We start from the raw sequence: 57,671 nt of genomic DNA on the forward strand, positions 1-57,671 counted from the left end.
AGCCTTTAAAACTCGCCCTTTGGGAATGCATGGGCAACATGATAACTGCACAAAATAAGCTTAATGTAGAACAACTATATCTACACTTATTTCGTTTGTTCTAATGTCGCCCATGTCATTCTAAGTGAGCAATTCTTTATGCGGATTGGTATTACAGGCTTGACGCATAAGCACGTGCTTTTTCTAAATCTTCCGGTGTGTCTACACCTTCAACAGGTAAACGAGAGTTTGCCACATCAACATGAATACGCTCGCCTTGCCACAGCACTCGAAGTTGCTCTAGTGATTCAATCTGCTCTAATTGACTCGCAGGCCATGAAACGTAATCTTGAATAAATCCAGCACGATAGGCGTATATACCAATATGACGAAGATAAAAGTCGCCGATTTCATTTACATTATCATTGGTAAGAAAACGTGCTCTATCATATGGGATCGTAGAACGGCTGAAATACAAAGCATAACCGTCCTTATCACATATCACTTTTACCGCATTGGGGTTAAACGCTTCTTCAACATCGTTAATTTTAACTGCAAGCGTTGCCATACGAGCTTTGTCTTGCCGCGCGAGATTTTCAGCAACTTGTGCTATGTTTTCAGCAGGTATGAATGGTTCATCCCCTTGCACATTAACGATTACTTGGTCATTAGCAAAGCCATAGTGTTCAACAACCTCAGCCAATCGCTCTGTGCCTGATTGATGGTCGGCACGTGTACGACACACTTCACCGCCAAACGCCTCTACTTGCTCAGCAACCAAATCATTATCAGTAGCAACGATCACGCGACTAGCGCCACTTTTTCGTGCTTTTTCAACGACCCATTGAATCATGGGCTTACCGTTAATATCAGCAAGCACTTTACCCGGTAACCGTGTTGACTGATAGCGTGCTGGTATAACAACAATAAATGACATAGGTAATCCTAATTATCTGACTCAGTTATGCGTCGTGCCTCACTTTCCAGCAATACTGGAATGCCATTTTCAACGGCATACGCTAAGCGATCAAACTTACATACTAATTCTTGTTGTTCTTTATCGTAATCCAGCTTTCCTTTACATACAGGACAAGCAAGAATTTCAATTAATCGGGTATCAAATGCCATGGGAATTTCTCTTAATGGTTAATTAGCTTCAGTATATCGTGAATTATTCGATCTTTGGAGTTATCTGTAAATGTGGCGTCTACACTCAAGTACCACCAATGCGATTTAGCAAAGCTTAGGCACTTAACCGCATCTTTCTCTGTCATCAGCAGCGGCAATGAATCGTCAAATTCAATAAACATTGCTTCAGTATAAGCTTGATGATCGACAAAGCCACGTTGGCTCATAAGTTCAAACTTATTACTTGTGAGCGTTGAAAAAAAACGTTTAGGATCACCAATACCTGCAATGGCATTGACTTTTTTATGTTGCTGTAGAAAATCCGTCACTGACATTGACTCGCCGGTTGCCACATTAGTCATTCGCTGTGCCAGCAAGGTCATCTGATGAAACGGCACATTCAAAGCATCCTTCGCCTCACCATTGACCACGACACTGTTAACGCTTGCCAATCGGGCACTGGTTTCCCTTAATGGCCCACTCGGTAGCAATAGTTTATTGCCAAACATGCGGCGTCCGTCGACAACGATAAACTCATAATCTCTTGCTAACCGATAATGCTGTAAGCCATCGTCGGCAATGACAATGTCACAGCCAAGATCGACCAACTTCTTTGCAGCAGCAACGCGATCAGGCCCAACTACCACCTCTGCGCCAGTACGACGATAAATTAGCAGAGGTTCATCCCCCACTTGTTCAGCGGTTGCAGATTCACACAGATGAAATGGATAATAAGGTGCTTGCCCGCCGTATCCTCGGCTAACAACGCCCACCTTTATGTCACGCTGCTTTAATTGTTCGATAAGAAATAAGGTTAAAGGTGTTTTACCATTACCACCAATGCCAATATTCCCCACAATAACAACAGGCCTTCCTACTTTGAACGACCCTTTAATGCCTGATTTATAGCAAAAGCGACGCATTGACATGATGAGCCAGAACAAACCTGATAAGGGTAATAGTAACGGTACGAGCAGCCATTTCGCCTTATGTCCGTCAAACCAAACGCGTTCGATAAGCCTCATCTACTTAATATTCCACAGAATCCGTTACCCACCAAATTGATATTGGTGTAGCTGCGCGTAGGCACCACTTTTCGCCAGTAACGATTCGTGGTTACCTTCTTCAATAACCTTGCCTTGATCCATCACAATGATCTTATCGGCATTTTCAATGGTTGATAATCGATGGGCAATCACTATAGACGTTCGATCTTGTTGCAATACGGCCAACGCGTCCTGAATATGACGTTCAGATTCGGTGTCAAGCGCACTGGTTGCTTCATCTAAGATAAGGAATGGCGCATCACATAGTAATGCACGAGCAATCGCAACACGTTGTCGTTGTCCGCCCGACAGTAGCGCCCCATTATCACCAATGTTGGTGTCTAGGCCTTCAGGTAACTTTTCCGCAAATTCTATAACATGTGCTTTTGTGGCTGCATCAATGATTTGTTCGCGTGTTGCATCTGGCATACCGTAGGCAATATTGTTCGCGATAGAATCATTGAATAACACGACTTGCTGTGAAACGTAGGCAAATTGTTTACGTACATCTTTGAGTTTGTACTTGGTAATATCTTGTTGATCAATTAACACTTGTCCGGTTGTTGCCTGATAAAACCTTAGCAATAATGCGCTCGCTGTGGACTTGCCACTACCAGAGCGGCCAACAAGTGCAACTGTTTCACCACTTTTCGCTTCAAAGCTCACATTTTCTAGCGCATTCTTTTCTTCGCCTTCATAGCGGAAAGTCACGTCTTTGAATGCTAAATCGCCCTTTGCGTGTACTAAAGATTCCGTGCCAGTATCTACTTCAACATCTTGATCTAATACATCGAAAATACTGGTACAAGCCGCCATGCCTTTTTGAAACTCCGCATTAACGTTGGTGAGTAGTTTTAGGGGGCGTAGTAATAAAGTCATATAAGTGACAATACTCGTAAAAATACCCGCTGTTATCAGCGGAGAAATACTATCAAAGGTTGCTGCATATAAGACAAATGCCAGTGCAAACGAGGCGATGATTTGGATAATTGGTACACTAGCCGACTTGGTAGCTACAAGCTTCATTCGCTGATGACGATTCTGCGTGTTAATTTGACCGAAACGTTCGAATTCACGTGTCTGACCATCAAAGGTGAGTACCACTTTATGGCCATTAAAGGTTTGCTCTGCCGCAGTTGTAACTTTTCCCATGGCGTCTTGAATGTTTTTACTCACTGTTCTAAAACGCTTAGAAACGATAACTACAATAAGTGCGATGATAGGGGTAATTACAAGGAAAATTGCCGATAACTGCCAACTTAACCAAAACATCATTCCCAACAAGCCAATAACAAATGCGCCTTGTTGTACCAAAGTCATTAGTGCCTTACTGGTGGCCTGTAAAACTTGTTCGGTATCAAAGGTAATTTTAGAAATAAGCGAGCCTGTCGACTCTTTATCGTGAAACGCTACGGGCATGGTCATAATATGCTCGAACAGCTGCTGACGCATATCAGTAACTACATTATTTCCTACCCAAGCTAGACAATAATTACTCAAAAAATGAAATATGCCGCGAATAGTAAAACAAACAATAACAAACAATGGTGCCCATTTCATGAAGGTAGGATTATCACCACTTAAACCATCATCGATTAACGCAGGCAATTTAGATAGAAAATAAACATCAATCGCTGCATATCCAAGCATACAGACAATAGCAAAAATACCAGCGCTCTTGTAAACCTTGGCAAATCCCATCAATCGCTTGAAGTTTTGCCAAGTATCTTCGTTATTAACTTCTGTATTCAGATCACTAGTTTGTGTAGATGACGTGCTCGTCATTGAACTCTCATTTTATTAATCATCGTTAATTCCACGCTATTTTAGCGCGAAACGCTTTAACAAACCAAGACTTAGCAAGGTAACATTTGTATTTGCTAACGCTAGTTGGCAAACCAAAACGGCCAAAGATCTTGTCGGTATCGATATACATGGTAGCTTTCCTCTAAAAACTCAACCACCAGCATGCCATTTTCCGCCGTTGAATAACTTGCAATGTCTTGTTGATGATAGCGTTTAACTACAGCTGTTTTTGGATGTTGCCAGCGATTCATATAGCCTGCGCTAAAAATTACCTCCTGTGGAGAGGTTGCTTCGAGAAATGCATTATCCGACGACGAATTTGACCCATGATGAGGCGCGATTAAAACGTCAACATCGAGAACGTTGTCGCGGCGATGCAACTCAACCAGTTCACGTTCAACACGCTTCGATATATCCCCAGTTAACAGCACACTACGCGAGCCATCCGTTATTTTAATGACGCAAGAGTCATCGTTTTCCTGTCCCTTAGGCGCATTAGGCCACAACACATCAAGCGATAAACCTTGCCACATAATTTGGCGCCCTCGAATACATGAGGAAATGGTGACGGTAGAAGAGACAGCGGACATGTTGGCAACCAGCTGCTTAGCTAAATTTAATGTAATGAGCCTTGCCAAACCACCTGCATGATCGTTATCAAAATGGCTGACAATGACATAATCCAGTGTAGAAATACCATGAAAGGTTAAAAAAGGCTCAATAACGCTATCGACCATATTAAAGCCGCTGGGAAAGCTTGCACCAGTATCGTATAGAATGGCTCGATTATCCTTGATGATAACCATTGCCAGACCTTGCCCCACATCTAAAACGTACGTGCGCCAAGGTTTTTTATCTTGCAACGAGTGGCTAACTCCCGGCAATGCCATTAGCAATACAGCGCAACCAGCAAAAAGTGCAATTGGCAGTGTGAGAGGTTTTGACGGTAGAGCAAGCTGCTTGAAGTAAAAGCGTAAATGATAACTACCTATTACCAATACACCACACGCACAGCATAGTAACCATTGAACAGAAGAAACACGCGTACTGCTTTCAAAAACCGATGATACCAATGTTAGCCATTGCCACAGCAAATCTAAACTCCAAACAGTCAGGCTTAACAATAAAGACGCAAGATCATTGGAAATCAGTAAACTAATCACACTAACAAAAGTCAGCGGTAAACAAATGAAACTCACTAAAGGTATTGCGATCAGGTTAGCAAGCAAAACATTTAATGAAAAAGACTGGGTCAGTAGCAATACCACAGGCAACATCAAAAGCGTCAATAGCGTTTGCAGAATGACTAATTTCTTGCACCAACAAATGACACGTTTCTTCCACGACACTGAGGCATCATTCACGCCATTAGAGAAACGCCAGCTGACGAAAGAAATTACAACGACTGCATAAAATGACAACCAAAAGCTCGCCGAGTAAAGACTCTGGGGCATCATCACAATAATTGCGGCTAGTGTCAGTAAAATAATCCGCGTCAAACTCAACTGAACATTGGCGAATTTAGCGCTAAGCAATAGCACAATCATCAATAAAGCCCGTAGCGTAGGTAATGAAAAATCAGCCATATAGGCATAAAGCAATGTGGTTGCCATTACCGCAATGAACAAAGGTATTACGACATTCGCACCGACATTTTCCCATTTAACAACTTTATTACTGGCTACACTAATGCCTCGAAACAAAGTGAAAAATAAAAGTGAAGCACCGAATGCCACCAAGCTGAGGTGCATGCCTGAAATAGCAAGTAAATGCGCAGTTCCGGTATTTTGTAACAATTGCCATTGTTGCGGCAAAATTCCTTGGCGCTCACCAAATCCTAGTGCTAACACTAGTGCACTTTGCTGACTAGCAGGCAACGCCACAATCAATTTTTGTTTCCACCATTCTCGAAATGAGTAAGTCGCGTGTGTCGTGGTATTATTAGCGTCTTTGCGAACATAACCTGTCGCATGTATTTGTTTGACTCGCAACCACGTTTGATAAGCAAAGCCGCCTTGGTTGGCGAATCCATATGCTGGTTTTATTCGCGTGGCGAGTTGCCACCGCTGCCCGACTTTGACAATGTTGCGACTATCTGACCAGTTAAGTTTCACTCTGAGTTTCGGATTGGCTGGAGCACCATTGATTTCATCGGCTATTATGACAAAACGCTGATTGTGATTAGTTTCCTTGTCAATTGCTGATTCATTGTTAGCTACATGTTGAAATGAAAAAGGGTAAGTTGTAACCTCAACAACCTCTCCCACTAACACGACATTTTGCGCACTATTGTTTGTCGATAAATTGCTAGTAAAGGCAATTTGATAGCTCGCTGCCTGAGCTAACACAACCGCAATCCCCATGAAAAAAAATGCGAGAATGCGTGTTTTTCTCCAACAGACACAGCCTAGCGCAAGGCAGGTACATAAATTGACATAAAAAATCGCTGGTACTATTGGCAGAAATAGTGAGAATATAGCACCAACAGTAAATGATAGAAGCCACCTATCCATAGTGATTGCTTTCCATAAGTTAAGTTGAATTATGCCCAAAAAAACCATTAAGAAATTTTTACCTGATCACCAAACTATTAAGTCCAACAAATACTTAAAAATATTTGGTGACCTCATTCATAATGGTAATTTATGGCATTTGAACCGTCGCTCCGTGGCTAAAGCCTTTGCGGTCGGGTTGTTCTTTGCCTTTATCCCGGTGCCATTTCAAATGGTATTATCTGCTGGCGTAGCAATTATAGTACATGCAAATTTACCCTTATCAATTGCATTGGTTTGGATAACCAATCCAATTACTATGCCCGCTATTTTTTACTTCTGTTACCTAGTCGGCACTTGGGTCTTAGCAACACCTGAGAAGAAATTTGCTTTTGAAGCAAGTTGGCAATGGGTAGTTGAGAGTTTGTCCACTATAGGTCCGGCATTTTTGGTGGGCTGTGGTGTTATGGCGGTTATTGGCGCTATTATTGGCTACTTTGGTATTCAGTTACTCTGGCGCCATTCCGTCAATAAAGAATGGAAAAAGCGCCAAGAACGAAACGGCAACAATGACTAATGAGTGTAGTACCAATCCGTATAAAGAATTGGTATTAACTTTGTCCGAGCACCTGTGCAGGCTCTACTCTTGTCGCCTGCCAAGCTGGATATAATGTTGCAAGTAAGCTCAACAATAATGCAGTAGAAATCGTAATAACGACATCTAGGTTATGCACTTCCGTTGGCAGAAAATCAACAAAGTACACATCACCTGACAAAAACTGAATATTAAAAAACTGTTCAATTGAGCTGACAATTTCAGTTAGATTGCTGGCCAGCAAATACCCCAATGTTCCGCCAAAAAAGCAACCCATTACACCATTAAACAATCCCTGAAGGACAAAGACAAAGAGGATAGAAACTGGGCTTGCTCCCATGGTTTTCAAAATAGCGATATCGCCTTTTTTCTCATTCACAACCATGATCAAAGTAGAAACAATATTAAAACTTGCCACCGCAATCACCAGTACCAACACAATATACATCACCATACGCACTAGCTGGATATCGTTATAAAGATGACCATGCGTGTGCGTCCAATCATAAATAGCTGTGTAGTGATCACTTTGCATTGCGACTTCCCTTATTATCAACGGTGCCGCAAATACATTACTCACTTTAAATCGAATACCATCAACTTGATCTTCACGGTATTTTTGTATCTGTTGAGCAGACGCTAACGAAATGTACGCTTGATGCTTGTCTAAGTCGGCAAAATCAAAAATACCGACCACTGTAAGCTTACGTTTGATTGGTGCAGCAAATTGTCGGGCAAGTGAATTATCAGGTGGTGGCAATAACAATTGAATGCTGTCACCAACAACAACATTCAATGCTGTTGCGACGCCTTCGCCTAATACAGTGGTATTTTCTTGCCTTAATGCATCCCAGCTACCATGCGTGATTAAGTTAGGAATGTTCGATACACTTTTTTCGATCCCGGGCTCAACCCCTCGCACTTCAACACCTTTCAAGGCATTTTTTTCCTGCAACATGCCATGTAACTTAATAACAGGTGCGACAGAAATTACCTGAGGGTGTTGGCTCATTTGACTGGCATAATGCGTCCATTGACGATAAGGTTCATTGACCCCCATGAGTTCACCGTGCGGTACCGACGAAAGTAAATGTTGAGACAATGCGCGTTCAAAGCCGTTCATTGCAGACAGCACGGTTATTAGCACTAGTACCCCTAACGCAATCCCCACCGTAGATGAGGCCGATATAAACGCTGAAAAACCACCCGTTTGACGATTTTTCAAATATCGAAATCCGACAAATAAGCCCAATGGTTTAAACATAGTCACCTGCTGTCACTTGGTCTGTCGTCGCAAATTTATCTGCCAATGGTTTAAGCTGACCGTGATCAAGTCTCAGCTGCCGGTCCATTTTCGCAGCAAGCGCAAGGTCGTGTGTCACCACAACAAAGCTAGTTTGACATTGTTGATTGAGTTCGCGCAGTAACTGATAAATTTGCTCTGCAGTATCTGCATCTAGGTTACCTGTTGGCTCATCAGCTAGAATTAACGAAGGCTCTGTAACAAGTGCGCGCGCAATCGCAACCCGTTGTCGTTCACCACCAGACAACTCAGAAGGACGATGATGACTGCGATGAGCTAGGCCAACACGTTGCAACAATTCTTCCGCTTTTTTCGTTGCCAGCTTGGGCGAATCACCTTTGATTAATAATGGCATAGCAACATTTTCCATCGCGGAAAATTCCATCATTAAATGGTGAAACTGGTAAATAAAACCAATATGTTGGTTGCGAAACTTAGCACGTTTTTTTTCAGACAACTGATGAATATCAACATCGTTGATCAACACCTGGCCAGATGATGGAGTATCAAGCCCTCCTGCTATATGCAAAAACGTACTTTTGCCACACCCTGAACTTCCAACAACCGCAAGTAATTCACCTCTAGGTACCACTAAATCGAGCCCTTTAAGTACAGGCGTTTCAATACGACCTTGTTGATAGGTTTTCACTATTTGTTTGCACTGCAAACCATTACTCATGTCTTAATACCTCAGCAGGTTGAGTTAATGACGCCCGATAGGCTGGATAGAGTGTTGCCAGAAAGCTCATCGCTAATGCTAAAATTGCAATAATAGCGACATTACTTGTTTTTAAATCGATAGGTAGTGCTTGGGTATTTGCGCCAAGTAAACTAACGTCAACAGCATCAAGAATGGAATTGAGGTTTAGTGTTAAAGCAACACCTAATATGACACCAAAGAATACCCCCCATAACCCATTAGTAACACCTTGGCTCATGAAAATTTTCAATATTCCTGCCCTATCCATACCAAATGTTTGCAAAATACCGATTTCGCCTTGTTTCTCGATAACAACCATCACCATTGCAGAGACGATATTAAATGCCGCCACGGCCACAATTAGGCTTAGCATTAACCACATCATGTTTTTCTCCATTTTTACGGCAGAAAACAATGTTCCTTGCGATGTTTGCCAATCGGTATAGGAAAAATCTGGAAATGATGCCTGTAACTTGGGCATGACATTATTGGCTTCAAAAGCATCGTCCAAATAAATGCGTAGCGTTTTTACGCTATTAGCGGGCAATCTTAATAATTTAGCCGCATCCTTTGCGTGAATATAAATAACAGAATCATCAACTTGCGAGCCAACATCAAATATTGCTACTACTTCAAATATCCGTTGTACTGGAATACGCCCCATTGGGGTAAAAGTCATTTTATTTGGCAAGACTAACCGCAAATTCTCGCCCACCATTACATCAAGCTTTCGAGCTAAGGACTGACCAATGACTATTCGGTAAGGTGCTTGTGAAAGCGCGTCAAAATCCCCTTCAGTAATACTCTGTCGAACAATATTATGTTGCTCAAGCTCTGGCACGATTCCCTGAATCATAATGCCTTTTAAGCTGGAATGTGATTGTATCAGCGCTTCACTGTCAACTATTGGTGTAACGTGTTTTACGTGTGCCATAGAACTGAGTTTTTGTTGTACCCTTTGCCAATCTTGAATATGGTTGCTCGGTGAGCTTAGGGTAATATGTGGAACTAGCCCGAGTATGCGCTTTTTAAGCTCGCCCTCAAAGCCATTCATTACCGACACGACGGTAATTAGCGACGCTACCCCCAATAAGATACCAGCGATAGAAAAGAACGTGATAAATGAAACAAAGCCATTGCGGCTTTTACTGCGACTATATCGTAAGCCGATAAACAAACTAACAGGTTGAAACATATCTAAATCTTACGATGAAACTTTCTCATTGAATGAATGGCAATAATGACACAGCATATCAAAAATATTTTCAAAGTACCCAAGAATAATTAACAAGTCAGTAGCAAAATCGATTATCTCTACCTTATTTTACTCACTGACATATGTATGTTATCCACATTAATCGCTGCAAAGTAGCAAATGCGGTGAAAAACGTTGATTGCCGTATCGGAATGAATTTTTAGTTTAACTGGCTGCAATTTAACTAGAGCGTGTTGATCTTTGAGGTACAAATTTTGTTCAACTTGAGCGTGCTTTGGTCGCGGCGCTCGGTTTGTAGCATAGTTGTTCTACGTAAAAATCGAGCAACAATGAGCAAAGCGCGCTCAATTGAACCCTTCGGGCAGCGCCCGTTTGGCATTTATACTGTGTTATCGCCTTACTGGAGGAGAATAACTACACGACGAAGGCTCTGCCTAGTCTAAATGCCAAACTGTCAGCTGCAAAAATGAACAGCAAAGGTCAACACGCTCTAGCTTAAACGCCAACGTAAAACCTTTGATACAGAAAAGCATTAATAAAGTGTAAATAGTTATGACAATGACTAGTAAATTATTAACGCAGTTATTACTATTTCTGTGGATTAATTTAAATTAACGATGAGTATCACCATGAAATCAATAATAACAAGTGCAGTGTGTTCTTCACTACTGTTGGTTGCAGGCTGCAACAATAATGTTGTAGAAGAAAAGCCTACCGCGAGTGTTGAAACATTAAAAACAACAAAAACAGCACTGGCAACAGGTATCGAAACAGCTAACATGGACAACAGTGTCCGCCCACAAGATAACTTTTACCGTTACGTTAATGGTGGCTGGTTAAAGGCAAACGAAATTCCAGGCGATAAAACGGCTATCGGTTCTTTTTACGATTTACGAGATGATGCCGACGATTCCGTTAAAGCGATTATTGAAGAGTTAGCAGCAACTGAAAACCTAACAATGGGTAGCGACGAGCAAAAAGTTGCTGATTTGTTCCGTTCATATATGGATACGGAAACACGTAACGCACTTGGTATTAAACCAATTCAACCATTCCTTACTAACATTGACGCACTTGCTGATAAAAAAGCACTCGCGGCGTTTTTTGGTAAAAATCAGTCAGTCGGTATTGGTAACCCACTTGCATTTTATATCAGTGTAGATGCCAAAGATTCAAATCGTTATGCAACGCATATTTGGCAAAGTGGCTTAGGATTACCTGATCGTGATTACTATTTTAACGAAGACGAGCGCCACAAGGCATTACGCGATGGTTATGTAGCTCATATTGAGAAAATGTTTACTTTGGCAGGGTTTGAAAATGGCAAACAAGCCGCTGAGAGTATTCTTGCCCTTGAAACAAAACTGGCAAACTATCATTGGACACGTGTTGAGTCTCGCGATAGTGAAAAACGTTATAACAAGTTTGACGTAGCTAACCTATCTGAGCTAACAGATGCATTTGATTGGAATGCTTACCTTGCAGCCCAAGGTGTTGCTTCGCAGAAAGACATTATTATTAACCAACCAAGCTTTATTAAAGGTTTTGGTCAAATCTTTGCTGAAACATCATTAGATGACTGGAAAACTTACTTAACATTCCACACGTTAAGTAACTTTGCCGGCGCACTTACCGCTGAACTTGATAACGAAAACTTTGAATTCTATTCAAAACAGTTACGTGGTCGTCAAGAGCAACGTCCTTTATGGAAACGCGGTGTATCAGTTGTGAACGGAAACTTAGGTGAAGTCATCGGTAAAGTTTACGTAAGCCGTCACTTCAAACCTGAAGCTAAACAACGCATGAGTGAATTGGTTGAAAATTTGCGTAATGCCTATGGCAAGTCTATCGACGAGCTAGATTGGATGTCTGAAGAAACCAAAAAAGCAGCACATGTAAAACTAGCTGCGTTTACGCCAAAAATTGGTTACCCAGACAAGTGGCAGGACTACTCTAAATTATCAATTAAAGGTGATGATTTAGTCGGTAACATTGTACGTTCAGGCAAAGTTTCGCACGCTAAAGAAGTAGAAAAATTAGGTGGTCCAATCCAGAAATGGGAATGGGGCATGACACCTCAAACGGTTAATGCATACTACAACCCAACCGTGAACGAGATTGTATTCCCAGCGGCAATTTTACAACCGCCATTCTTCAACATGGAAGCTGATGACGCTGTAAACTACGGTGGTATTGGTGCGGTAATTGGTCATGAAATGGGTCATGGTTTTGATGACCAAGGTAGCCGTTACGATGCAGAAGGCAACTTACGTAACTGGTGGACTGACGCTGATTTGGAAGAGTTCAAGAAACGCACTAAGATCTTAGTTGAGCAGTACGACAACTATCAGGTATTTGATGACTTGAATGTAAACGGTTCATTGACACTAGGTGAGAACATTGGTGATTTATCAGGTGTAACTATTGCCTACAAGGCATATAAAGCATCACTTAATGGTAAAGAAGCTCCAGTAATTGATGGCCTAACTGGCGACCAACGATTCTTCATGGGTTATGCACAAATTTGGCGTTCGAAGATCGTCGAAAAATCAATGCGTAACCGCGTAGCGACTGACTCACACTCTCCAGGCGAGTTCCGCGCATTAGGTTCACTATCAAACATGAACGAATTCTATCAAGCATTCGACATTAAAGAAGGTGACGCGATGTACATCGCACCAGAGAAACGCGTTAAGATCTGGTAATTACTATTTCAAGACTTGAAAGGCCGCTTTTGCGGCCTTTTTTTTCATCAATATTTACTTAAACCACACTTTGCCGCCAATAAACTTGTAAGCTGGCATACCTCTTATCAAGGTTTCTCGAGCAAACACTTGCTGACATTTGGGACAAACGCAAGGCGCTAAGGTGTAGTCTTCGGTGATACGCGCTTTAAAACATTTGATTAGCGTGCCTTTACCACCTTTTCGGTACTTATACAGCTGGCATTGGCATTTCTGGCAAAAAATATCAACGGAGCGTTCAGGCAACTTATTACGTGGTTTGGCCAAAAATTTAAACTCTAACTTAATTGATCAATGGCATAGGTTAACGCGCTTACCGCAAAATGCTAGTAGCAATAACCCAAAACACCAAGAAATCCCACCACCGCTGGTGCGCTCTTCGTTTGTTTGTTCTTCCACATGAATTGTCAGTGTTTGCGTTGTACTTGTAACACCTTCTGGCAGTATTAAGCTCAATTGTGTACTTGCGCGTAAATTGGTTTGTGCAATAGCCTTAACGACTACTCGCTCTTTATCACTCGGTAGAATAACCATGCTATCAGGAAGTGATAACCAACCAACATTGGTGCTCAGTTTCACCAGAATACTGCCGTTCAGATCTCCCTCTCGTCGTAGCGCGATATCAAACGTTTGATTAGTCCCAACCACTAACTCTGCCTCACTAAACTCAACATTCGCAGACAACTGCTTATCGCTTGGCTGAATAGCGATATCCACTGAATCATTAGTCGGCACGAGAATGTCACCATGTCGCAGCGCCACCGAGAATGTTTCGACAGACTCCACCACAGCGTCAGCAAGAATATTAATCGATACTTGCTGCTCAGATTGGCCAGCGGCAAACTTTAGGTGACGAGATTTCGCCAAATAGTCGATATTAGGCTGTGCCGTGTTTCCATGAGTGTAGAGCTCAATACTTGCCGTTCTATCAAGACTCACTTCGTGCCCTAATTCATCGACCAAACTAACCGTAATCACTACTTCATCGTCAGTTTCATCTGCAAAAATGAGTGAGTCATTGGTTATTTTCGCAAAGGCGAGCTTTTCTCTGTCATCAACTCGATTGCCTAAACGTTCATTGTCAAACTGAAATTCTTGTAACATTCTTACCACGTCCGCTTCATTGTGTTTACCACAATTTTCGCCTTGTGATTGAATATGAGGTGACGAGTAAAATGCATGACGTGCTCGCCAACTGTTAGAAGTACTCATTACCGTGCCTAAACCTGCGCAGTTGTAACCACGTCCATAAGTTCTAGCTGGTGTAGAAGAACTGTTGGCAATGTCATGATCTGCACCGTCATTGTGCCCCCACTCATGCGCCCCTAAACTTAAGCTCGTGCAACTACTTCCTATTTGCATTACCGCATATGGACTATCGTAAAACGCCCAGCCACAATAGTCTGGATCGGACATGGGACGCAGAATTGTCATATAGTCCAAGCCATACTGTACTGATAGTGTTCGAATCGCCTCGACGTCATTATCAAATACTGTATTTAGGAATTCATTTAATTTGAGGCTGGGCTGGTTTGGTACGGGATATTGACCAAAGTAAGCTAATTGACGTCGAATCAATACACCACTGTTTTCTAGTACGCTATTGGCATATGCAATTTGAGACGTCACATGCGCATAGAGTGATTCTATGTCTACTTCATGTAGTAAATCGCTCGTATAGAATATGCCAATATTAACAAGATGAAATTGCCCATTGATGTCAATCGGCTCTTGACGAGCAACTAACATATGTTCACGAATGAAACGATTTAACGTTTGCTCATCGCGTTTTTGCGGCGCAAGTGTTGAGGCATTGCCAAGACAGGCTATAAAGAACATCACACCAACAAGCACTCGGCATGTCCAAAGTGTCAAGATACGCGTTTTATCAGCCCTGTAGTTCATGTGTTGAATTAGATGTCAGTGAAATCAGCAACACAACCGCTGCCCGCTTCAATTATGCGCTGTGTTTCTCCTGCAATATCAAACTCAATTAGTGCTAAATTGATATCGTCCAAAATAGAGCGCCAGTTTTCCGACTTAACGCTCACTGCATAATACAAGTGGTTATATTTAATGGCAGGACTCACTTCCTCAACGCCATCGAGCAATGCCATTTTATTATTCATCGTGACATCAGAATAATTGACGGCATATCGAAAGACCAAAGGATCACCAATGATAAGATTAACTCGTTTAGCAACGAGCATTTTCATTAACTGCAATTCATCAACCGCGCTCACCACATCGATTAATTTGGCATCCATCATTGCATCAAACTCGGGCGTGTTTTGATACCCTCGCACGACACCGATGTTTTGCCCGCGTAAATTACTCAAGTTGCCATCGAATTTAATATTGTCATTTTTACGCTTCATAAATGAAATATTGCCACCGGGAAATTTGTTTGACTGAGCAAGTAACTCTCGCCGCTTTTTCCCCTCAATCACATCCGACGGTGAAGAATCTTCAATGAAATACTCAGGGAAGAGAATGTCCATTTGCCCTGTTTCAACCATTTTTACTGCTCTTGCCCAAGGGTAAAAATGGATATTGACCTGATAGCCCTTGTGAACAAGCAAAGCGACTGTGAATTGAAAAACCCATCCCTTATTACACAATTCTTCGCCAATATAAGGCGGCCATTCCAATGTCGCCAATGTCAGCACTTTATTAGACGCCGAGTTGAATCGATATCCTTCAGGCGTTCTTTCTCCAACTAAGGTATGAACTTTGCCGTCATACTGATATTTCACTTCCACAGGCGGGTATTTTGCGTGCACGTACACAGTAAAAACAAATACACACAGCACAAAAAGCGCTATTAAAGAAAGCTTTGCGACCAATTGTAACTTATTCACCAATAGCATAGACAATGCCTCTCACTTAGCGTGTCGACTAACAGAATATGGATAGGCAATTGAATATCACGTTACATTAGTACGTACCGTAAATTGGCAAAGTGAAAACACGTTATACCAATCCGTATAAGAAATTGCTCACATAGCGAGAATTAAAAGGATTAGAGGCACAGCTACCGCGTCCTGCGTAGCCCTAATGTCCCACATCCAAGTAGGAACCTTGTCTAAATCAACAAAGCAGCATATAAGCCTTTTAAACTCGCCCTTTGGGAATGCATGGGCAATTCTTTATGCGAACTGGTTTTACTCGTGATATCAACACCTATACAGCGCTATTATCAATAGTTTTTAGTATAGATGAATGTCGTTGAATTTCCCGAAGAAGTATCAGGAATGACCACATAAACAATTAGGAGTTAGATGTCATTAGAAGTATGACTGATATCTGAAATAGTGTGGTGGGCAGTAGTCTGCCACTTATCTAACTCTTGTTCTATTTGTTCAAATTTTCGATGTAATTCTTTTGGCATAGTATTATTGGTAAGCGCCAACACGCGCTCATAATACGCTTTATCAACGGCTCCTTGCTCAATTGCTTGAGTCCAATATCGAATCATTTGTTTGGCATCATGCTTGAACAGTGCTAATTGTCCCAACAAAAAACTGATGTTGCTATGCTCATTCCCTTGGCGTTGCATCATTTTGAGTTCATTTTCAATGTCAGCTAAGGTTTGAGGAAGACTGCCATCCTCGTCAATTCCCTCTGCCATCGCCAACAGCAGTTGGCCAGCAACACTTTGGGTAAAGTCGAAGTGTTGTTCTTTTAATATTTCGATAAGTGCCTTACGCCCCACTGTGTCATTAGAGACAACATGAGTTTTAGCCATTACATTGAGCAACATTGAATGTTCGGGGTAACGTTGTAATGCTCGTTTAAGATATTCACGCGCCTGCGTTACTTTCCCGCTTACCATTAAAAAGTCGGCATGGTGCGCTATGGCCAATATGTAATCTGGCTTATTGGCTAAACTTAGCGAATAGAAGCGCTCCGCTTCGGCAAACATCCCTAACCTTTGTAATGTGATTGCATAATGTAACTGAGCTACCGGACTGTCAGGTGCGATTGACAACGCTTTTTTATGCCAAAACAAAGCTTGCGCAAATTTAGCTTGTTCGCTAAAAATAAACGCCAAATTAGATGCGGTATCAACGTCGTGCTCATCTCTTTCGAACGCGCGTATGTGTGCATTAATGCTCTTAGATAACCAACCTGATACATAATAAGCTGTGCCTAGCGCTTTATATGCTTGAGATGATTCGTTATTGAATGCCAATGCCAAATAAGCATTATCCACAGCAAGTTGTTTATCTCGTTCAGTACCTTCAAATTGATATAGTCGCTGGCTATATGCACGGCTTAAAGCAGCATAAGCCGCTGCGAAATCAGGTGAAATAGCGATGGCTTCCGAAAATGCATCAATAGCAATATCGTTATCTGTGCGACGATAACGCCCGTAGTATTCCAAACCCGTTTTGTATTTTTTTATCGCTAATACGTCAATGTCAGAGAGGTCTTGAGCATAAGAATAAGATTGATCATTCGGTTCTTCATGTTGCTCAGGAGTAGTTAATAAAACACCCAGCATGAAACTCATTAGCAACGCAAAGGCGAAGAACGACATTTTTCTCCACCACATGCTTTGTTGAATATCGGCAATGCTCGGAAAATAGTCATTGGCAGCTAAATCAATCATGACCGATGGTGGCTTAGCAACCACTTGCTCAGCTTTAACAGAAGGTACTAATCTATATCCCTGACCACGGACTACCTCAATATATTTAGGCGCGCTCGCGTCATCACCAAGCGCTTTACGGAGTAATTTCACTCGCTGTTTAAGCGTTTCATCACCAATCACTCGCCCTTGCCATACATCTGCCATAATTTCAGCAGGTGACATCAAGGCTGGTGCAGAACGAGCAAGACACGATAGCAAATCAAAGCTTAATTTAGGTAGAGGGATGACAGCATCATTTCGACGTAATTCACACCGTTTAATGTCTAAAATTAGATCATCAATAATATAGCGAGTCACATTATTTTGATCTTTATTCAACATGTACGGCATCCTATAAAACCAATAAATTTATAAATATAACAATAAATTATGTCGCTTTCACTAATTCTTCACCAAAGCTTTCCGAGCCCTTCACGGTAAAATTTAGCGAGTTTGATATTGTGATTAAACAGCTATCACTCCAATGAATATAATGAAAATAAGGAAAGCTAAATGACTACACCTACCCTATCGGTTGATAGTACCAATGTCGCCAGCACTGCGCCACACTTTGATGAGTTATGGGGGCACCCTAAACCCCTTTGGATGCTTTTCATGGCAGAATTTTGGGAGCGATTTGCCTTCTACGGCATACGCTGGGCATTAACTTTGTACATAGTCGCACAATTTTTTAATGGCGATGCTTCTGGACAAACGTTTGCGTCAAACACTTACGGCGCGTACTTAGCACTTGTATATGCGAGTGCGATTTTTGGTGGTTATATTGCAGACAAAGTGATTGGTGCACAGCACTCGATACTCGCAGGCGCCATTATTATGGGCATAGGGCTGTTTATCATCATGATACCCGACCAAACATTTTTTATGCTCGGCCTAGCTACGGTAATTGTTGGCAATGGATTATTTAAGCCAAACATTTCGAATCTGGTAGGCAAAATTTACGCCCCCAATGATACTCGACGAGATAATGGCTTTAGTATTTTCTATATGGGAATAAACGCTGGCGCGATGATATCACCCGTTCTAACTCAGTGGTTGGCTAGTACACTTACAGATACGCCCATGATGGATAACTATAAAGTTGTATTTGGCGCAGCAGGTATCGGCATGATCATCAGCTATGTTTGGTTTTATTTAGGTAAAAAACAACTTAACGGCGTTGGAGCAATAAAGCAATCACCTAAACGCACCAAAAATCTCACCTATGTTGTACTTGGTGCAGTAATTTCCATCTTTCCCGTATACTTGTTAATGGCATACGCTGGTGCAAAAGTCTTGGCGTGGATACTATTTGTATTATTTGTTGCGCTCGGTGTTATGCTACTTACTCATGCGAAATCCATTAGTAAAATTGCCTTTGAGCGTGTCATAGCCTGCTTGATCATGTTTGGCTTTAATGTGATATTTTTTATGTTTTTTGAACAGGCTGGTAGTTCACTCACATTTCTCGCACAGAACATAGTCGACCGACAAATCACCGATGCGTTTGAATTTAGAATTGCTTGGTTCCAATCTGTGAATTCGATTTCCATTTTAATTTTTGCGCCTATTGTTACGGCTATCTGGGTATTTCTCGCCAAGCGCAATTTTGAACCTAGCATTCCACAAAAGTTTGCACTGGGATTATTAGGTACAGGCTTAGGCTTTTTGGTACTCATGTACGCCTTAGAGCATTTGCTTGACGCCAATAACATGATTCCAATTTGGCCACTTGCCGCATGTTATGTACTTCACACCATAGGCGAGCTTTGTTTATCACCAATTGGTCTGTCTATGGTCAGTAAACTTATTCCTGCTTCGCTAGCTGGCTTTGCGTTTGGTGGTTGGTTTCTCAGTACTGCGATTGGCAACAATTTTTCGGGAATAGTGGCTGGCAGTATGAGCGCTGGAGGTGGTATGACAGCGGATTCTGCACTGGTAGGATTTAGCTTTAGTTTCTGGCTACTCACTGCTAGCGCTATAGTACTATTTGTACTTGCACCTGCAATTAACAAGCTCATGCATGGCGTTAAATAAAGATTTGAGTATTCGGTAATCAGCACAACTTTCGTTGATTACCGCTCAAGGGTTATTTTCTAACACTATACTTTGGATGGCTTACAGAAAATGTTTGCTATATTGGTCTATTAACAAACGGTTACATGCCCATACAGAAAGTTAGGTCATAAATATGCTAAATAATAATAATTGAATATAGAAAAACCCATTTACAAACCAATCGGTCGGTATGTACAATAAGCAAGCTTTGTTAATTTATAATTTTCTTTACTACGCAACCATGAACGAGACACTAAGAATGAAGAAACTACTATTGATGATAACGCTGGTTATCAGTTCCATGTTCGCAACAGCCAGCGAACCTGGATTATCTCCCTATAAAGTGATTGAATCTACCGGTAACAAGCTTTTTAGCAGAATCGCCAGAGAGCAAACAGCATTAAAAACCAACCCTACTTTAATGCAGGTTATCGTTGAAGAAGAACTAATGCCTTCAGTTGATTACCAATATGCCGCTTACAAAATTTTGGGTAAGCACTTAAAACAAACAACTAAAGAACAACGCGACAACTTTACCAACGCGATGCGTCAGTACTTAGTAAAAACCTATGCTAACGCTTTAACTAAGTATAAAAATCAGCAAGTTAGGTATGAACGTGAACAAGACATCAAAAATGGTAAGAAAATCGTTTCTGTCGATACTGTCATTATAGAAACTGGCAGCCCTGAGATTAAAATTAGTTTTCAGCTACGCCTAAACGATAAAACACAACAATGGAAAGCATTCGACATGATTGTTGAAGGTATTTCACTTCTCAATAGCAAACAAGCTGAATTTGCGGGAAAATTGGCCAAAGATGGCATTGATAAAGTCGCTATGGACTTATTAGCGATGAGTGATTCATCAACCCAATAAACACGTCTATACATATCTAGTAATGAGCGATAAGTTACTTTATCGCTCACTGCTGTTATGTGGGCAGAAAGATCTTTAACACTTTCTTTATAGATAGCGCTTAAAGAATGTTACAGCTTTGTTTCGTGATTGCTTAGCAGTTTCTACATTAGCCGACAGAGTTACATTTCCGCCTTTGCCTTGGTGCGAGAATGGATCATCAACAATAATAGTTGGCGCAAATCTATCCCATGCGTGATATGCATCAGGCCACACTTTAACCTCGATTTGAGAGCGCTGTTCACTTGGCAATGATGCTATTAAAGTAGGGCAACTCTCAGGCTTGTCGTAGTCATCTAACTCCCCCGTTTGAATAAGCATAGCGCCGTCACTAAGATCGTTAAAATTGACACCGGGCACATTATTGTACGCCCAGCAGACGGGGTAATGAGCGACAAAAGCCGAAAAACGATACGCGCTATCATATCCCTCATAAGTCGCATTATTCTTTAATAGCATTGCAATAACCCCACCCCAAGAGAAACCAATAACACCGATACGTTTTGAATCAATCTCATCTCGGTTGGCCAAAAGGCTTAACGCAGCTAATGCATCTGGTACCGTAAGCGTTGGCAATGCTGGCCTTCCTTTACTTCCGCCTGTTAGGCCACGCCCTCCCCAAAGGTCTATTTCAAATGTTGCTATGCCTTGTTGATTTAACTTATCAGCATAAAACTGACCACGATTATCAATACCAGCAGAGCCATGAAGAATAAGCACTGCGGGAATTTTAGCGTCATTTTCAGGCACCTTTAGCACGCCAGAGAGAATTAAATTGTTTTTTTCATCTCCCACTTTAACAGGTAGGTATGACGCTTTAATTGTCGGTGGAAAATCGTGCGTATCTTTTGCAGTTGCTACAGGCGCGCCCATTACTAGCACAACGATGAACAACAAGAAGTGCAATTTGGGCGTGGTAAATATTTGAATAACCATAGTTAAATCCCTTTTAATTATTTTATTTTCTCCAATCTACAACATTTGTCGTAGATATTTTGATAATAATTCGATAATGTGACATGAATAACGTCGAGTATTTTCTATACTGTAGAATACACAATTAACTAGTAAACAGCGAAATGTTAAAGAGTCTGATCAAAAACTTAATGATTACTACCCTTGGTATACTACTCTTACTAAATGTCAGTTTCGCCACCAATGCTGCACAATTCAACTTTTGTTACGAGCAACAGGAGTTTCTTCCGCACTTTCGTTCCTCTTCAATAGAACTCCCTAAGGAGAAACCGGGAGCAGCTATTGAAATCATACAACACATTGATAACCAGCTCCCGCAATTGAACATTAGTTTTAAGCGAGATAACTGGTCACGCTGTTTGAAAGGATTGAAAACAGGCAAAGTATCGGGTGTTTTGGGAAGTTACTCCACTGCCAGAGAGAAGTATGGACACTTTCCAATGAAGGATAATAAGTTGGATACTGACCGCGCATTCTCTAAAATTTCAGTATGTCTATTTCATTTTGCCAACGAAAACATTTCCTGGGATGGTAAATCAATAAAGTTTGACAGCCCACTAATTGTATCGATACCACGCGGATATCATACCATTGAGAAACTCAAGGCACTCAATTTAGATATTTATCAAACGGATACAACGGAAAGAGCACATAACCTTTTACTCAATAGAAAAGTAACGGCGTCAGTTGCACAATGCGACTTCGCTAACTTTCCTGATGATATAGTCCCAATGTTACCGCCATTACGACAAGATTATGGCTTTATTATCATTAGCAGTAAATTTTATCGAGCAAATCCTGAGCTATCCGAAGCTATATGGAATGAGCTAGCAAAAACCGATCAACAGTTATTTTACGATAAATATCAATGGACAAAATAACTGAAATGTAAAAAAGCGCCCTTCTCTTTTTCCACTCAAATGGCAAATACCATAAAAAAACGCTACCAATGGCAATGCCATAGGTAGCATTAAATTCGTAGTAATAAGCGAATTGGTTATTCGCTATACGTCGACTGTTCGAATCCAGCCAAAACGGTCTTCTTTTGTCCCGTACTGAATCCCTGTCAGCTCATCGTACAAATGTTTTGCAACTTCACCGGTTTCGTTGTTGTTAATCACATAGTCTTTGTCTTGCATGCATAGCGTACCAACAGGGGAAATAACCGCAGCAGTTCCACAACCAAATACTTCTGTAATTTTGCCACTCTCAATGTCAGCCAAAATCTGATGTACATCAAGGCGTTCTTCTGAAACGTCATAACCGATTGCTGGTGCCAATTTCAAAATAGAATCACGGGTAATGCCTGGCAAGATGCTACCACTCAACGCTGGCGTAACAATGCGCTTTCCTTCATAAACAAAGCAAATATTCATCGCGCCAACTTCTTCTATATAGCGCCCTTCAACCGCATCTAACCATAAAACTTGTGAGTAACCTTTTTTGGCTACTTCTTCTGAAGCATATAGGCTTGCAGCGTAGTTACCGCCAGTTTTAGCTTCACCAACTCCGCCTTTAACTGCTCGACGATATTCATCAGCAATATAAACCGAAATTGGTGTTAAACCGCCTTTAAAGTACGAACCAGCAGGCCCTGTGATAATAAAGTGGGTATAACGGCTACTTGCACCTAAACCAAGTTTTGGACTCGTCGCAATCATTGTTGGACGTATATACAATGATGCGCCAGCTTGGTCAGGCACCCATTTATGATCTAGTTTTAAGAGTTCTTCTAAAGCCTGTAAATGTAATTCAACGTCAACTTCTGGCATAACCATACGCTTAGCTGAACGGTTGAATCGTTTACAGTTTTCTTCTGGACGGAAAAGGTTAATTTTCCCATCTGGTGTTCGATAGGCTTTTAGCCCCTCAAAGATTTCCTGACTATAGTGCAAGACCGCAGCAGAAGGATCTAAAGACAGCGCATGATATGGGCTGACTAGTGCATTTTGCCAACCTTTTCCCTGTTCATAGTCTTGGGTAAACATATGATCGGAAAACGTCGCACCAAAGTTAAACTCTTCCGGACATGAGCCTCTATTCTCCTGCTCAAGCGGTTTAATTGTTATAGCCATTGTGTTTCCTTTGAGAGTGTAATATTAAAATTTAATCAATCAATGCCAATCTAGGATTAGCTAACCCAGATTGGCGAAGCATATTAACAGTTTTCAGTGCCCTGAACACTAGTTTGACAAAATATCTCGCGCAATTATTACCCGTTGAATTTCGCTAGTACCTTCGTAAATTGTAGTGATGCGAACATCCCTTGCTAACCGTTCCAACGGGTACTCTTTTATGTAGCCAGCACCGCCTAACAATTGCAGTGCAGTGTAACAAGCATCATTTGCTTTTTCTGAAGCAAAGACTTTCGCCATTGACGCTGCTGTCGCGAATGGCAACTTATTATCTTTGTTGGTTGCAGCTTGCATAATCAACAATCGTGCGGCCTCCATTTCAGTATACCTGTCAGCTAGCATCCACTGTAATCCTTGAAAGTTTGCCAACGGCTGACCAAATTGCTTACGTTCTTTAATATAATCTTTTGCGTAATCTAAGGCTTCTAGTCCTAAGCCAAGTGCTAATGACGCAATGCCGATACGTCCACCTGCTAATTCTGCCACTGCAATCTTAAAACCTTGGTTCTCTTCACCTAACATCGCTGACGCTGGTACCTTGCAGTTATCGAACGTGACTTCATTAGTCGATGATGCTTTTTGTCCCATCTTTTCTTCAGCTTTGCCGATGGTGATGCCTGGCAGGTTACTATCAACTAAAAAACAGCTGATGCCTTTACCTCTAGGCGCTTGTGGGTCAGTTACCGCCCATACTACGAATACTCCTGCGTATTCAGCTGACGTAATAAAAATCTTGCTGCCATTGAGCACAAAGTGCTCACCTTCACGCACAGCCCGAGTTTTCATTGCAGAAGGATCTGACCCCGCACTTGACTCCGTTAAACAGAATCCGCCAGCAAGAAATTCACCTGTACATATTTTCGGCAAATAATGAGACTTTTGTTGTTCATTACCGACGGCCTGTATGACTTCCGCTACCATGTTGGTAACCGAGGTAGTTACCGCCGTTGAAGCACAGCCTCGCGCAATTTCAGTAATCGCTAAACTAAACGCCACGCTACCTGCTTCAATACCACCGTACTGACTGTCAATATTGATCCCCATGAAACCGAGTTCAGCCAAGGCTTTAACATTTTCCAGAAATTTAGGTTTTCCTTGTTCACTTTCGACCAACTGTGCATTGGGCTTAAGTTCAGACTCTGCGAATTGCTTAGCAGTGTCTTGGATCATTGTTTCTTCTTCAGTAAATGAAATCTGCATGGGTTACTCAGTATAAAAAGTTAATTAGCATTATTGTGCAACAGTCACGCGCATTTCAACAGGACATATCCCGTCAAAAATGTCACAATATCGCTCACAAAAAGCGAAATTTGAACACTATGGCGACTATTGGGCACTACTATGTTGAAAAAGCGGCAACTGCCGCAAAGAAAAAAGGCATCAATGTAGATGCTTTAATACGAATAGCTGGTGCTGAGATGGGGCGTTCTTTAAGTCAGCAGCAAAGAATAAGCGACAATGCCATGACGCTCTATCTTAACCTACTGGCTAGAGAAACTAGCGATGCATTTTTGGGTTTTGCTGATAAGCCTGTACCGCTAGATTATTTTCGCGTGCTCTTACAAAGCTTATACTTTTGTGAGAGCTTAGCCGACGTTATTGAATCACTTAAACTTACATTAGCACTGGCAGATTGTCAGTTAGACATTGAAAAGCACGACCAATTACTCACATTATCGCTACACCATTCTCATCAAGATCCCGATCATTTCATTCTTGAATACTTGTTAGTACTCATTCATCGCCTTTTATCTTGGTTATCTGGTCAACAAATAAATGCCATATCAGGTACCGTGACTTATACCCCAAAAGGTTATCGACAGGAATTTTCGTTGTTGTTTCGATGTCCAATGACATTTAACAGCCAACAGAACAGCCTTGTATTCTCGTCGGACATGCTAAAACTGAATGTGATTCGACAGCGTGAGGAGTTTCATAAAGTCATAAAGCAATTCCCACTGATCGTGATGCGTTATCCGGGAGAAGAGCAACTACTTGACCGTCAAATTCACCAATTGCTGAGTGAACATTTCAATCAACACAAGCAGCTGTTAACAGCAACAGACGTGGCGTTTATGCTAGATATGAGTACGGCAACCCTAAGACGAAAGCTGGCCAGCTTGCTTACCAGCTTTGCACAGATTAAGGCAGAACTTCGCCAATCCCTATCGATAAAGCTACTTGCACAAACAACAGCATCAGTAGAAGAAATAGCATTTCATCTGAGCTATAGTGATGCGCGTTCATTTTCCCGCGCATTCAAGCAATGGACAAATATGACGCCGTCAGCTTACCGGCAATATTCCACCAAATAGTATGTGTTCAGTCATCTCTTATGACGGTTTAACTAGCATGACTGAACAAACTCTCATTAAAAGGTTGCCACTACTTTTACCGTTGCATCTACCTGACTTGCGTCAACAAAGCCAATAATATTGGGATTATTGGCAACCAATTCGATAACTTCGCCATCGGTTATCGCTTCTTTTGGCGGTTGACCTTTGCCCGTAAAAAGCAACTTAGACCAATGCGCTTTGACCTGACTAGAAGACTTGTTCAATACCTTCCGGTCAAACTCAACACGAATGGGGTTTTTGCTTTGCTGGCTCACTGGCACGGCTTGTTCACCGCTTGGAAACTTCTTTGACTTGCCCAAGAATATCTTGGAAATATTGCCGCTATCTAGCGCATCGGCGTTTGATGGGTGCACAATGACCGCAACGTCTGCAACACTTGAAAACGACACTGCTCCCAGCAAAAAAATACTTAACATACTGTTTTTCATCATTTCCCCCTAAAATACCAAATCGATACCAACCGACCAGATGGTGTAGTCACCAACCGTAGGTCTTGTATCTTCGCCACTAAAATAGTCCATTTTTAATGCCGCATTACTATGAAAATCATAGCGTAGTGAAATACCATATCCGTCGAACTCTCGAGAACCCAGTGCATCATGAATCGCTTGTCCTGTTGCCACCAATACTGGATGCTGTACCGGTGATAACGAGTCGTAATCAATATCTTGGGTTAACTCCTCTCTATGCACCGTTATCACAGTCGAGCCAAATCGATAACCTAAAGCCGCATACCAAACATTGTTCAATGCATCGGTAGAGTCCTGCACTTGGTAGCTGGCATACTCAAAATCAAAGATCCAATTGTTGTAGTCAACATTGAAACCCGAGTACCAATACAAGCCATCGTCACCTGTCCATGTCACGGCTTCTTGAAACGTTGCCACATCCGCGTCTGTCGCTCCTAATGCTTGTGCTGCTGCTATTCCGGGAGCAGCAAAATTATTGAGTACCGCTGTATCTATCGATCCACCATCCATTTCCGCAACAAATGCACCTGCAAATATTTTCCACCAGTCATATGTAAGTGTGGCACGAATTGACATAATGTCATTAAGTGCAAACGATTCTTCTTGACCTGTTGCTACAAAAAAAGCACCACCATCCCAATTGCCATACAGAATTTTGGTGTCTAATACATAATCATCAAAATCAAATGTGCTATCTATAGCGATGCCTTCAATAGTGCTAAATTCAAAACCGACGTATACAGCCGTAGGCAAGCGAGAAAAATTATGCGCATAACCGACTTTTTCGTATTCTGATTGAAAAAAAATCGGATTAGCAAATCGTCCTAAACTTAGACGATGTCTATCGTTAAGTTCATAGCTTACATACGCCCATCGTGCTTCAACTTCAAAATCATTACTTCCTTCAGCCATTAATTGCACTGTAGCACTTAGTCCTTCACTGAGATCTGCTCTAGCTTGTAAAGCAAACAGTGATTCGTCTTTAAAGGAGATGTCTCCATTCCCCTTAAATTTAGGGAAAGGCGTCTCGCCACCATCTGAGTCAGCAGCTGTTGCTCTAATCGACGCAAATCCATTGAATGTTATATCGGCAGCAGCAGTCATCGACATCACCGATAAAATGATGCTCGATAGTTTTAGTCCGTACTTCATCGTATTAACCCTATAGTTCATGTTTCAATTTACCAAGGCGATACCGCTTTGCTAATGTCACTGACTATCATGTCAATTACTGAGCTTTCACCCGCGTGTTCCGGCTTATTTTTCCGGTTTTATGACAACATTAGTTAACATCGAATAGCACTTAAAAAAGTACTGCTGGATACATCGCTTCGCACGACGCTTTCCCAAGGAGGCCTGCTATTACTCACTAATTAATTCAAATATAGAACAATTTTTTCAAAGCGCTTGTTTTTAGATTGAATTTGATTGGGGAAACTTAACAGTAAACGGTCAAGGCACTAGATTATTGTTGTTAGCAGCAAAAGGCACACCGATCTAAAAAGAACTTCAACTTGTTTTTGTTAGTTAGGTTATTTCCTTGATTTTATAGAAACTATCTACTTTACTCCTATAAGAATTACTAAAAATCCACATAAAACATATTAGAACGATAATTTTAAAGCGGTCAGACAATCTTATCTATTGGTGAGCATACACCGAAGCGCATGCGTTGCTTGTGTGGTATGTGGCCAGCTAATTTATCTTTCAATGCTAAGTGGATCACATTACGAAATTTGTCATGAAAACTAAGAGAGAACTTAGATGAAGTATTCAAAATTTGTTAAGTTAACAATGGCTTCACTTTGCATCTTATGTAGTACATCTCAAGCAGATGTTAATTTGTCAGGTTTTGCCAGCGTCAATGTTGGTCGAGTGCTCGATGGTGACGGAGTCCCTCATTATGGCGTGCCTTCAACATTTTTAGCTGACTACCCCATCGTTTCTGCATATGAAGAAGAATGGGATTTTGCCCCAGAAAGCTTATTTGGTATTCAAATAACGGCTGATTTAGGCTCGGGAATGACGGCAACCACGCAAATTGTTGGTCGTGGTGTTGAAGATTACGATCCGGAATTTGAGTGGGCGTATATCTCTTACGCAGTAAACGACAATTGGACAATTCAAGCGGGTAAGAAGCGATTGCCGCTATTCTACTATTCTGATTTCTACGATGTCGGTTATGCTTATGTCTGGATGCGTGCCCCCGCCGACAATTACACTTGGCAAATATTTAACTACAATGGTATCAATGCCTTATACTCAACCAACTTTGGTGACTGGTCGGTATTAGCCAATATATATACAGGTAAAGAAGACGACAAAGACAATAAGCTCTTAGGCAATTTTTTCTTTGGTGAGAAAACGCGTGAGATATGGAAAAATATCTTTGGCGGTGTTGTGAACTTAAGCAAAGACTGGCTCGAGATCAGGCTGACCCATATGCAATATACCAACGAGCGTTATATTGGTGATGAGCGTATAACTTGGGGTGGAAAAGATAGCCGTGAAGGAAAGTTCTACGGCGCCTCTTTTAACATGGATTTTGGCGACTGGTTTGTTTTAACTGAGCTTAATCGTTTAGACCTTGAGTTTGATGGTAACCTTGATACCAACATGATAACTTTCGGCTATCGCATTGATACAATCACGCCATTTATTGCTTATTCAAGTATGGATCAAGAAGGTGATGGCATTACGGATGGCGAAAAACATAATACCACGTCAGTAGGATTACGTTGGGACTTCCATGATTCAGCCGCTTTTAAAATACAGTTTGATAAGGTGAAAGACGAGTCGTTTGATTTCGCTGTTGCCGGTGACAGTGAAGCAATTACCTTAGGTATCGACTTGATCTTCTAACTACTTTCTCTTAAACAGGGAGCTATGCAATAAGGTATAGCTCTCTACTACCTGCATTCAATTTCACATATAATACCAATCCGCATAAACCTTGGTTTATTGTCCTTTGTAAAATGCTAACGCCTGTTCCCTTGCTTGTTTATGCTCTACGATTGCAGGCCAATAGGTTTGGAGTTTTTGTTTAGCAAGGTAATCGTGTGGAAAATGTATTTCTTTGTCCGGTACATCGTTGAGTTCAGGTAAAAACGTGCGTATAAAACTACCATCAGGGTCAAAGCGCTTACTTTGAGTGATTGGATTGAAAATTCGAAAATAAGGTTGTGCGTCACAACCGGTGCTGGCGGCCCATTGCCAGCCACCATTATTCGCCGCTAAATCGCCATCAATAAGATGGTTCATAAAGAATTTTTCTCCCCAGCGCCAGTCAACCAACAAATGTTTAGTTAAAAAGCTCGCCACGATCATACGTAATCGATTATGCATCCACCCGGTTTGTACAAGTTGTCTCATAGCCGCATCAACAATAGGATAACCCGTTCTAGCATTACACCATGCATCAAATAGTTCTTGATGGTTTGGCCATTTTAATGATTGATAGTTAAGTTTAAAACACTGATGGCGACACAAGCGTTGATGATGAGATATTAAATAACGATAAAACTCTCGCCAAATCAGTTCATTTAGCCAAGAAAAGTAGGGGGCATCTGTTGCACTGAGAATATCCGGATAGCGCTGGATTAGCTGTGCCAATAAGTACTTAGGACTGATGGCACCTATCGCTAGGTAAGGTGATAATTTGGAGGTACTGTTTTTTGCAGGGAAGTCTCTTTCGTCGGCATAATTAAAGAGGTTTTCATTGAAAAACTGTGGCAGTTTGTGCTCTTCTATCTCACTCGCTAACGGCCAATCTGTCGCTTGCTCGTGTTGCGGAGACTCCTCGACCGTTGTGCAAAACAATGACGATGGCAAACTATCTTTGTCCAGATATTCAAATCCGTGCACTTTTACGTATTCTAACCATGCTTTTCGATATGGCGTAAAAACTTTAAATCGCTGTCCTGACTTATTCATTAGCGCTGTTTTGGGCACGATAGTATCAGATTCAAACAATGTTAGATTTATACCACGCTCAATACACTCTTGATCACGCTGGTTTTCGTTAAATTCAAGCTCCTTGTTAGCAACGGCTTCGCTAACCTGGTTGTTGCGACAGTACTCCACTATGTATTCTACCTGTTGCTCAAAGGTATCTACACTAACAACCATGAGCTGGATACTACATCTATCCAGTTGCGCTTTAAGCTGAGCGATATGCCGTTTGATAAACAGGATTTTATGATGCGACCAATCATGCTGGCGCCACTGCTTTTCCGACACAAAAACAAGTGCCCTGCCAATGTTTTCAGCAGACTTGTTGGAAAGAAAATAACGCAACGCTGGGTTGTCATGCACCCTTAGATCGTTTCGAAACCAAAGTAACACACAGGCCTCCTGTCATACCAATCCGTATAACTAATTAATGCTAATGGATTCAGCCGTCGCCGAAATATCGTCATTTATCGTATTGTATCAATAACCGTAACGAAGTTTCAGCGCTTTTGGGTAAGGGTTTAAATAAACCTGTTTCGCTAAATACGGCTGAGGATGTTCCATAAGATAGTGGTTTATTAACGTTAACGGCACCATTAGTGGCACAAGCCCGACACGATAAGCTTCAATTTGCTCAGTTAATTCTTGACGTTGTGCTGGGCTCAGGTATTTAGAAAAGTAACCTTGAATATGTGACAAGGTGTTGGCGTGTTTTTTACGTGTCGCTTGCTTTTTAAGTGCCTTCATTAGCCCATCAACATACTGATTAGCCATGTTCTCAACAGTAATATCGGCACGGGCAAGTAGCTGACCTAATTGTTTATAAGCCACCAAATCATGACTCATAACGGTATATTTATAACAGCTGTGAAACTCTGTGAGTTTATGCTTCGAAATCTGCGTTGTATTAAGCTGTTGCCAGTGGTGATAGGCAAAAACACGCGCGACAAAGTTCTCTTTTATCAAAGGGTCGTTTAATCGGCCATTTTCTTCACAGGGTAATAGCGGATTAATGCGCATAATAGCGTCTGCGAATACGCCAATACCATTAGCAGCTAAAGGATTACCTTCAGCTGAATACACTTTTACGCGCTCCATGCCGCAGCTTGGGCTCTTCGCACAAAAAATGAAGCCGCTAAGGTGGTTTATTTGGTTTGCTACTTTCTCACCATAGGCACGAAGAGGTTGCGTCACGTCCCCCGTACCATCGGGTTGAGCCACATGAATTTCACCGTGTTGTTCAATTTGTCGAATCGTTGGTCTTGGCACAGGTAAGCCAATCGCCACCTCGGGACAAAATTTCTGGTACTTTACATATTTACCGAGTTCGTGGATGCAAAAATTAGATGACTTGCTACTTCCATCAAAACGGACTTTTTCACCAGCTAAACAGGCGCTTATGCCGATAGCAATGTCAGCGGTTTCATACCTTTTGGTGTTCATACAATCACTCAAAATGAAACTCCTTTATGTAAGAGTGCAAAGCCAAGTAAGAGTGCAAAGCTATTTTAGACCAAAAACTTAAATGATAGCGTTACGTCGCCAGCTTGCTAAAATTTATAGCTTGCTTCTAATAGTATCTGACGTCCAGGCTGAGGATAATCATCAGCAATCGCCCCGTTACTCGGTTCTCGCGCGTCAGTATCTAATGCATTGTTGATGATTAATGCAACGTCAACATTATTGATTACGTTATTGCGTACAAGCTTACTCGTTACCCACGTATAATTTGGTAAAGGCGCGCGTGCATCGGTGAGTGGCCTTTCACGCTTCCCGACCCATTTGGCTCCTAAGCTCCAATTCCACTGCTCATCAATTTGCCAATTTGAACCGAAATATGCAAGATGTTTGGGTATATCAGGAATCACCAATCCATTCGCGTCTTCGGCATCAATATAAGCATAATTTGCGTCAATCGTAACATTGCGCAACGGCTTCCATTTCACCACTAACTCCATTCCTTTGCCTTTTTGCTCACCTATGTTTTGTGCCACGCTTCCTTGTATGGATTCGTTAAAAACAAACTCAACGAGATCTTTAGCATGATAATGATAAACGCTGGCAGAAATAATAAGGTTTTCATTGACAAAATACTCTAACCCTAAGCCGGTTTCCAATGTATTTACTGTTTCAGGCTCTAACGACGCATTACCTACGCCAACAGGGTTGTTTTGTGAATATAATTGTGCAATTGAAGGTGAGTTTATCGCGGTACCCGCAAACATTTTAAGGGAAAGAGCGTCTGTAGCTTGCCAAATGAGCCCTAATCTTGGATTAGTGCTTGCACCAAAATCAGAATAGTTATCGTACCGTGCGCCAAGCACCAACTGAACATTCTCGGTTACCTGCCATTCGTCTTGCACTGATAAATAGTAAAATTCACGATCTATGTTTGGCAAATAGATGTAAGGCGTTCCGGTCACATCAGTGAGCGTTCCATCGACAACTGTCTCTGTACCGTTTAATACACTAGGACCAAAGTTCTTGCGTTCGCTCGCATTAAACCGCAGCTTCTCGTACCCCACTTCCCAACGTAAATAATGGGCTGAGCCTAAATTGACTAAATGCGTAAGCCGATAGGCGGTATTATTTCCTCCCGATGATGGCGTGCCAATGTAACCATCAGTAAAAAGCGTGACAGTAGTAGGCGCAACAAAGTCTAAATTACCATCTTCCCCAATCGGCACTACGGTACCCGCTGGCAACACATTCAGCCTTGAATTGTTCCATTGCTTCTTATAGTAAAAAGCAGCTGTTAGTTCGCCTGCCACCCATTCACTGAAATCGTAACTTACACCAAATTGTTCATCACGAGAATTGGCAATGGCATTTGGGTCTAACGCTTGTCCTATACCACCAGCGACACCTAGTTCATAATTTTGATGACGCATATAACTAAGTTGCCATTGATTCCAATCGATTTTGCTATGCGCAAAAAGCACTTCATAACTTTCATCAATTACGCCAGGTGCATTTGACGCCTGAGTACCAAAAACACCATCAAAAGTTGATTGTAAATCTGACGCTATCACTCTACCTTTATCATCATTTGAAGTGGTATATTCAAATGACAACGCCACATTAACATCCCCCAGTGAGAAACCACTTTTCGCATAAACATCGTAGGTATTAAAACTGCCCATTCGTCCACCGATTGACGTTTTAATTTCTTGTGGAGTATATGACACCAGATTAATGACACCACCGAACGCATCAGCCCCATAAATAGCTGAACCTGGTCCCTTAACGATTTCAATTCGCTTAAAGCTTGTTAAAGGCAAGTAAAATCCATTCAGCAACCCACCGTCTTGAAAGTTTTCAACGACTTCGCCATCAATCAATAGCTTGATTTGGGAAGAACTCTCCCCCGATAACCCCCTAGCAATGAACTTTTTGTGCTTGTACTGAGTTTGGGGTTCACCCACATGAACCCCGGGAACCATCATCAGCACATCACTAAGCGATCGAGCGCCCATTACTTGCCATTGGCTATCAGTGATTACAGTTACCGTTGCAGGCGCACGTGACACTGATTGTTCAAACCCTGAAGCGGCAGTTACTACAGTAACTTTGCTGAGTTCTTCCAGTGTCATGCTAAATAAAGGATCATTGTTCGACGCACTAACGTCTGATATCGAAAACGCACTCACAAAAACTACTAAGCTATTTATATACTTCTTCATTACAACCACGCTAAACTTTTCGAGCACTTGTGTCACTTAAACATAATTCGCAGATAATTACTGCGAATTTACTATTTATCATACGAAATTCAGGCGCCCCCTCAAACTGGTACACCACCCATAATTAACATTATTTGCGGCTGCTTGATAGTCATTTTTACTATCCCGTTAAGGCAATGCATAAGTTTGCAATAGTTGACTAAAACTATCACTTGCTTGAAATTTCTCTATCGCACCATCCATACGGTCAACAAAATCCTGCTTGTAAACATAGCTATGTGCTTCGCTATCGGTATAGCCGATGTGTGCGGTTTGCTTCATTACAATTAGAGACTCTTCCAATACAATTTGCTCAAATTTTGCATTAGGATGCATTAACTTGACTTGCTTTAGCTCCCATAATGTTGAGTAGCGGTCGTTGACATAGCAATCGATTCGTCTGTGCAATAGCTTTAACACGTTTGACTGAGTATCTTTATTTTCTTGAAGTTTAATCGTGCCTTTGTTCACCGCATTTATTAACTCTTCGCTCAGAATACGATAGCCAGAATTGATCCCTACATTTATCGGCAATGCCAAGCTGTTCAACTGCCGACCAATGTAACCATTGATATCCACGTCTTTGTGACACATTGCTACAACGGTTTCTGAAAGTAACGCGACCGAATAAGGCCAAATATAAGGGCGCGACTCGACATGTTTATAAGGCGGAATTAAGGCAAACCCTCGGCCATCCTCAAGATCTGCTAATCCTCGTTGCCAAGGTGTGGGACGTAACTCAATTTTGTAATAAGGTGATAATTGCTCAGCGGCAAATCGCAGAATATCAATATAAATGCCTTTGAGCTCGCCATCCTCAACAAATGAATATGGCGGATAAGCATCATCAGCTAAAATGACAACGGTTGGCACTTCTTGGGCAATGCCCTGCAACTGTACGCACAACCAAAGCACAATGATTAAGATGCATTTTGCCAAACTCACTATACCTCCAATGTTGATACCAATATTTAGTATTAACGATGTTGTTGAATGTTCATAGTGCAATATTTGCCACTAACAGTACATGAATACTTCAATACAACTTCGTATCCAAAATTTTAACACTTAAACAAAAACCGTAACCAATTGATATAAAAGAACATCAGGTAAAAATCATCTTACATAAGCTTAAATTTATTGCTGTCACAACTCACCAACGATATAACCCAATCAGTCTAAACAATTAATAATAGCAACAAGAGGATTTACGATGCGACCACACTTAAAATTACATCATACGATCATAGCGTTAACTGCATTTTTTTTGTTTTCGTGTGGCGGTAAATCAGATTTAGAAACAGAAACTCCGACTCAAAAACCCCCAAGCAATATTCCTGGAGCCAGACCGGAATTTGGCCCCAGAGATTACGTACTTTTTGAAAGCGGGCAAGTTAGACCATTGGCAATATCAACTAATGGCCAACAACTTTACGCAACTAACACTCCTGACAACCGACTGGAAGTTTTCGCGATATCCGATGAAGGTATTATGCATCAACATTCAGTCAGTGTTGGTCTTGAGCCAATTGCTCTGGCAGTTGCTCCCGATGGAACGGTATGGGTTGTGAACCATTTATCAGATAGCATAAGTATTGTCGACGTAACATCAACAATACCCCACGTCATCAACACTTTGCTGGTGGGCGACGAACCTCAGGATATAGTTTTTGCAGGAAGTAAAAAACAACGCGCTTTTATTTCTACAGCACATCGTGGACAAAACAGCCCCATTGATCCGCAATTAACTACGCCAAGCATTGGCAGAGCGGATATTTGGGTATTCGATCCATCTAACATTACGAACACCAGTGCCCATTCAGCATCACAAGTAGACACAATAATTACTCTATTTGGTGATAAACCGCGAGGTTTGGCCGTATCAGCAGATAAAAGCCGAGTCTATGCCAGTATTTTTAAGTCAGGTAACCAAACGACCAGTATAGCCCCGTCAAATATAAGAAAAGGATTACCCGTTGCAGATAGTGACAATGTAGAACAGCCTGACAGTGGTGTGATACTGCAACTCAATGGAAGTCAGTGGTTAGACGATCAAGGAGCAGATTTTAGCACCAGTGTACCATTCTCATTGCCTGATTATGACGTATTTGAGATTAATGCTGACGAAAACACGCCCAAAGAAACCAGACGCTGGAGTGGTGTTGGTACGACAATTTTCAATCTGGCTGTTAATCCTGCTAATCAAAAAATTTATGCTTCAAATCTTGAAGCTAATAACCATACCCGATTCGCGGGTCAGGGGCTAAACAGTACTACTGTCAATGGTAACCTAGCTGATAATCGTATAACCATAATTGACAACGACTCTGTTTTACCTCGTCGCTTGAACAAGCATTTGTCTTTTCAATCTCCACAAGGTACTGAAAGCGATCGACAACTAAGTTTATCAATGCCACAACAGATGCAATTTAGTGCCGATGGCCTGCAACTATTTGTGACCGCATTTGGCTCACAAAAAGTTGCCGTACTACAAAGTAAAACCCTTGAAAATGATAGCTTTAATCCCGACTCAAATAATCATATTGAACTAAGTGCGGGTGGCCCAACTGGCTTAGTCATTGATGCACCTCGTAACAAGTTGTACGTTATGACCCGGTTCGATAATGGCATTTCCACAATTGATATTGCAACGAAAATGGAAGTTGACCATTTTACCATGTTTAACCCTGAGCCCAGCTCCATCGTTAAAGGCAGGGCATTTCAATATGATGCTCGTTTAACTTCAGGCAAAGGAAACGACTCTTGCGGAACGTGCCACTTATTTGCCGATACTGATGGCTTGGCATGGGATTTAGGTGATCCCGCCGGCAAAGTTAAGGATAATCCCAATGCGTTTATTGCCATATCTAACCCAGCTCCCCCTAATAATTTTCATTCTATGAAAGGCCCAATGTTAACGCAGTCCATGCGAGGGCTCACTGGTCACGGCCCAATGCATTGGCGTGGTGATCGTACGGGCGAGAACAGAGTGAACAATGAAACGTTGGAAGAGGCCGCTTTTAAGGAATTTAATGAAGCATTTGTTGGACTTCTGGGGCGAGACGAGGAACTTACTCCAGAACAAATGCAGATGTTCACCGACTATGCAATGCAGGTCACCTATCCCCCTAACCCAATTCGTGCTTTGAACAATCAACTTAACCCTACCGAAGCCGCGGGGTTTAAAATTTTTAAAGAAGGCGTTGTTAGGATACAAACGGGTGAATTGGAAATATGTGCACAATGCCACACATTAGACGAAGCGAATGGACATTTTGGCACTTTAGGGCTGATGTCCGATAATGGTCAGGCAGGTGAAAGAAATTTCAAAATTCCACATTTTCGCGACCAATATCAAAAAGTTGGCAGTTTTGGTTGGGGGTTTGACTCCCCTCCTGCAACGGGGCCGCAAGTAAGAGGATTTGGTTGGAATCATAATGGTGCCACTAGTGGCAACTTTGTCATCGCTGATTTAGGCATGAGTGCGGAGCCATTGGCACAAATACGCGCATTCCTGTTTGCCTTTCCGACTGAACAGGCACCGATTGTCGGCCAGCAAATTACCTTAACTGAAAAGAGCGACGACACTGTACTCAAGAGAATAAATTTACTTATTGAACGTGCCTTGGTCACTTTGCCAGTTCCCGAATGTGAATTAGTTGTGAAAGGCATTATTAATAAACGTGCGCGTGGATTTTTGATGAATAACAAAGAAGAATTCATAAGCGACGTGGCAACAGAAGATCACTTTGTGCTAGAAGAACTCGTCGAATTAGCGGTGCAAGATGAAAACGCATTGACATTTACCTGTACACCATGGGGCTCCGGACGCCGAATTGGTATTGACCGAGACAGTGATAATATTCTCGATGGTGATGAAGATGGCTAAAAAATTTCGAAGCATTAGATCATGTTGCAGCGATAAATGTATTGAGGTCATTACTCAATATCAGCAAGATAAAGATCGCCCACGAGTTTCTTTTTTTCACTAATCAGCACCCGAGAATGATCGGGTGCAACATCGAAGTGCCCGAACTCTTTGTTATCAATAACCATGCGTGTAGATTTCGACGAGAAGTCATAATAAAACAGGCCTCGTCTATCCTCACGGTTTCTAATGAAATAAATTCCATCATCAAACAATTGCCAATGTCCGCGGTTCATTTGGCTAAATTCAGGTATTACAAGTACATGTTGCTCATTCTCGAAGTCATAGCGCCATAAACCATTTTCATTAAATTTGTTAAAGTACAGATAACGAGCATCAGCACTTTCTTTCATGAAGCAGCCACCCTGTTCCGTGAAAGGCGCTTTTACCAAGCTGTCGATGTTTAAACTGAATATTTGATGCGTTCCTTGCACCAGTTGGCAAATGTATATGATGTTAGGTCGGCTACTCCAATTTAATGACATTACACTGTTTGATTTATCGAGCAACAATCGCCTTTGCTGTTTGACTCTGTCATAAACATATAGTTGTTGCTGAGGAGAAATAAAAAGTAGCCGTTGATCATCCTCAGACCACCGCGATGTAAATATCATCGCATCGGGCATTACTAACTTAGCCGCATTATTGGTTGATTCCCATAACCGATAGTCATCGCTTTCTCTATTAGACAAGAACGTAATACTATTTTTGTTATTTGAGTAAAACCCATTGAATTCACTTTTTGAAGATTCTTCAATGACTCTACCAATTGCATGTTCTTTGATAGGTGGCTCAATTTCAGCGGGAAGTTGAAATTCACTAATTTGATTCTCATACTCTTCAACAGCTATAAGCAATTGATTTTGTGAATTAACTTGGATATTTCTAATTCTTTTTGTCAAATTATGGGCGATATTTGCAATATCGCCATTTAGATTAAGCAGTTTTAAATTCGCACCAAACTGCAACACTATTGACGATTTATCCTTTAGCCAGGCGATTCGTATAACCGATTTTTTATCTTCTGACTCCCATAGGAGCTTTTCTTGCGCACTTTTTAAGTCATACATTTTTAATTGATATGTATCACTTAGTGCACGAATAAAGGCTAAGTGTGAACCATTTGGTTCCATTACAGGGTAGTAGTCTGCAGCTTCGCCTGGCTTAGACGACAACAGTGGCGATTCTGTACCGCTGGCAATATTGAACAACATCAATTCGCTTTGTCTGAAGCTGTAACCATTCTTGCTATAAATAATTGAGCCACTATCATTTGACCAACTTAAGTAGTTGCTCGAAATGAAGGGACATGCCGACAACTGCTTTACGCCAGTTAGCATTGTATTTTCACGAAGTTCAGCCACCTCAATAAAACAGTTCTTGTCATCGCGGCGAACATAGGCAATCTTCTTTTGATCTGGTGAAATAGCCAAACGGACATAATGAAAATAATCATCCGTTAAAAGATAGTAGTCGCCTGTTTTCATTTGGCGCGCCATTATGTTGTTATATAACTCGCCATTGGGCTGATACGTAAAAATAACAGATTGCTGTTGAGGCCAAAAAACAGGGTCACGCTCTACGCCAGGAAAGCTGGTTAATTGACGTATCTTTAACAAGTTTTTCTCTGCGGAAATTGGCGACTTGTCAACCATCTGCGAGGTGAAGACTACAATCACCGCCATAGCAATTAGTACCATGAACAACGCAAATATATACCATGCCCTATCCTTCGGCAGATTAGTTCGACTGCTAACGTCTTTAATCTGAACGTCAGCAAGCAATTCATAACCAATTTTTTTCACGGTGCGAATGTACTTGGGTGCCAATGCATTGTCGCCCAAAGCTTTACGAATTTGCCCAACTATGCGGTGCAGTGCATTGTCCGATACAACTTTCCCTTGCCAAAGCTGCGCAAGAAGCTCTTTAGACGACACGACACGACCTTTGTGAGCTACCAACATTTTTAACACCGCCATGGCAAGCGGCTCAATCGTTAATGTTTCACCTTCACGGATAACCTGATTGTGTTCAGGTTTAATTAAGATGTTATCCAATAGAATATAAGGCTCGTACATAATCTTCGCTTTAGGGCTTCCTTAGAACATCATACTACGTACTAGTAGCTAGTAATTAAAGACGTTATTGCGTTTTAGTGAGGTAATCGCAGCGCTTTTATGTCCGCGCGATAATCATCCCAAACCTCATAAATAATTTCTTGTTCATCAGCCGAAATGCTAAATTGATGACCAATGTCCGAGCCACCTTGCAAGACAGGAGTCATAGTTTGTTTTTCAAAATCCCAATAGGAAATTCCTGCGCCCATTTCTCGATGATGATGAAAATAAACCCCGTGCGTAAACACCTGCAATTCACTCTCTGAAGGAATGACCGCTGTTTCTAGTTTCACATCACCCGTCGCAAAATCTAATCGCCATAGGCCGTCGTCATCAGCCTTAGTAAAATAAAGTACATCCCCTTCGACACTCACCTTCATTCGCCAACTTAACTCTGCTAAAACCAATTGTTTTCGCTCTTGCAAAATGTCATATCGATAAATACCTTGCTTGTTTGCTGAACTAAAATAAATACTCTTATTATTCAGTGACCAAGTTGCAGTAACGACATCTTGCCCAGTTTGAGTCAACCACCTTAATTGTCCATTTGTGAGAGTGTAAATACCAATTATTCCATCCTTTAAAAGTAGAATCTCTTGAATCTGGCCTGACTCTAACCACCCTAACACCTCTGGTTTACTGGTAAACGCTGCTTCCATGAGAATTTCTATCTGTTCATTTTCAGTTTGAGCAATCGCCAATTGCCATTGCCCATTGCGATTGGTAACAAAAGCGAGTTTTTTGCCGTTTTGAGACCATTTAGCGTTGTTGTCGCTTTTACTCGAACGAAATATGTAATTGCCAGCGACATCTGGATTGTCTACAGTTCTTGGGTTGTCGGAGTTAACCAGACTATGATATCGCTCTCTATCAACAAACAACATCTGATGGATAGAGGGCGAACAAGCGATATAATCCAATGGTATGTTTTCACTCATCGGCACATTCTTGTAGCTATTACTGTTATCAACCATAAAAAGTTGCTGCTGAATGCTGATCAGAAACACGGCTTCTTCGATACAAACAGTGGCATGATGGCTAAATCCTTTACGTTCAAAAATTTTATCTAAACGCTTATCTTGGTATTGATAGTGCCAAACTTGCGTCATGTTCTTTTCATTATGGGACATGAGCAGCCATATTGGCTCGCTTGGGTGTGGCAGTAATTTAAAGAACCCCAACTTAGGAGCATGGCTACCGAAGTCTATTTTAGTTTTTTTCTGTGAACTGACATCAAAAACGTATTGTTGATATTCCTTGGTACTATGATGTTGATCATTGAAATACAACTGTTTTCCATCAGCTGACCAGGCCAACTGAGGCAAGGTATTTTTGCCACATTGATGTATCGATTGTTGTGACAAAATTGTTCGTTTATCTTTTGATAATGTCGCAATAAAAACGGTGCAATGATTAAGATCAGTAAATGCAATTGATTGATTATCAGGTGACCACATTGGGCTAAATGGACTTAAACCGGGCGTTAACAATTCATGGTCTATTCCGGAATCAAGCTGCTGAATACGTAACGAATACTGAGTACTATCTGGTTTAGCGTGCACATAGGCAAAGTATGAACCATCAAATGAATATGAAGGCGCCAATTCTCGCCCAGGTAAACTCGTCACTTGGCTAATCGTTGCTCCGGATTGCCATTTAATCGCTTTTCCTTGCGGAAACGCCTTAAACCAATAGAGCGCAAACACCATAAGCAACGTAACAACAATTATCGCACTGAGTTTATATAACGAATGATACGGCCTTTTCGCTGAACGCCACTTGGCCTGCTGAACGAGTCGATAGCCTTTCCTTGGGACGGTCATTATGTATTGAGGATTAGCCACATCATCATTGAGCACTTTTCGCAGTTGAGTAATGGTGCGGCGTACCGTATTTTCAGTAACAACGACGTCTGGCCACAATGTTGATAACAACTCATCTATCGATACCGTTTCGTTTTGATGACGACACAAATACTCAAGCACAGCCAGCGCTTTCGGTTCGACCTGAAGCGTATTGCTTCCATTGATAATCATATTTCGGCTTAGCCATATTTGCCATTGGCCAAGCAACCAATACCCACCATCGTTCACCGCACGGCTTGAATCGAAATTAAGGTTTTTGTTGTTTTTAACGTTCAATTGTCAGCCACCAGTTCCTTCGCTTATGCCGTATTCAGCCAAAATAAGATTAACTACGCAGTGTTTTCAACCTTTTGATATATAACAACATCACAGAAACATCACAAGTATATCTGCAATTTTCGAATGACAACTAAAGTCGTACAAAGTACTACTAGTATTAATCAAAAGGCCAATGAATCGGCAACTTACACGGAAAAAGAGAAAATAAGAATGATGCAGCAATCACTAACGACTTGGACTAAATTCGCCCTTCTTACCCTACTCTTGACAGCATGTGGTTCTGACAGTTCAACTCCCGATGAACCTGCAATCAACTATCAATACAAGCTTCCCACTACAAATAATGATGGGTGGCAAGTTACTCACGCAAGTGATCTTGGCTTGAATGTATCACTTCTTGAACAACTAACCACTAAATTACTCAACGAACGTTCGCCAGTTGTTGATGGTATTGTGGTGATTAAAGAAGAGCAACTCGTGTTCGAACATTACTTTAACGGCTACTCGTCTTCTCGATTACATGAATTACAGTCTGCCGTAAAAAGTATCGACTCTGCGTTAGTTGGCATTGCGATAGACCAAGGACTTATTACAGACGTTAACCAAACTATCTTTCCTTTATTACCACAATACCAAACGCTTGATTGGAGTAACGGCAAAGACAACTTAACGCTGGCACATTTACTTACCATGCGTTCAGGCTTCCCTTGTCGTGACGGAAGTAGCGGCGACTGTAATTCCCATAAACTCAACCAAAGCCATAACTGGACCTATTACACCTTAAGCCAAACCATTAATGATGCGCCGGGCAGCACCTTTTCATACTTCACCGGATTGAATATTGTTTCTCACACCATCATTGAAAATATTACCAATCGCACTATTGATGATTTTGCAATGGAGCACTTGTTTACACCACTTGGGATCTCAAAATTTACTTGGTCCCATTCACCATCTGGCGAAGCATTAAGTGGTAACATGCTCCCCAGAGATATGGCTAAGTTTGGTCAATTATACTTAAACGACGGACAGTGGCAGGGAGCACAGGTAATCTCTTCAGATTGGGTGACAGCATCCATTTCTGAACAAGTTGAAGCACCGCTTGCCGATGGTTGGGGTTATGGTTATTGGTGGTGGCTCACAACCACTTCAAATAACAAATTTAGCTACTATGCAGCGCGTGGCGCCAATGACCAGTTTATTTTTGTAGTACCAGAACAAGACTTAGTCGTTGTATTTACCGGAAACCGCGACAGTGGTGATGCAATATCTTATTTAGAGCGATACATTTTAGCTTCGTTTGAATAGTGATCGCTTTAGTAAAAAAAACCATTGGGAAATATAGACGCTCTAAAAAGACAATATTGCTAGCATACATTACATAGAAATCCATTAGGGTTATTCACAATGATGAATGCATATCGCTTATAAACGGTAGGTAATAGTCGCGAAGACCCCTCTTTGTTCTCGCGCTGGTAACGTGTTAATCGGATAAAACACAGGGGTATCATTGGGCTGGTACACTTTCTCATCGAGAATGTTCTTAAATTCCAAAGAAAAATCAAGCGAAGCCCCACTAGCAAAAGTAACTAGTTCGGTATGCACTTTGAACGTCAGCCAATCATATCCATTCGCAGGCGGATTCACTATTTCTCTATTTGGGTCTAAGAAAATATTGTCGTGGTAATCTGAATAATGCAGGTTATATAAGCCAAAACGCCAATTGTCTATGTTATAGCCAATGCCCAACTTCCAGCTATTATTTGGCGATAAGTTAGTATTATTCACCCCTTGGCCGTTCTTATTTTTTTGATGCGTTGCAGAAAACTCTACGTACCAGCTTTCATCAAAATCATACTTAAATTCTAACTCAAGACCTTTGGAGGTTAACTCCCCTTGATTTTGGTTTTTCAAAGGAAAATTTTCGTCCTCTGTTGGAACAAGTAAAATTAAGTTACGTTCTTCGCTGTGATACCAAGTTAGCGTAAACAATAAATCTGGCACTTGGTAAAATAGCTGTAATTCGTTGGTTGTAATGGTCTCAGAATCCAAATCCGGCGATCCTTGCTGTACGCCAGGTGTTTCGATAGAGCGCTCTCCAGCCGTTGGTTGACGATATGCCTGTCCATGCAACACCTTAACCGCCCAATCAGGCGCAAAGTCGTATATCAAGCCTAGCCTTGGTACAAAGTCAGCGTTTTTATCAGCCTCACCATAGAGATTGATAGAGGTGACGTATTGTCCGCCAATCATATAAGAAAGAGACGGTAATACTTGGTGTTGGAATTGAAAATAAGCACTCGCATAATCTTCACTGCTATCAGGTACAGTGACGGCATCAAATATCTTTCGATTTTCAAACGTCCCTCCCATTAAAAAGTCGCTATTTTCACTGAGTTGACCAAAAACATTTATCTCCAAAAGTTTCTGAGTAAACGGCGATTTTATCCGAATAAATTCATCCGCTACGCCGTTACTACTCCACTCCATTGTCTTTTTGATATAAGTAAGGTGACTTTCAATTCGCCAACGAGTATTTATTTGGTAGTCATGACTTAAATTGGCCACTTGAGTAGGATGTTTTTTTGACCATGGAATATAGCTAGCTTCTGGGGCATCCCAATAGTTGCCAAAGCGCTGTTGCTGACTGTTAAAAACGCTAAAAGAAAGGTTTTGATAAGACGCATCCAAATGAATAGTTTGTTCTTTTTGGAAGGCATCCCGACTGTAGAACTGCATTTGAACTGGGTCAAACATCTCAGCCTTCCATCCATCAACATCCGTGAGTAATATGCCAACAGATAAGTCGAAGTCCCCCTGACGATATTGGGCACTACCATCAAGAATTCGACTGTTAAAACTCCCAACAGTAAATCTTTGATTAGCCTGCCAACCGTCCTTGATTGCTTGTTTGGTAACAATGTTGAACACCCCTTGATATGCATTAGTACCATACAGTACGGAGCCAGGTCCCCTGATATATTCAATTCGCTCTACAGACGTTAACGGAATTGAAGTATAAAGGCTGTGCGCACCACTCATGTTACCAAAAGGACGGCCATTGATAAGCCCTAGATGCTGCGCTAATGAAGTCCAGGGCTTACTGCCACGCGTGGTAATACTGGTTAATACGCCAAAGTTACTATTAACTGAAACAATTCGCTCCAATACTTCAAATAAATTTTGGCCACCAAACTGTTCGATTTGCTGACGATTAATAATAGATAGGCTTGCATGTGAGTCATGCAACGACTGCTCAAATTTAGACGCAGTAGTCACTTTAATCTTCATCAAATCTGCGAGCGTTAATTGATAAAGAGCGTCTGAATTTAAGTTTTTAGCGTAAACGCTCAATGGTAAGGCAGAGAATAAAAATAGCGTGAATAGTCTCAACTTAAAGTTAGGTAACTGGCTGTTCATTAACAATTATTATCGAGCGCCTATTAGAGTTGTATGATTTAAAGCTAGCATAGTTACCATTACAATCAAACTGAGGAACAGTTGACTCAGTAATTTTTTCACACTGCAAGCTCTCGTTAGTTATTATAATTCAACGAAATAAAACAATCGGTCAAACACCATATTACCATTCGAATGCATTCCAAATGGCTTAAGTCTGGATGCATCAATAACCAAATTTCGCTCAGAGTGATATGGTTGAGTTCAGGCAACCTATCAGTCATCTCTTGCTTGATATTGAGGTAATAACCGCCTGTCCAGACACTGATTATGGTCGATGCATGATACTTACACATGCAGTGCAAAAAATTATCCAGGGAAAAGCACTACTTTTTGAAAGCTACCAATCATTTTTATGGCATTTATAATACCATCGCACAAGTTACTTTTAATGATGTACCCTGCTGGGTTCAGGTCATATGCGGCAAACTTATCTTCGTCATCGCTTGATGTTGTCATAACGAAAATAATTGATTGTTTCAATGATTTATCTGCACGAATGTGCCTCATACAGGTAATTCCATCCATGCGTGGCATGTTAATGTCCATAAGAATAATACGAGGCGATGGAATACAATTGCTTCGCAAAAGCTCAAGCGCTTCAATACCATCTTTAGCAACAATTAATGGATTAGTAACCTGCGCCTTATTAAATGCCCTTTTGACCAATTTAACATCTACTTCATCATCATCTACTAGCAATACATGCATTTCAGCGTTTTTCAATTGCCATCTCCTTCAATTCTTTTTTCCAATCAAAAACAATAGTTGTACCGCGCATATCTGGTTGAGAATCCACGTAAATACTCCCTCCTTGCGCACTTACCAATTTCTTAATAATGGCTAATCCCATGCCACTACCTTCCACTTCATCTCTGGGCTTCAAGGTTTTGAACAATAAAAATATATCTTCATGAAACTCGGGAGGTATTCCTGGGCCATCATCAATCACAGAAAATCGATAGAATTCCCCTAAATCTTGAGCTGAAACCTTAATATTAATTTCGTCACGATCATGATGTTTAATGGCATTATTAATTAAATTCCTAAACACAAGCTCCAGCGCCGCCTTCTGTGTCAATAGCGATGGCATATAACCTACGGTAGAAATATGTACATTTTCATCGTTATCGCCTAAAATTTCAGCAACATTATCAATCACTTCCTGAACGTGTACGTCACTAACGTTTTCACTACCTTTACCTGTTCGAGAATAAGCCAGCAAATCATCTAGCAATACCTCTAATCGAGCCACTCGGCCTCGCAGTAGCTGCATGTTTTCCTTAGGTTCACCTGTAAGTAGCTCACCTAAATCTTCTTCGATCCATTCAGCTAAATTATCTATCGCACGCAACGGTGCTTTTAAATCATGACTAGCAACATAAACAAATTGTTCAAGATCGCTATTGGTATCACGCAGATTTTGCGACACTTGCTCAGCTTTTGCTTTAGCGCATTCTGCAAGTTCAGCTAAGATGACAGCTTTTTCATTTTCTTGTTGAATTTCCTGCGTACGCTGTTGAACAATTTGCTCTAAATTTTGATTTAGTAATGTTAACGACTCTGCATTTTTGATCGCCTCTCCAAATAACCGTTGCATGCTAGTGAGTAAACCAATAAGCACACACATATAACTGACAATTTTTAACACATGTGCCATATCAAACATGGCGTCAAATAACTGGAAAGAAAACGCCATAAAACAAATTTGACCAACTACCCCCAGGAATAATGAAATCAGCACACAGAAGTCGAACGAATCTGTTCGCCAGTTAGAATGAGAAAAATACCCCTTTAGCGCCAGCATGAAGAAAATTGCAGCCACAAACTCCGAAGGCCGTCCAATGATTAAATCCGGATAATACGCTGCAGGCAGAGGAACAAAAGCGAACACTAAAAAACTAGCCAGTGTTAATGTAGTAACATATCTGACGACATGCCATTCAAATTCTTTGTCAGTTTTAAGCGAAATATTGGTATTCTTAAGTATGTATTTACAACTTAAAAACAAGTACACAGCCAGAAAGGTTCGAGAAGCATTCCAACTCCAAGGGATAAGCGATTCAGGAACAGAGGGGAATACGCCATCAAACCATGCACTGGTCACAATCGCGTGATAGCCGTCCAGAAAAAATGCACCGATGAAACCTGCACCAATATAAAGGAACGGACGTTTTTTATGGCTAAAATAATGTATGGTCGCCATCACACCAATCACCAGTGCCAAAGTAGTGGCAACGGCCTCCATCAAGGTATGTGATTCCATACTACCTAGCCAGGTACTAAAATGAGACTGCACTAACAACACAATTAAGCAAGTAATGATGAAAAGTAAAATAATTAATCTGAGCGGTGGAAACGAGTAACTGGCTTTCCTTAACATTACTCCACGCTGATTTGTTACTAATTCGTTCTTTTCAGACACATTTACATCCTTTTAAGTTTACCAATGTAGCCACGTGAAATTATTACAAATAATTTGCTTTTCTATGATTTACATCTTCCGCCAAAAGCGTTGTTAACTCGGGTATTTTTACAGGCTTACTAAAATAATAACCTTGCCCAATGTCGCATTTCAGCTGTCGAAGGATCTCAAGTTGCATTAGGTTTTCTATACCTTCAGCCACAACTTGCATATCCAAATCATGCGCTAATTCGGTCACGGCTTTAGTGATAGCACAATCTTTCCTATCGGAAATAATATTCTGAATAAAACACCGATCAATTTTAAGTATATTGACAGGAAAATACTTAAGATAGCTTAATGATGAATAGCCCGTACCAAAATCATCTATAGCCAAGCTAACACCGAGCTCTCTAATACGATTAAAAATCATATTATTGGTGTCGGCGTTATCAATAAAAGCTTGTTCAGTTAATTCAATTTCCAGTTTTTCAGGCGTTATATCACTTTCAATCACTTGCTTGATAACATCGATAAGCGTGTCGTCCTGTAATTGTCTGGCCGACACATTAATTGCAACATTGAGCTGTGGGTAATCAGCCAACAATGGCTTTAACTCTTGCATAGCCGTTCGAATAACCCACTCTCCTATGGGCACGATAAGCCCTGTTTCTTCAGCTATATCGATAAAATTGTCTGGGGCAATATTACCAAGAATCGAGTGTTCCCAGCGAATGAGCACTTCCACTCCCAAAACGCTCTCAGTATAAATATCAACCTTAGGTTGAAATACTAAGTAAAAATCCTTTTGACGAAGCGCTTTATAAAGTTCTTTTTCTAACATTAATCGTTGGCAAACAACTTCATTTAAATCATCGGTATAAATTTGAAACGACCCCCGAAATGTTTCTTTAGCGCGATATAAGGCTAAGTCAGCTTTTCGTACCAACGTTTCAGCATTATTGCCACACTCGGGATAGATAGAAACTCCAATGCTAGTCGCTACATGAATTTCATGTTGATCTAACATGATTGGCGGTGTGAATGATTCTAGAATTTTACTGGCGATCGCCTGAACACAAACTAAGCTTTCCACATTTTCCGATAGGATAATAAATTCATCGCCGCCCAAACGGGCTACAACGTCATGTTCTCTCATAATAGATGTTAGACGCTGTGCGATTTTCTTTAACAACTTGTCGCCCATGGCGTGGCCTAAACTATCGTTAATAAGCTTGAACCTATCTAAATCGAGGAAGTACAGTGCAACTTTCTGCGAGCTTCGCTTAGCTCGCGCGATTGATTCTAGCAACCTGCTATGAAAATGATTTCGATTGGCTAAACCCGTTAGTTCATCATGGTTGGCTATATATAACAGTTCAGTTTGTGCTTTTTTTCTATCGAGGGAATGAAGAATGACACGTCCCAAAAACGCGGGTGTTAGTTCAGCTTTAGGAATGTAATCAGCTGCGCCCTGTTTTATCGCCATTTCGATGACTTGTTGACTTGTTTCACCTGTTAATAAAATAAATGGCGCTGCATGCCCCCTATCAACAGACTCTTTAATAAGTGATAACCCTTTGTAGCAACCAAGGTTTTGGTCAACTAAATAGACATCATGGTTTGCACAGCGAATCATTAACGATGCATCTTGATAATTGTTAACATGCTCAACAGAGAATTGTTGCAAAGAGCAACGCTCTAAAAGCTTTTTAACCGTTAGAAAATCAAATTCATCATCGTCTATCATGAGAATTTTAATCATAGCACCGTCCTTGTTATTTCTTAGATTCAACCATGCCTCATATGAACACGCTGAGCCAATCACAAATCACTAAAAGATGGCAGGTGCTCAGTAAACAAACAATATGCACATAGTTTGGCTGAGTATAGTAGACGAACTTCTGCGCTGCCATGAATTCATTAAAAATAGCCCACCTTCATTCTTCATAATACCGTGCCCCAAAAATGCCCATAACAGTAGTGAATTCCCGCTCACTAAATGGGGAAATTTACGATAGTAGTACTCAAACACGACAAGAACTTGATTCAAATCAATTACCGACGCCAAAGAGAAAATTAAAATACGCCGTTTTAATTTGACCGGATTAATTTGATGACGTTTAAGCCAGAACTCTTATCTCCCGCAGGAAGCCTTAAAAACATGCGCTACGCTTTTGCTTATGGTGCCGACGCTGTCTACGCCGGTCAGCCAAGATATTCCCTTCGCGTAAGAAATAATGAGTTTAGCCATGAAAATCTAGCGATTGGTATCAACGAGGCACATCAGATTGGTAAAAAATTCTACGTTGTCAATAATATAGCTCCTCACAACAGCAAATTAAAAACGTTTATTAAAGATTTAACCCCTGTTATTGCCATGAAACCTGACGCAATGATTATGTCTGATCCAGGTTTGATCATGATGACTAAGGAAGCCTTTCCAGACATGCCGCTTCACTTATCAGTGCAAGCAAATGCCGTTAACTGGGCTTCAGTGAAGTTTTGGCAAGATCAAGGCATTGAACGTGTTATTTTGTCGCGAGAATTGTCTTTAGACGAAATCGAAGAAATTCGCATGCGCTGTCCTGATATAGAGTTAGAAGTATTTGTACATGGTGCACTATGCATGGCCTATTCAGGACGATGTTTACTGTCTGGCTACATGAATAAACGTGATCCAAACCAAGGCACGTGTACCAACGCTTGTCGTTGGAATTACAATGTACACCCGGCAACGCAGACTGAAACAGGCGATATTATTGCAGTGCAACAATTTGATCCACATGCAGGCAATAGTTTTGACGATAGCGTGCTAATACAAGAAGCCCACAAGCCAGGTGAATATATGCCAGCGTTTGAAGATGAACACGGTACTTATATCATGAACTCTAAAGATTTGCGCGCCGTAGAGCATGCAGAGCGACTGGTGAAAATGGGGATTCATTCATTGAAAATTGAAGGGCGTACTAAGTCATTTTATTACTGCGCCCGTACTGCACGCGTTTATCACCAAGCTATAATGGATGCGATACAGGGTAATCAATTCAACTCTGCACTTAATCAAGAGTTAGAACATCTGGCTCACAGAGGATATACCGAAGGCTTCCTACAACGCCACAGGCATACCGATACACAAAATTACGATTATGGTTACTCAAAAAGCGATACCCAGCAATTTGTCGGTGAAATAATTGCGCGTAACGAAGATAACGGCTTACTCGAGATTGACGTAAAGAATAAATTTCTCGTTGGCGATGAGCTTGAAATTATGACACCACAAGGCTGCCAGTCGTTTGTCCTCACACATATGGAATCACCAAAGGGTGAAGTGATTCACGACGCCAAAGGTTCAGGCCATAAAGTATTGATATCGGTTGATACACAACTCGACCTGTCGTTTGGCATTTTGATGCGATATCTCGAACATGGAGAAACAACACGACACCCTTTCGCTCAAGAAAAGCACGCTAACACGTAAAGGCTGGTCGATGGCATTACTAATTGAATCCGATTGCATCAACTGTGATATGTGTGAACCAGAGTGCCCCAATCAAGCAATAAGTATGGGAGAAAGCGTTTATGAGATAAACCCGGCTCTTTGTACCGAATGTGTTGGGCACTACGACAAGGCACAATGTGTGTTGGTATGCCCTATCGACTGCGTTATTCCTGATCCCAATCACGTAGAAACGGAAGAATCACTATTAGATAAATTCAATGTGCTATATTTTTCACCTTGATACAGTTATTTCTTACAATTTTAGGTAATTTAATCTTCTACAAGTTTAGGCTTCAAAAACATATGCCGGTGTGGCCAACTGATATTTGGTTAAGTACTTAGCAATAGTACCAAACGAAGCAGTCCTTACCTTACCTTTGTGATCTTTCGTTGTAATACCATCAGCCAACATACTGCCAAGTGAAAGCTTAAAGCGACTCACATGAACACGTTGAGGTTCAAAATACGCCTCGGTATTCGCCTTTAATTGTTTCATATCTGTGGTTTGGTAAATGGCGGCATTTATCACATTTAACGTATGTTCTGTACAGTTTTGATATCGATTATTAAATGGGTTAGCCACCAAAGAATACTTAGGGTTATGCAGCAATTTGTTCTTACCACTGGCTATCACTTCAATAATCTTTTGTTGCTGCGCTGGCGTAGGAATAATAATCCCCGCTTTGAGTTCGTGCGCTCCCCAGAAAAAGTCGACCGGGTAATCTGTGACGAGAGAACTTTTTCCACTGTTTTTCTCATTTTGATAGAGATTATGAATTGCATAACCTTTTACTTTTTTACCATCATTGAGTGTTATTTCCGAATATACGGCAATGGCAGTGTGGGTAAAATCAATCCCTTTCGGTAGCTTAGATTTCGGCTGCCCAACCCTTGATATGATAAAAGCTCTGGCGCCTTTGCTTGCAGCATATTTCTCAACATCTTTAGCAAATTTTGCGATTTGTTCTGCTTTAAACCTAGCCTCGGCTACCTGATTGCTACCTGCATTGGCAGTACATGCAATAACAATCAGTAAAAATGTCATTAATTGCTTTTTCATATTCTCATCCCTCTCTATTTTGCTCTGCTCAAGTCGAATAACGTAGACAACCTACTGATTATCTTTCATCGCTTCTGCTGGTGAACGATCTACCGTAATAGTTATTTCTGTTACTTCCAGTTCAACAGGCTGTGTGTGCGTAACTTTGCTGGCATTACTCGATGACACTACAGATAGTTTTTCTCCTGCTTCCACACTTGCCGCCCCAGCACTCAGCGCGACACTCCCTACTACCACTAACGGAACTGCAACCGCAGCACTTGCCACCTGCGCACTGCCAACAGTGCCATGCGATACCGCTAGTGCAGAGTGTTTACTTGCTTTGCCCGAATGCTCTGACGCAGGTTCTGCCATCGAATTAAATGAAGTTAACAACACAGTTAAACATGATAGATAAGACAACGTTTTCATAATATTTTCCTTAACAATTGATTCGCTAAACACCTTAGTTAGACGTATCCAATCTGTAAACCAAAGTGATTGATGTATTATATAAAACCACTTAAAGTATCGATAATTGATACTTTATGGAAAAACTGATGAGTCAAATTAAGCAAGTCACCACCACACTCAAGCAGCTACTTAAACAACACAAAGTAACATACAAGGACGTTGCCAATGAACTATCGATGAGCGAGGCTAACATAAAGCGGGTATTTGCCACCCACAACTTTTCATTAGCGCGCCTAGAGGAAGTGTGCAACATTATCAATTTAACGTTATCTGATTTGTTTGCTTTGGCTGAAAAACAACAGCAACAACTCACCGAGTTAACTTTAGAACAAGAGCAAGAACTCATTGAGAATCCAAAACTACTCTTGGTAGCTGTATGTGTTAGGGATTACTGGCGATTCGAAGAAATCATTGAGCACTACGACATTGATTTTCACGAATGCATACGTTTGATGGCTAAGCTGGATAAAATTAAACTTATACAACTCTTACCCAACAACAATTACAAATTGTTGATTGCACAGGATTTTAGATGGATTAAGAATGGTCCACTTGAACGCTTCATGGAGAAAGAAGTACTCAACCGGTTTATGGCCAGTAGTTTTGATGGCGACAATTGCTTTCGCTTTTATTTACGCGGTCGATATTCGCAATCGTCGATAGAAACGATTCAACGTAAGCTCAACCAAATTACCAAGCAAGCAGCTGAATTAAATATAGAAGACAGCGATTTACCATTGGAAAAGCGAATTCATATGGGTATGCTGTTTGCCATGAGGCCATGGGAACCATCGCTATTTGAGCAATTTAGAAGACAACCAAATAAGGATTAATTGATGCGTACAATCACTAAGCTAACAGCTCTGTTTTTCACACTATCAGCCTTCTCGGTTAGTGCGAGTACAATCGACTGCATTAATTTGAATCACGATGTTTCTCGCATAGAGTCACTTGCAGACAATGGTCAATATCGAAATTTTCCGAAGGACAAAGACACACCCACTTTTGACTACCAAAGTTCGCAAAGCTATGAAGAATACTTAAACTTTGCCCGCAAAAAAGTAAACGCTGAAAACCCGAAAGCTAAACTGAAATGTCCGATATCAACTGGCGTTACGAAAGCTCAAAACAAGGCACCCGCCGAGTTAACGGTTGCTGATCTTGTTACGCCATTTGAACTTAAAGTACCGAATAGTAACCGTGCCATATTGCTCGTTCATGGCTTAACTGACTCGCCTTACCATTTTCATGACTTAGCCAGTTTCTTTTACGATCAAGGGTTAACAGTGCGAACACTGTTACTACCGGGTCATAGTACAGCAGCTGAAGCCTTAGTGGATGTGAGTTACAAGGAGTGGCAACAAGCAACGCATTATGCAATTGAAAAAACATTAGAAGATTTTGAGCAAGTGTACCTAGGTGGCTTTTCCACCGGCGGCGCGCTGATATTAGATAACTTGTTATCAACAACACGAGACTTAGCAAAAGTAAATGGGGTAATTTTGTGGGCTCCGGCGAGTCAGGCTAAATCGACAGTAGCATGGGCAGCCCAATACGTTGATTGGCTCCCATTTTTAGACTACACCCACAAAGGCGCAGATATTGATTTTGCTAAATATGAGTCTTTTCCATTGAATGCAGGGGCGCAAGTTCATGAACTAATGATACGTTTAAACGACAAAGTGAATCGCACCAGCACAATACCAGATGTCCCCGTATTAACGATAACCACAGAGCATGACTCAACAATCGAGACAAGCGCAACAATTAAGCTACTTAGACGATGGCACCAAGCACAAAATAGAACAACAAAACATCGTGATGCCATATTCTATTTCGGCAGATTAGCGTCACTGTCAACATTGCCGGATAGTTTTCGTCGCATTCAGCCAACGTGCCGCGACGCCGAGTATTGCGCTAAGATCTTAAACGTAGCCCACACGGCAGTACTCAATGCACCATCAAACCCACATTACGGCTGGCGTGGTCACTACCGCAATTGTGAAGCCGTATTTGGCAGTGAACACTACAAAATCTGTAAAACGACCAACGAGCCAGTGCTCGGTGAAACAACATCAGAAAACATGGAAAGCCATCCTTATTTACAGCGATTAACTTTCAACCCTGGCTTTGACCAAATGACAAAGGTGCTTACTAACTTTATTAGAAAACCCCTCTAAAGTTTAGCATGCTGATACTTTTGGTTTAAATAACGTAACCTTTTCACAAGTTAGTTTACTTATTTAAACCAAGCATCAATACTCGTTTTCGAATTCGCTACACGGTGGTAGCACTATTTGATGGAGAAACGAGAATGAATACTAAACCAACTAAAGCATTTGTATTAACGTCAATTGCCATGTTAATTGCAGGTATCACTACCTTTTGTGTAGGCCTGCTGAATGCAGAAATGGCGCTTAACGAAAAAGGCTACTATTTCGCCATTCTGATCTTTGGACTGTTTTCGTTTGTATCACTACAAAAAACCATTCGTGACAAACTCGAAGGACAAAACATTTCCAAACCTTATAGTATTATGTGTTGGACATCATCAGGCATTGCAATTGCGTTACTCACCATTGGACTGATTAACGCAGATTTGCTATTAAGTGAAAAAGGCTTCTACGCCATGGCGTATTTGCTAAGTGGTTTTGCCGCAATTACTGTGCAAAAGAATGTGCGTGATAATTTGGCGAGCTAATAAATACTAACTCAATATGAAACAATAAAGCGACATAATGTCGCTTTATTGTTTCATATCCGGTATTCATGACCTATTGCCACAAGTATTTCCGATAATGCTATTGTAACTCCTCACCTAGAACAGCATGCACTACCGCGTCAGTGCTTTCTTCACACGCTTCATAGCCGCCACAATTGAAAAATGCCGTGATGCTGGTTTGACTTGAAGGAATATAAATATTGGTGGTTGAATAGCCCGCTTCCTCACCACCATGATGATAAACAACCGTGTCATTAATTGTTTCTTTAATAACACCCATACCATAGTACTTTCCATCGCCCATAAGTTGTAAGTTGCTTTCACCAATGAGTGTTTCCCTTACTTCCTGACCCACAAAGCTTTCATCTTCAATAATGGTTTTGAGTAACAAAGCAACATCTTCAACATTGGCTACAAGTGGTGCGTCTGCGATACCAATATTTTGGTAAAACGCCTTAGTGCTAATAACTTCTCCTGAACCTAATTCGTAATATCCATCGATGATTTCGCCGCGCTCGTTTTCAACCCCGCCATAATAACTAGCGTTCATCCCTAACGGCTCTAATATGCTGTTGCGAATTTCCTGTGAATGATGATTACCTAGTACCTCATCCAAAATCAAACCCGCCAATAAATAACCAGTATTTGAATAGTCCCATCCTTCGCCCGGTTCAAATGACGCAGGTTTATTCAAAGCAAACTGCAGTACGTAAGCATCCGTTTTTAGCGATTCAGGATCATGAAATACGGCAGACTCATAATCATCGTCATCAAGATAATCATAAACTCCCGCGGTATGATTTAGCAGTTGTCGCAATGTCATCTTTTCACTGTGCGCAATCTGGATTAACAGTTCTTGTGGCAACCAATTGTCGATAGTATCATCTAAGTTTAACAATCCTTGATCTGCCAGTTGTGCTACCAAAAGTGCTGTTAGTTTCTTACCTGCACTGCCATTAGGCATAACTGCACTGGTTTGCATTGCCTCTTGTGTATCCTTGTTGGCAACACCCGCACTGCCTAAAAATCGATTTTGCGGTGAATCAACTAACAGAACAATACCCGGAATGGTTTCCGAAATAGCATTGTCTATTAGCGTTTGGTAATCCATAGCAACTGGTTGCTCTTCGACGACTGGCTGTTCTTCAACAACCACTGGGTCACTCTTACTAGCGCTACTACCACAACCAGTTAAGACAATTGATGAATATGCTATACACAAGGCTGATGCTAAACGGTTAAATTTTTTCATTTTTCTTTTTCCTTAAATAGTTTGATGGTTAAACAATAAGGAATAATGACAAGCAAATGCGTAACAAGATTTAGCGTCTGTAACAAAATGTAGCAACAAACTTGTTAAAGTGTATCGAGTTCACAAATGCTCAGTGATTCGCTATGCTGACAATTCAGTAACCACGGTAAGGAAAATCAAATGGGTATATTATCAGGAATAATGGGGAATGCTTCTGAAATAGATCTGGAAGAGCTTGCAGAAGAATTAGAACCTATCATTGCACCAAACGAACAGATTACAATGGGCTACAAAGTTATTCGAGACATGTTTGTTTTTACCGACAAGCGCCTCATTTTAATCGACAAACAAGGACTGACCGGTAAAAAAACCGAGTACCTTTCTATTCCGTTCAAATCAAT

General features: G+C 41.2%; 45 protein-coding genes (1 of these 45 running past the window's edge). 15 read left to right on the top strand and 30 right to left on the bottom strand.

Annotated elements, in window-relative coordinates; all coding sequences use genetic code 11:
- Positions 1-151: 151 nt before the first annotated feature.
- The 5 genes from kdsB to ACSLUK_RS15685 form a co-directional block, all read right to left on the bottom strand.
- Positions 152-916 (bottom strand): 3-deoxy-manno-octulosonate cytidylyltransferase, encoded by a 765-nt coding sequence (gene kdsB / locus ACSLUK_RS15665; protein ID WP_448549617.1) that lies wholly within the window; start codon positions 914-916, stop codon positions 152-154.
- Positions 917-924: 8 nt separating this feature from the next.
- Complete coding sequence (locus ACSLUK_RS15670; RefSeq protein ID WP_448549618.1) at positions 925-1,107, bottom strand: Trm112 family protein; 183 nt, start codon at positions 1,105-1,107, stop codon at positions 925-927.
- 11 nt (positions 1,108-1,118) lie between these two features.
- Positions 1,119-2,132 carry a tetraacyldisaccharide 4'-kinase gene (gene lpxK / locus ACSLUK_RS15675; protein WP_448549619.1) on the bottom strand — a complete coding sequence of 338 codons (1,014 nt, stop codon included), beginning with the start codon at positions 2,130-2,132 and terminating at the stop codon, positions 1,119-1,121.
- A 24-nt stretch (positions 2,133-2,156) separates the two neighbouring features.
- Positions 2,157-3,905 (bottom strand): lipid A export permease/ATP-binding protein MsbA, encoded by a 1,749-nt coding sequence (msbA, locus tag ACSLUK_RS15680; RefSeq protein WP_448549692.1) that lies wholly within the window; start codon positions 3,903-3,905, stop codon positions 2,157-2,159.
- 134 nt (positions 3,906-4,039) lie between these two features.
- Positions 4,040-6,472, bottom strand: a complete 2,433-nt coding sequence (locus tag ACSLUK_RS15685; RefSeq protein WP_448549620.1) for a DNA internalization-related competence protein ComEC/Rec2 — start codon at positions 6,470-6,472, stop codon at positions 4,040-4,042.
- A 31-nt stretch (positions 6,473-6,503) separates the two neighbouring features.
- Here ACSLUK_RS15685 and ACSLUK_RS15690 point away from each other — a divergent pair, with 31 nt between their 5' ends.
- Positions 6,504-7,028 carry a DUF2062 domain-containing protein gene (locus tag ACSLUK_RS15690; protein WP_448549621.1) on the top strand — a complete coding sequence of 175 codons (525 nt, stop codon included), beginning with the start codon at positions 6,504-6,506 and terminating at the stop codon, positions 7,026-7,028.
- A gap of 34 nt (positions 7,029-7,062) precedes the next feature.
- Here the strand turns inward: ACSLUK_RS15690 and lolE are convergent, their stop codons facing one another.
- The 3 genes from lolE to ACSLUK_RS15705 are packed head-to-tail and all read right to left on the bottom strand — an operon-like array spanning position 7,063 to position 10,244.
- Entirely contained in the window at positions 7,063-8,310 is a 1,248-nt protein-coding gene (gene lolE, locus ACSLUK_RS15695; RefSeq protein WP_448549622.1) for a lipoprotein-releasing ABC transporter permease subunit LolE, read from the bottom strand.
- Positions 8,303-9,028 (bottom strand): lipoprotein-releasing ABC transporter ATP-binding protein LolD, encoded by a 726-nt coding sequence (gene lolD / locus ACSLUK_RS15700; protein ID WP_448549623.1) that lies wholly within the window; start codon positions 9,026-9,028, stop codon positions 8,303-8,305. Before lolD ends, lolE begins: the two co-directional genes overlap by 8 nt.
- On the bottom strand, positions 9,021-10,244 hold the full coding sequence (locus tag ACSLUK_RS15705; RefSeq protein ID WP_448549624.1) for a lipoprotein-releasing ABC transporter permease subunit: 1,224 nt from the start codon (positions 10,242-10,244) through the stop codon (positions 9,021-9,023). The genes lolD and ACSLUK_RS15705 overlap by 8 nt, the downstream gene beginning before the upstream one ends.
- Positions 10,245-10,894: 650 nt before the next feature.
- On the opposite strand from ACSLUK_RS15705, the gene ACSLUK_RS15710 reads away from it, so the two are divergent.
- A complete protein-coding gene (locus tag ACSLUK_RS15710) occupies positions 10,895-12,970 on the top strand; it encodes a M13 family metallopeptidase (protein WP_448549625.1) in 2,076 nt (691 codons plus the stop codon).
- Between the two features lie 54 nt (positions 12,971-13,024).
- On the opposite strand, the gene ACSLUK_RS15715 is transcribed toward ACSLUK_RS15710, so the two are convergent.
- The 4 genes from ACSLUK_RS15715 to ACSLUK_RS15730 form a co-directional block, all read right to left on the bottom strand.
- A complete protein-coding gene (locus ACSLUK_RS15715; protein ID WP_448549626.1) occupies positions 13,025-13,276 on the bottom strand; it encodes a hypothetical protein in 252 nt (83 codons plus the stop codon).
- Between the two features lie 24 nt (positions 13,277-13,300).
- The gene (locus ACSLUK_RS15720; RefSeq protein ID WP_448549627.1) at positions 13,301-14,914 is read right to left on the bottom strand and encodes a Calx-beta domain-containing protein; all 1,614 of its coding nucleotides are present in this window, start codon (positions 14,912-14,914) and stop codon (positions 13,301-13,303) included.
- An 8-nt stretch (positions 14,915-14,922) separates the two neighbouring features.
- A complete protein-coding gene (locus ACSLUK_RS15725) occupies positions 14,923-15,870 on the bottom strand; it encodes a substrate-binding periplasmic protein (protein ID WP_448549628.1) in 948 nt (315 codons plus the stop codon).
- 416 nt (positions 15,871-16,286) lie between these two features.
- Positions 16,287-17,987: a winged helix-turn-helix domain-containing protein gene (locus ACSLUK_RS15730; protein WP_448549629.1), complete on the bottom strand. Its 1,701-nt coding sequence runs from the start codon at positions 17,985-17,987 to the stop codon at positions 16,287-16,289.
- Positions 17,988-18,158: 171 nt separating this feature from the next.
- Here ACSLUK_RS15730 and ACSLUK_RS15735 point away from each other — a divergent pair, with 171 nt between their 5' ends.
- Together ACSLUK_RS15735 and ACSLUK_RS15740 are read left to right on the top strand one after the other, a co-directional pair.
- Positions 18,159-19,682: a peptide MFS transporter gene (locus ACSLUK_RS15735; RefSeq protein ID WP_448549630.1), complete on the top strand. Its 1,524-nt coding sequence runs from the start codon at positions 18,159-18,161 to the stop codon at positions 19,680-19,682.
- 280 nt (positions 19,683-19,962) lie between these two features.
- Positions 19,963-20,580 carry an MlaC/ttg2D family ABC transporter substrate-binding protein gene (locus ACSLUK_RS15740; protein WP_448549631.1) on the top strand — a complete coding sequence of 206 codons (618 nt, stop codon included), beginning with the start codon at positions 19,963-19,965 and terminating at the stop codon, positions 20,578-20,580.
- Positions 20,581-20,667: 87 nt separating this feature from the next.
- On the opposite strand, the gene ACSLUK_RS15745 is transcribed toward ACSLUK_RS15740, so the two are convergent.
- A complete protein-coding gene (locus tag ACSLUK_RS15745) occupies positions 20,668-21,555 on the bottom strand; it encodes a dienelactone hydrolase family protein (RefSeq protein ID WP_448549632.1) in 888 nt (295 codons plus the stop codon).
- Positions 21,556-21,698: 143 nt separating this feature from the next.
- Here ACSLUK_RS15745 and ACSLUK_RS15750 point away from each other — a divergent pair, with 143 nt between their 5' ends.
- Positions 21,699-22,475 (top strand): type 2 periplasmic-binding domain-containing protein, encoded by a 777-nt coding sequence (locus ACSLUK_RS15750; RefSeq protein WP_448549633.1) that lies wholly within the window; start codon positions 21,699-21,701, stop codon positions 22,473-22,475.
- 123 nt (positions 22,476-22,598) lie between these two features.
- Here ACSLUK_RS15750 and ACSLUK_RS15755 read toward each other — a convergent pair whose 3' ends face one another.
- The gene (locus ACSLUK_RS15755; RefSeq protein ID WP_448549634.1) at positions 22,599-23,669 is read right to left on the bottom strand and encodes a branched-chain amino acid aminotransferase; all 1,071 of its coding nucleotides are present in this window, start codon (positions 23,667-23,669) and stop codon (positions 22,599-22,601) included.
- Positions 23,670-23,777: 108 nt separating this feature from the next.
- Positions 23,778-24,929, bottom strand: a complete 1,152-nt coding sequence (locus tag ACSLUK_RS15760) for an acyl-CoA dehydrogenase family protein (protein WP_448549635.1) — start codon at positions 24,927-24,929, stop codon at positions 23,778-23,780.
- Between the two features lie 119 nt (positions 24,930-25,048).
- Here ACSLUK_RS15760 and ACSLUK_RS15765 point away from each other — a divergent pair, with 119 nt between their 5' ends.
- A complete protein-coding gene (locus ACSLUK_RS15765) occupies positions 25,049-26,044 on the top strand; it encodes an AraC family transcriptional regulator ligand-binding domain-containing protein (protein ID WP_448549636.1) in 996 nt (331 codons plus the stop codon).
- Between the two features lie 56 nt (positions 26,045-26,100).
- On the opposite strand, the gene ACSLUK_RS15770 is transcribed toward ACSLUK_RS15765, so the two are convergent.
- Complete coding sequence (locus ACSLUK_RS15770) at positions 26,101-26,514, bottom strand: type 2 periplasmic-binding domain-containing protein (protein WP_448549693.1); 414 nt, start codon at positions 26,512-26,514, stop codon at positions 26,101-26,103.
- A 9-nt stretch (positions 26,515-26,523) separates the two neighbouring features.
- Positions 26,524-27,729, bottom strand: a complete 1,206-nt coding sequence (locus tag ACSLUK_RS15775) for a hypothetical protein (protein ID WP_448549637.1) — start codon at positions 27,727-27,729, stop codon at positions 26,524-26,526.
- 591 nt (positions 27,730-28,320) lie between these two features.
- Here ACSLUK_RS15775 and ACSLUK_RS15780 point away from each other — a divergent pair.
- On the top strand, positions 28,321-29,418 hold the full coding sequence (locus tag ACSLUK_RS15780; protein ID WP_448549638.1) for a porin family protein: 1,098 nt from the start codon (positions 28,321-28,323) through the stop codon (positions 29,416-29,418).
- A 96-nt stretch (positions 29,419-29,514) separates the two neighbouring features.
- Here ACSLUK_RS15780 and ACSLUK_RS15785 read toward each other — a convergent pair whose 3' ends face one another.
- From ACSLUK_RS15785 to ACSLUK_RS15800, 4 genes are all read right to left on the bottom strand, one after another.
- Positions 29,515-30,900 carry a cryptochrome/photolyase family protein gene (locus ACSLUK_RS15785; RefSeq protein ID WP_448549639.1) on the bottom strand — a complete coding sequence of 462 codons (1,386 nt, stop codon included), beginning with the start codon at positions 30,898-30,900 and terminating at the stop codon, positions 29,515-29,517.
- An 87-nt stretch (positions 30,901-30,987) separates the two neighbouring features.
- Positions 30,988-31,950, bottom strand: coding sequence for a YbgA family protein (locus ACSLUK_RS15790; RefSeq protein ID WP_448549694.1), 963 nt, complete (start codon positions 31,948-31,950; stop codon positions 30,988-30,990).
- A gap of 107 nt (positions 31,951-32,057) precedes the next feature.
- Positions 32,058-34,190 carry a TonB-dependent receptor plug domain-containing protein gene (locus tag ACSLUK_RS15795; RefSeq protein ID WP_448549640.1) on the bottom strand — a complete coding sequence of 711 codons (2,133 nt, stop codon included), beginning with the start codon at positions 34,188-34,190 and terminating at the stop codon, positions 32,058-32,060.
- A 168-nt stretch (positions 34,191-34,358) separates the two neighbouring features.
- Complete coding sequence (locus ACSLUK_RS15800; protein ID WP_448549641.1) at positions 34,359-35,174, bottom strand: substrate-binding periplasmic protein; 816 nt, start codon at positions 35,172-35,174, stop codon at positions 34,359-34,361.
- Positions 35,175-35,442: 268 nt separating this feature from the next.
- On the opposite strand from ACSLUK_RS15800, the gene ACSLUK_RS15805 reads away from it, so the two are divergent.
- The gene (locus ACSLUK_RS15805) at positions 35,443-38,118 is read left to right on the top strand and encodes a YncE family protein (RefSeq protein ID WP_448549642.1); all 2,676 of its coding nucleotides are present in this window, start codon (positions 35,443-35,445) and stop codon (positions 38,116-38,118) included.
- A gap of 50 nt (positions 38,119-38,168) precedes the next feature.
- On the opposite strand, the gene ACSLUK_RS15810 is transcribed toward ACSLUK_RS15805, so the two are convergent.
- Both ACSLUK_RS15810 and ACSLUK_RS15815 read right to left on the bottom strand, forming a co-directional pair.
- Positions 38,169-40,235: a winged helix-turn-helix domain-containing protein gene (locus ACSLUK_RS15810; protein WP_448549643.1), complete on the bottom strand. Its 2,067-nt coding sequence runs from the start codon at positions 40,233-40,235 to the stop codon at positions 38,169-38,171.
- 74 nt (positions 40,236-40,309) lie between these two features.
- A complete protein-coding gene (locus tag ACSLUK_RS15815) occupies positions 40,310-42,415 on the bottom strand; it encodes a winged helix-turn-helix domain-containing protein (protein ID WP_448549644.1) in 2,106 nt (701 codons plus the stop codon).
- A 126-nt stretch (positions 42,416-42,541) separates the two neighbouring features.
- On the opposite strand from ACSLUK_RS15815, the gene ACSLUK_RS15820 reads away from it, so the two are divergent.
- Positions 42,542-43,726: a serine hydrolase domain-containing protein gene (locus ACSLUK_RS15820; protein ID WP_448549645.1), complete on the top strand. Its 1,185-nt coding sequence runs from the start codon at positions 42,542-42,544 to the stop codon at positions 43,724-43,726.
- Between the two features lie 117 nt (positions 43,727-43,843).
- Here the strand turns inward: ACSLUK_RS15820 and ACSLUK_RS15825 are convergent, their stop codons facing one another.
- The 4 genes from ACSLUK_RS15825 to ACSLUK_RS15840 all read right to left on the bottom strand — a co-directional run bounded on the left by ACSLUK_RS15825 (position 43,844) and on the right by ACSLUK_RS15840 (position 50,046).
- Positions 43,844-45,838, bottom strand: coding sequence for a TonB-dependent receptor plug domain-containing protein (locus tag ACSLUK_RS15825; protein ID WP_448549646.1), 1,995 nt, complete (start codon positions 45,836-45,838; stop codon positions 43,844-43,846).
- A 348-nt stretch (positions 45,839-46,186) separates the two neighbouring features.
- Positions 46,187-46,603: a response regulator gene (locus tag ACSLUK_RS15830; RefSeq protein WP_448549647.1), complete on the bottom strand. Its 417-nt coding sequence runs from the start codon at positions 46,601-46,603 to the stop codon at positions 46,187-46,189.
- Complete coding sequence (locus ACSLUK_RS15835) at positions 46,590-48,143, bottom strand: ATP-binding protein (RefSeq protein WP_448549648.1); 1,554 nt, start codon at positions 48,141-48,143, stop codon at positions 46,590-46,592. Before ACSLUK_RS15835 ends, ACSLUK_RS15830 begins: the two co-directional genes overlap by 14 nt.
- A 202-nt stretch (positions 48,144-48,345) precedes the next feature.
- Complete coding sequence (locus ACSLUK_RS15840) at positions 48,346-50,046, bottom strand: EAL domain-containing protein (RefSeq protein WP_448549649.1); 1,701 nt, start codon at positions 50,044-50,046, stop codon at positions 48,346-48,348.
- A 351-nt stretch (positions 50,047-50,397) separates the two neighbouring features.
- Here ACSLUK_RS15840 and trhP point away from each other — a divergent pair, with 351 nt between their 5' ends.
- Both trhP and ACSLUK_RS15850 read left to right on the top strand, forming a co-directional pair.
- Positions 50,398-51,762, top strand: a complete 1,365-nt coding sequence (gene trhP / locus ACSLUK_RS15845) for a prephenate-dependent tRNA uridine(34) hydroxylase TrhP (protein ID WP_448549650.1) — start codon at positions 50,398-50,400, stop codon at positions 51,760-51,762.
- 10 nt (positions 51,763-51,772) lie between these two features.
- Positions 51,773-52,024 (top strand): YfhL family 4Fe-4S dicluster ferredoxin, encoded by a 252-nt coding sequence (locus ACSLUK_RS15850; protein ID WP_448549651.1) that lies wholly within the window; start codon positions 51,773-51,775, stop codon positions 52,022-52,024.
- Positions 52,025-52,069: 45 nt separating this feature from the next.
- On the opposite strand, the gene ACSLUK_RS15855 is transcribed toward ACSLUK_RS15850, so the two are convergent.
- On the bottom strand, positions 52,070-52,843 hold the full coding sequence (locus ACSLUK_RS15855) for a DUF2145 domain-containing protein (protein ID WP_448549652.1): 774 nt from the start codon (positions 52,841-52,843) through the stop codon (positions 52,070-52,072).
- Between the two features lie 51 nt (positions 52,844-52,894).
- Positions 52,895-53,254: a hypothetical protein gene (locus ACSLUK_RS15860; protein ID WP_448549653.1), complete on the bottom strand. Its 360-nt coding sequence runs from the start codon at positions 53,252-53,254 to the stop codon at positions 52,895-52,897.
- Positions 53,255-53,382: 128 nt separating this feature from the next.
- On the opposite strand from ACSLUK_RS15860, the gene ACSLUK_RS15865 reads away from it, so the two are divergent.
- The 3 genes from ACSLUK_RS15865 to yiaA all read left to right on the top strand — a co-directional run bounded on the left by ACSLUK_RS15865 (position 53,383) and on the right by yiaA (position 55,997).
- Positions 53,383-54,129 carry a helix-turn-helix domain-containing protein gene (locus ACSLUK_RS15865; RefSeq protein ID WP_448549654.1) on the top strand — a complete coding sequence of 249 codons (747 nt, stop codon included), beginning with the start codon at positions 53,383-53,385 and terminating at the stop codon, positions 54,127-54,129.
- Between the two features lie 3 nt (positions 54,130-54,132).
- Positions 54,133-55,476, top strand: a complete 1,344-nt coding sequence (locus tag ACSLUK_RS15870) for an alpha/beta hydrolase (protein WP_448549655.1) — start codon at positions 54,133-54,135, stop codon at positions 55,474-55,476.
- 134 nt (positions 55,477-55,610) lie between these two features.
- On the top strand, positions 55,611-55,997 hold the full coding sequence (yiaA, locus tag ACSLUK_RS15875; protein ID WP_448549656.1) for an inner membrane protein YiaA: 387 nt from the start codon (positions 55,611-55,613) through the stop codon (positions 55,995-55,997).
- 100 nt (positions 55,998-56,097) lie between these two features.
- Here yiaA and ACSLUK_RS15880 read toward each other — a convergent pair whose 3' ends face one another.
- Complete coding sequence (locus tag ACSLUK_RS15880) at positions 56,098-57,270, bottom strand: serine hydrolase domain-containing protein (RefSeq protein ID WP_448549657.1); 1,173 nt, start codon at positions 57,268-57,270, stop codon at positions 56,098-56,100.
- A gap of 180 nt (positions 57,271-57,450) precedes the next feature.
- Here ACSLUK_RS15880 and ACSLUK_RS15885 point away from each other — a divergent pair, with 180 nt between their 5' ends.
- Positions 57,451-57,671, top strand: partial view of a PH domain-containing protein gene (locus tag ACSLUK_RS15885; protein WP_448549658.1) — the 5' portion only. Its footprint extends 157 nt past the window's final position; only the first 221 of its 378 coding nucleotides appear in the window; the start codon lies at positions 57,451-57,453; its stop codon lies off the right edge, out of view.

The sequence above is a fragment of the Thalassotalea fusca genome (assembly GCF_053485835.1).

Excerpts from the sequence above, each read along its gene's own strand:
- kdsB (WP_448549617.1), bottom strand. The coding sequence starts at position 916 with ATGTCATTTATTGTTGTTATACCAGCACGCTATCAGTCAACACGGTTA.
- ACSLUK_RS15670 (WP_448549618.1), bottom strand. The coding sequence starts at position 1,107 with ATGGCATTTGATACCCGATTAATTGAAATTCTTGCTTGTCCTGTATGT.
- lpxK (WP_448549619.1), bottom strand. The coding sequence starts at position 2,132 with ATGAGGCTTATCGAACGCGTTTGGTTTGACGGACATAAGGCGAAATGG.
- ACSLUK_RS15685 (WP_448549620.1), bottom strand. The coding sequence starts at position 6,472 with ATGGATAGGTGGCTTCTATCATTTACTGTTGGTGCTATATTCTCACTA.
- ACSLUK_RS15690 (WP_448549621.1), top strand. The coding sequence starts at position 6,504 with ATGCCCAAAAAAACCATTAAGAAATTTTTACCTGATCACCAAACTATT.
- lolE (WP_448549622.1), bottom strand. The coding sequence starts at position 8,310 with ATGTTTAAACCATTGGGCTTATTTGTCGGATTTCGATATTTGAAAAAT.
- lolD (WP_448549623.1), bottom strand. The coding sequence starts at position 9,028 with ATGAGTAATGGTTTGCAGTGCAAACAAATAGTGAAAACCTATCAACAA.
- ACSLUK_RS15705 (WP_448549624.1), bottom strand. The coding sequence starts at position 10,244 with ATGTTTCAACCTGTTAGTTTGTTTATCGGCTTACGATATAGTCGCAGT.
- ACSLUK_RS15710 (WP_448549625.1), top strand. The coding sequence starts at position 10,895 with ATGAAATCAATAATAACAAGTGCAGTGTGTTCTTCACTACTGTTGGTT.
- ACSLUK_RS15720 (WP_448549627.1), bottom strand. The coding sequence starts at position 14,914 with ATGAACTACAGGGCTGATAAAACGCGTATCTTGACACTTTGGACATGC.
- ACSLUK_RS15730 (WP_448549629.1), bottom strand. The coding sequence starts at position 17,987 with ATGTTGAATAAAGATCAAAATAATGTGACTCGCTATATTATTGATGAT.
- ACSLUK_RS15735 (WP_448549630.1), top strand. The coding sequence starts at position 18,159 with ATGACTACACCTACCCTATCGGTTGATAGTACCAATGTCGCCAGCACT.
- ACSLUK_RS15740 (WP_448549631.1), top strand. The coding sequence starts at position 19,963 with ATGAAGAAACTACTATTGATGATAACGCTGGTTATCAGTTCCATGTTC.
- ACSLUK_RS15745 (WP_448549632.1), bottom strand. The coding sequence starts at position 21,555 with ATGGTTATTCAAATATTTACCACGCCCAAATTGCACTTCTTGTTGTTC.
- ACSLUK_RS15750 (WP_448549633.1), top strand. The coding sequence starts at position 21,699 with ATGTTAAAGAGTCTGATCAAAAACTTAATGATTACTACCCTTGGTATA.
- ACSLUK_RS15755 (WP_448549634.1), bottom strand. The coding sequence starts at position 23,669 with ATGGCTATAACAATTAAACCGCTTGAGCAGGAGAATAGAGGCTCATGT.
- ACSLUK_RS15760 (WP_448549635.1), bottom strand. The coding sequence starts at position 24,929 with ATGCAGATTTCATTTACTGAAGAAGAAACAATGATCCAAGACACTGCT.
- ACSLUK_RS15765 (WP_448549636.1), top strand. The coding sequence starts at position 25,049 with ATGGCGACTATTGGGCACTACTATGTTGAAAAAGCGGCAACTGCCGCA.
- ACSLUK_RS15770 (WP_448549693.1), bottom strand. The coding sequence starts at position 26,514 with ATGAAAAACAGTATGTTAAGTATTTTTTTGCTGGGAGCAGTGTCGTTT.
- ACSLUK_RS15775 (WP_448549637.1), bottom strand. The coding sequence starts at position 27,729 with ATGAACTATAGGGTTAATACGATGAAGTACGGACTAAAACTATCGAGC.
- ACSLUK_RS15780 (WP_448549638.1), top strand. The coding sequence starts at position 28,321 with ATGAAGTATTCAAAATTTGTTAAGTTAACAATGGCTTCACTTTGCATC.
- ACSLUK_RS15790 (WP_448549694.1), bottom strand. The coding sequence starts at position 31,950 with ATGAACACCAAAAGGTATGAAACCGCTGACATTGCTATCGGCATAAGC.
- ACSLUK_RS15795 (WP_448549640.1), bottom strand. The coding sequence starts at position 34,190 with ATGAAGAAGTATATAAATAGCTTAGTAGTTTTTGTGAGTGCGTTTTCG.
- ACSLUK_RS15805 (WP_448549642.1), top strand. The coding sequence starts at position 35,443 with ATGCGACCACACTTAAAATTACATCATACGATCATAGCGTTAACTGCA.
- ACSLUK_RS15810 (WP_448549643.1), bottom strand. The coding sequence starts at position 40,235 with ATGTACGAGCCTTATATTCTATTGGATAACATCTTAATTAAACCTGAA.
- ACSLUK_RS15820 (WP_448549645.1), top strand. The coding sequence starts at position 42,542 with ATGACAACTAAAGTCGTACAAAGTACTACTAGTATTAATCAAAAGGCC.
- ACSLUK_RS15825 (WP_448549646.1), bottom strand. The coding sequence starts at position 45,838 with ATGAACAGCCAGTTACCTAACTTTAAGTTGAGACTATTCACGCTATTT.
- ACSLUK_RS15835 (WP_448549648.1), bottom strand. The coding sequence starts at position 48,143 with ATGGAATCACATACCTTGATGGAGGCCGTTGCCACTACTTTGGCACTG.
- ACSLUK_RS15840 (WP_448549649.1), bottom strand. The coding sequence starts at position 50,046 with ATGATTAAAATTCTCATGATAGACGATGATGAATTTGATTTTCTAACG.
- trhP (WP_448549650.1), top strand. The coding sequence starts at position 50,398 with ATGACGTTTAAGCCAGAACTCTTATCTCCCGCAGGAAGCCTTAAAAAC.
- ACSLUK_RS15850 (WP_448549651.1), top strand. The coding sequence starts at position 51,773 with ATGGCATTACTAATTGAATCCGATTGCATCAACTGTGATATGTGTGAA.
- ACSLUK_RS15855 (WP_448549652.1), bottom strand. The coding sequence starts at position 52,843 with ATGAAAAAGCAATTAATGACATTTTTACTGATTGTTATTGCATGTACT.
- ACSLUK_RS15860 (WP_448549653.1), bottom strand. The coding sequence starts at position 53,254 with ATGAAAACGTTGTCTTATCTATCATGTTTAACTGTGTTGTTAACTTCA.
- ACSLUK_RS15865 (WP_448549654.1), top strand. The coding sequence starts at position 53,383 with ATGAGTCAAATTAAGCAAGTCACCACCACACTCAAGCAGCTACTTAAA.
- ACSLUK_RS15870 (WP_448549655.1), top strand. The coding sequence starts at position 54,133 with ATGCGTACAATCACTAAGCTAACAGCTCTGTTTTTCACACTATCAGCC.
- yiaA (WP_448549656.1), top strand. The coding sequence starts at position 55,611 with ATGAATACTAAACCAACTAAAGCATTTGTATTAACGTCAATTGCCATG.
- ACSLUK_RS15880 (WP_448549657.1), bottom strand. The coding sequence starts at position 57,270 with ATGAAAAAATTTAACCGTTTAGCATCAGCCTTGTGTATAGCATATTCA.